Consider the following 45172-nt stretch of genomic DNA (forward strand, 5'->3'; position numbering starts at 1 on the left):
TTTTTATTTTTGGCATATTATATTTTTTGTAAGGCAGAAACGTGAGTGTGGTTGATTATGTTGATGGTTTTTTGGTGTCAATAATAATTAATTATGTTTATATTTTGTTTTAAATAGGTGTGTAAAAAATAATCATAAAACTTAACAGAAATGTTGTAGAGAAGTTAAATTTTTTAATTTAATTTTAAAGATGAGTAAATCTAGGTTAATTGAGATGAAAAAAATATTTTGGATTTTATTCCTGTCAATAACAAGTTCTCTAGCGAATGCCTTCACTATATATACTTTTGTTCCTTTTAGATATCATATTGATCAAAATGGTAAAAAAGTTGATGGATATGCTAAGGCTGAGCAAGCTCTTCTTGCTACTGGAACTAAACCCATCAAAGTTTTATATGAGAAGTATTTTTTAACTGATGGAAAGCCTGATATTGAAAAAATGAAAAAAGTTGTAGCCGATACAAAACTAAATCCAGAGATTCCTGTTTCATTTGATATTGAAATTGGCAATGATAGAAAACCTGAAACTGTTTTACCGGTTGTATTAGAGTCCTTAAGACTCTACCATAGATTAGGTGGGGCTGCAGAGGTAGGAGTTTATTCATTATTACCTGTTAGTACAGAAGGTGAGCTTTATACTGGTAAGAGATTAGAAGGATATCAAAAATTAAATCAAAAATATGAGCCTATTGCTGAATTAGTCGATTTTATAAGTCCTGTAATTTACAACTATAATATTAGAAATATTAACATATGGAAGAGCATTGCTGATGTAAATATGAAAGAAAGTCATAAATATGCTAAGAAATATAATCTAAAAATATATCCATATATAACAGCTAGTTATTATCTTTCTAAAAAAAACCCTATAACTAGAATGAGATTGGTAGAGCTTTTATCAGATAAGGAAATGAAAGATAGGCTAGATTATTTGAAGAGTAAAAGCGCGGACGGCGTTATTCTTTGGGAAAGTTCAAATACAGTTGAAAATGATGGAGAGCAGCCTGTTGTCGATTTAAGAAAGGGCTGGGCAAAAGGCGTTATAAATTTTAATTTATATAATAAATAAATTTAAACTGGTAAAATTGAAAAGTAATTTTTATTATAATTGGTTTTAATATTTTATTTAAATGTTATAGATTTTTTAATGGGATATGTTTGAGCGATAACTGTTTTGATATGGTGGGTTGATTAAAATAACGAGTGATTTTGTTTTTAGATTTTAGGAAAGTTATTGTGATGTAATTAAACTTTCGTCTAGATCAAAAAAGTCCCTGCATCTGCAAGGGCTTTTTTTATGTGGAACATACTGGATGTTTAGCGAAATAAAATAATTATCCAACTAAAAAAGATAATGGCTAAAGAAACGAACTGGGCTGTGCTTCCCATATCTTTTGCATTCTTAGACAATTCATGTTTTTCAAGTGAAATGTGTTCAACAACAGCTTCAATGGCTGAATTAAATAATTCGACAATAATTGCCAACAAACAGACAGCAACTATGAGTGCCTGCTCCAAGGCAGATACGTGGATAAAAAACTGGTAGGAATCAAAATTAAAAAAACGATCTAGAATTGGCAATAAGTTGCATGGGCATTTCAAAACCGTTGTCTTTATCGCCATTTTTACTCGAACATTCAGATTTGATTTGTCAATTTCCTCGATGCTAAGGATAATAAGCGCAGACTCATAGATGGAAAGCGCTGCATGAAAATTATCGCAGATGAAAATTTGGCATTTACCGATTATTTTTTTGCGGAATTTGCAGAAATACAGCATAAAGCAGGACGTACATTGACGCATGAGGATGTACAAGATGCAGATGCGCTGTTGGTTCGATCTGTTACTAAAGTCAATCATACCTTGATTGATCAAACTAAGATTCAATTTGTTGGTAGCGCAACCATTGGAACAGATCATCTCGATATCCAAGCTTTAGAACAACACAAGATTGCATGGAGTAATGCCGCAGGCTGTAATGCTCAAGCGGTTGCTGAATATGTGATTACCGCATTACTGCATTTAAATATTGAATTATTAGAAAAAGACCATCAATTTACCTTAGCGATTGTGGGCTTAGGTAATGTTGGGAAACGATTGGCAACAATGGCACAATTATTGGGTTGGCAAGTGATCGGCTATGATCCGTATGTACAACTTGATGGCATTGAAAATGTCTCTTTCAATGAGCTTTTGAAACGTGCAGATGCGATTTCAATTCATGTACCTTTAACGTTGTCAGGCGATTATCCAACACAGCATTTATTTGATGACGCTGCCTTTTCTGCGATGAAAGCATCAGCGATCTTAATTAATAGTGCGCGTGGGGCTGTCGTAAAACAATCGGCATTGATGGCGGATATTAAAAAAACCAAACGCCAAGTGGTACTGGATGTATTTGAGTTTGAACCAGAAATTTCAGAACAATTATTGGATCTGCTGGCATTAGCGACCCCGCATATTGCAGGTTATAGTTTGGAAGGTAAGGCCAGAGGCACACAGATGATTTATGATGCTTTTTGTCAGAAATTCGGCTACACCGCATCGAAGCGATTTGAAAGTCAGTTACCAAGTGTTGAGCAATACTTTGATCAACAGGATTTAAAAGCGGCACTTAAGCAGTATCTCACACAAATTTATAATATTGCTGAAGATGATCAGCAACTTCGCGCCTGTGTTCAAGATGGAAAGGTACAGCAGTCAGCATTTGATTTACTCCGTAAAAACTATCCATTGCGCCGCGAGTGGGCCGCACACGGAGGTCCAAAATCATGAGTCAAAATATGAAAACTTATCAACCAACATGTTCCATCGAAGCACTAAAAGCGCGCGCCGCAATGTATCAGAAGATTCGCCAGTTCTTTGCTGAGCGTGATGTTTTAGAAGTAGAAACACCAATTTTATCTCAGGCAGGTGTAACCGATGTGCATTTGGCTTCGGTGCAAGTGCAGCGACACATTCATGGAAAATCAAGCACCCAATACTTACAAACTTCTCCTGAATTTCCTATGAAACGTTTGTTGGCGAGTGGTAGTGGTCCGATCTATCAAATCTGTAAAGTTTTCCGTGATGATGAACATGGTCGTAAGCACAATAGCGAATTTACCATGTTGGAATGGTATCGCCCTGCATTGGATTTAAAAGGACTGATGCATGAAACAGCAGACTTATTAGAAAGTTGTTTGGCGCATCGTTTTGGGGAAATACGTCCTATTATTCTCAGTTATAAACACGCTTTTCAGGATCGTTTAGACATTAATCCATTACAAGCCACATTAAAGCAACTCAAAGATACCGCCAACAGAGTGGGGCTAAATCTTGATCTTGGCGATGATCGTCTTGGCTACATGGATTTATTATTTTCTCATTTTGTTGAACCAAGTTTGGGCTTCGATGCGCCTGTATTTTTGACTGATTTTCCACCTGAAATGGCATCGTTAGCAAAAGTCAAAACAGATCAAGATGGTGAACTGGTTGCTGCACGCTTTGAGGTTTATATCGAAGGCTTAGAATTAGCAAATGCCTATGATGAACTTTTGGATGCAGATATTTTAGCTGCTCGTTTTGAGGCAGATAATATGGAACGTAGCAAGCAAAGTTTGCCTATCATTCCAACCGATCAGTATTTATTGGCAGCACTACCTAATATGCCTGAATGCTCAGGTATTGCGTTGGGAATAGACCGCTTACTGATGGTGGCGATGAATCAGGTTAAAATTGATCAAGTCATCGCCTTTCCAGCAGAAATTGCTTGAACTTAAAGGCGTCCACATGTACATCATTTAGACGCTTTTAAATGATTAGCAACGCCCTTGTTTTGCCAGTCCTGGTGGGCAGAAATCTCCCTTACCGCCTTGACGATGGTATCTGTGGTCATAGCCATCTGGGTCAATCACCACGCTGCCACGTGGGGTATGTACCGCACATGCAGATAGGCTCAGACAGAATAAAATACTTAAGCTCAATAAAATTATTTTCATATTGATACACCCTGTGTATTTGATCTGATTAAATTTTAAGCCTATCTCATCTTTTTTACGAGTTGCTTTTTTATACAGTTCTATGCTTTGGTTAAATTTGGCTGATGCTGATACAGGTGAAATCGATCAAAGTAATGATAATAAGAAGGTCAGAGCAAATTTGATGTTTATATTTGAAAAACAAGCCTCAGTTGGAGGCTTGTTTTTTATTGTTTAAAATGGCAATTTGGTCAGTTGATTGAGGAAATGCGGAACCACTCTGGGCTCTAAGATGATCGTTACGACAATACCGTAAGCAGCTCCCCATAAGTGGGCGCTATGGTTGATATTGCTGTTACCACGTTTGCCTGACCAGACGCTATAAGCCACATATAAAATGGCAAAAATAATGGCTGGAACAGGAATAAAGAACACAAAAATCAGGTTCCATGGCTGGAATAAAATATAGGCAAATAAAACCGCGGAAACAGCACCAGATGCGCCAAGACTGGCCCAGTGTGTGTCATTTTTATGTTTTAAATAGCTCGGTAAAATCGCAAAAATTAATCCACCTAAATAAAACAGCACAAAGCCCATGTCATAGAAAAACTGACGGTAAAAACTTTCAATGATATTGCCGAAGAAAAACAGCGTGATCATGTTGAAAAGTAAATGTGTGCCATCTGCATGAATGAAGCCATGGGAGATAAATCGATCATATTGTCCGCGTTGCATTGCGGGAGGCCAAAAGATCAAACGGTTCATCACACGTGAGTTGGAGAATGCCAGTAAAGAAATTGCGACTGTGATAATAATCAGCGTCACAGTATGGTTAAAAGGTAGATGTAACATAAACGTTTCGAATTGATCAGTGTCTAGGCAATAATGCCATTAAAAAGCGAATTAACAATGATCTTGCATAGAATTCCTACAAAAATGGTTGATTTTTTTTAATTACCCTCCATCTTCGGTTAATATAACGACATCAGCTTGAGGATTAATGTTATGTCGACTGAGAACACCAACACTGCCGCAGCAGAACAAATTCCAAACCTTTTAATTACTCCCTCTGCACAAGAGTATTTGAGCGATTTATTAGAAAAGCAAAATACTCCAGGAATTGGCGTTCGTGTTTTTGTAGAGCATCCGGGTACGCCACGTGCTGAGTGCTGTATGGCTTACAGTGCGCCTGATGAGGTTGCACCGACCGATTATAAACAGGATTATCCAGATTTTCCTGCTTATGTAGATGCACCATCAATTCCGTATTTAGTCGATGCGGTGATTGACTACAACAAAGATCGTTTTGGTGGTCAATTGACTTTCCGTGCACCGAACTCAAAAGTTCCGCGTGTGGGGCCTGATGCATCTATCGAAGAACGTATTACCTATATCTTGCAATCTGAGATTAACCCAGGATTGGAAGGGCATGGCGGTAATTGTAGTTTGGTTGAAGTCAAAGATGACCCAGAACACGGCCTTACTGCGGTATTGAAATTTGGTGGTGGTTGTCAAGGCTGTTCAGCGATTGATGTGACCTTGAAACAGGGCGTTGAAACGACTTTACAACAGCATATCCCTGAATTAAAACGTGTGGTTGACCAGACCGATCATACGCAAGCAGAAGGTGCTTATTTTAAGTAATTAAACGCTAAAAGTAAGACCCAAATAGTCTCTTAAACGAGACTATTTTTTTATCAAATTTAATTTTATTAATGATAGTAATTATCACTACTGTTTACAATTATATCCAATATTGTTACCATGATACGTGAAATATCCACTTTTAAATCATATGTTATTTTATTGGAATTTATATGTCTAAACAGTCAGCTCTCTCATTGCTATCTATATCTGTTCTAATAGGGATGTGCTCAGTTGGGAATGCTTCAGCAAATGAAGCCGAAATAAAAACGAACAATAAAAATGAAAAATATAGTAATAATAATGCAACTCAACTGAGTACTATTGTCGTTACTGCAAGTGGATTTGAACAAGATATTAAAAAGGCTGCAGCGTCAATTTCCGTTCTCACACAAGAAGAAATCAATAAGAAAGCATATCGTGATGTGACAGATGCACTAAAAGATGTGCCAGGCGTTGTTGTAACTGGCGGTGGTAGCTCAAGCGATATTAGTATTCGTGGTATGGGCAGTGCTTATACGGTGATTATGGTCGATGGGAAAAAAATAAATACCCGTTCAGTTCGACCAAATAGCGATAACTCAGGGATTGAACAAGGTTGGTTACCGAATATTGGTGCAATCGAACGCATTGAAGTGATTCGTGGTCCGATGTCTGGATTGTATGGTTCAGATGCAATGGGGGGGGTAATTAACATCATTACCAAAAAAAATGCCACGGAATGGACGGGATCAATCAAACTTGATACCACACTACAAGAGAACTCAAACTCAGGTAACTTATATCAGTCAAATGCATATATTTCAGGGCCGTTGATTGCCAATCTTTTATCATTTAAAGCCAATGGTTTATTTTCCCAACGTGATGAAGATGATATCTATGGTGGTTATAAGAAACAAAAAATGCGCGCAGGCGGTGCGGTATTTAGCTTAACACCGAATGATGATCACACCATTGACTTGGAATATCAACGCTCTATTCAAGCGCGTAACGCAACTGTGGGTAGAACAATAGAAAACAAACCAAATAAACGTGGTGAGTATCCTACAGATTCACTCACCAATTATTATCGTACAGAATATAGCTTAACGCATCGCGGTCAAATTGGTGCTGTAGAAACAAATTCCTATATTCAGCGTGAAGAAAATGATAATCCATCACGCAATATGGAAGCGACCAACACCACATTTAATACAATCAATAAAATTAATTTTGATCGTCATAGCCTTAGTTTTGGTGGTATGTATTTAAAAGAAGAATTAGATGATCAAGGTAACCAATTGAGTGTGGGTGGTGCAAAACCTATTTCACATCTTGATCGTTATAGCTGGGCATTATTTGCTGAAAATGCATGGAATATTGTTGATGATTTTACTTTGACCAGCTCACTTCGTTTAGATAAAGACGAAAAATTTGGTGATCATTGGAGTCCAAAAGTGTATGGAGTCTGGGGCTTAAATGACAATTGGGTGATTAAGGGTGGCATATCGACGGGCTATAAAACACCAGCACTTCGTGCAACTGTTGCAGAATGGGGACAAGCTACAGGTGGAGGCCAAAGCAATGGCGTTATTGTCGGAAATCCTGACTTAAAACCTGAGAAAAGTGTGAACTATGAAGTTTCATTTAACTGGGACAATCTCGAAAATCTAAATGCAGGTTTAACAATTTTTAACAGCGAATTTAAAGATAAAATTACTGAAGTAAGAACCTGTCAGGGAGATGCTGGGTCACGTGGCTGTGATTGGTTGGGCGAGAAGTTCGATTTTGTAAGTCTGCGTGAAAATGTGGATAAAGCCAATATGCGTGGTGCTGAAATGACTTTTGGTTGGAAAGTTTTGCCAAATGTGAACTTACGTGCCAATTATACCTTTACTGATACAGAACAAAAAAGCGGTATAAATAAAGGCAAACCGCTAAATGAAATGCCAAAACATATGTTCAATACCACCGCAGATTGGGAGATTAATGATCAGTTCTCAAGTTGGGGGCGAGTCAACTACCGCAGCAAAACCTCTGATTATTTAAGTCGCACCGAGATGGCAAAGGGTAAACCTGCTTATACGATGGTTGATGTCGGATTGAACTATAAACCAACACAAAATATCGCCTTTGCGGCGGGTGTTTACAATCTGTTTGATAAAGAGATTGATACAGAGACCTATAATTATGTGCTCGATGGTCGTCGTTACAATCTTGGCGTGACGTATAGCTTCTAAGTTCGATATAGCGCAAACAAGGCGCATTAAGCGCCTTGTTTTTTGAATATTTCAGTCACATGTTCTGAATAATAAAACTTTTCTAAATAAGTGCGAGCACGTTGTCTTAGATAACCCGTTTGAATGACTTGTCCTAAGATGGGCGCTAGTAAGTTGCTTAATTCATTTTCAATCAAATTTTCATCAATATTAAGATCACGTAATAACAGATCAAAAGTCCGTTCTTGGTTTCGGGCATACCATGCATAAACACCATCATGGACTTGTTGTTTTAAATAATCTGTTTGACGAATATGCCCCCAAATATTATGTCCCATGCCGACCGTTTTAGGTAAATCCTGTACTTCGACATAGTTCCGCAATACCGATAAAGGCATGACTTTAATTTTATGCCAAAGATTGGCTTGGAAGTGATAGAGCTTGTCATCATTAAAATGTTGATTTAAAACCTTCTCACTCATTTGGCTAATTTTTAAAATATTCTTCTGCAAATAGTGGCCAATGGTTTCATTGAGATTAGAGTCAGTCACCGTTTCCAAAACCGACTTGCCCATTTTCATAAAATGTCCAACACCAGGAACACGTTTAGACATCACTGAATTATCTAAATAGTCTTGAATCGAATGTTGGATCAGTTGCGTAATCAGCGCAGAAAAAGCAGGGTTGTTGACTATGGTTCTAATCAGACGTTGGCGATGACCACTTTTACTGGCAACGTATTGTGCAATCGAATCGATGGTTAAAACGGGGATGACATCTTCAATTGTGGTTTGCTCATTCAGCGGATGAATCAAAGCGAAACGGATGTGCTCAGCAATTTGCTCAACTAAAAATGAACTTGCGGGTGTTGCTAAAATTTGTTTTTCAAGCAGTTCAAAAATCTGTGGAAATGACCAAATCTGTTGTAATTGCTGTAAACGTAACCAATGATAGAACTGTTTAAACTCATGTTGAATGGTTTCTGTTTGTGCAAACTCCTGATCAAGGAAATCAAGTTGCGCATCGATCAGTTGTTCTATCATTGGATGTTTAGACATAAAATTTCAAATCACTTGTTTAAACTTATGGCGACGGGGCAGTTGCAGGTTTAGCTGCCTGAATCTTGCTCAAGAATGGCAAATATTGTTGAACCACCAATTGATCTGCTTCTAAGATTGGCATGTGACCAACTTTATCCAGAATCACAGGTGTTTGAGCATTTTTCAACAGGGATTTGAGTTCAGAAGCAACCTCTACATTGATGATTTTATCCTGTTTTCCCCACAAAATTAGGGTAGGTGCGTCAATCGCTCTAGTCAACAAAGCAAATGAATCAGGCGTGTACAATTTATTTAGCGCGATTACCTGTTCCATCATTTTCTTGGTTTGCTCGACTTGTCCAATCATCATCCGCTCTTGGGCTTGTGCAATTTCTTTTGGAATAAAAGGCGGAGCATACATGGCTTGTTGCATGAGGAAGTTAAAATCACCTTTTTTGCTCACCACCATATTTCTAATTTGATTTGGATCTTTTAAATACGGTGTTGTTGCCGTGCGATACACACCAGCGGCATTGATTAAGAATAAGCTCTTGGTCTCAAATGAATATTGGCCTGCATAGAGCATGGCAACGGAGCCACCCAATGAGTGACCTGCGATATGTGCTGGACCTGTGAGGTTAGCTGCTTCGATAAAGCGGCGTAATTTTTCGGTGACATTGGGAACTGAATAATCAAATTCTTTTGGAACTTGGGTTTCCCCACTGGCAGGTAGATCTGGAATAATGACGTGATAATTTGCGGTTAACGCTTGTGCGACTCGATTCCAATTGTCTCGACTGCCGGCTAAACCATGAATTAAAACGATGATTGGTTTCCCTGCTTGACCGCCTTCGCTATAAGACCATGTGATATCGCCTACTTTTAATGTTTTGCTTTGTAGGCCAGCCCATGCTCGTTCTTGTTGTAATAAATTTTGAAAACTCATCTCAATTTCAGCAGCTTGTGTTGTGCTTATTGCAACTGCTGATAGGCTGCAAGCCAGTAATGCAGCAATGAATGTCTTACGCAATGGCACCGAAAATAGGGTATTCATCTTTACTCAGTCCTTGATCTATTCTTAAATCAATTGATTATTGAGGATGTTACTCGGGGAGTCATTTGCATAATCTACAGATGTATGGAAATTCTTGCCAATGAAATCATCATTTATGCGTCATTTTTATGATCAAAGGAGTGTCCTTTGTTCGATGAGTTTCTATTTTGGTCAGTGACTTTCAAACTTGCGCAGATTAAACTCTTTGCTCATGTTAATCATAGATGGATTGTACACATGCTCACTGCCAAAGAAACTCTAGAACGTTTAAAAGCTGGTAATGCTCGTTTTGTGAAAGGGGAAGCAACCCAACAGAAATTTCTCTCTCACCAAGAGCGCGCCGAAATGGCAAGTGAACAAAATCCCTTTGCAATCATTCTAGGTTGTTCAGATTCGCGTGTGCCTGCTGAAATGGTGTTTGACCAGGGCTTAGGTGATTTATTCGTGATACGTGTAGCAGGCAATATCGTTGCACCGTCACAAGTCGGCAGTGTTGAGTTTGCTGCTGAACGATATGATTGTGCAGTGGTTGTTGTTTTAGGGCATAGTCATTGTGGTGCGATCCAAGCAACAATTGATACTTTAAAAAATCCAGATCAACCGCCATCATCAAATTTGATGTCAATCGTCAATCGAGTGCGTCCTTCGGTAGAAATTTTGATGCAAACTGAATTAAAAGATGATTTGAAAAAATTATCTGCTCATGCTGTTCGTTCAAATGTTTTCGCATCGGTGAATCAGTTACGTCATGGTTCAAGTGTGTTGGAAAGCTTAATTGAGAAAGGCAAGATGATCGTTGTTGGCGCCGAGTATTCGCTTGAAACGGGTGAAGTGACGTTCTTTGATTTTTAGAATAATATAAATGGCTAACTTTCAAGTTAGCCATTTTTCTATTTAGGTCGTTTTTCACGCTGTTCATCAAAGCAGTGGTGGTTATGTTATGAATATTAAACCAGCATCAGAAGCTTCGCTCAAAGATTGGTTAAAACTAAGAATAAAGCTTTGGAATGATCTTGAAGAATCACATTTGCAAGAGATGCATCAGTTATTGGCTGAAAAGCATGCATTACAATTATTAGCCTATTCGGATGATCAGGCGGTTGCGATGCTAGAAGCATCTATTCGGTATGAATATGTAAACGGGACAGAGACTTCTCCCGTGGCATTTCTAGAAGGCATTTATGTACTTCCAGAATATCGTCGCTTAGGTGTAGCAACTTTACTTGTTCGTCAGGTTGAGGCGTGGGCAAAACAATTTTCTTGTACTGAGTTTGCATCTGATGCGGCATTGGACAATGTCATTAGTCATGCAATGCATCGTGCATTGGGTTTTCAAGAAACGGAAAGCGTTGTTTATTTTAGTAAAAAAATAGATTAATCAAACTTGGGGCACAACGCTTTACAGCGCCCCTCGAATATACGGATAAGCCAAGTTAAGCATAATCGATTGTGCTTTGGCATTTGGGTGAACTTGATCATTTTGCATCAAACTTTTATTACCTGCGACACCTTCCAAAAAGAAGGGCAGTAACTTAATACGATATTGCTGGCTTACAACTTTATAATTATTTTCAAAAGCGGTGCTATATGCCGTTCCATAATTTGGTGGTATTTTCATACCAAACAGTAAAACAGTGGCTTTTTGTTTCTGACTGAGTTGTACCAATTGAGCTAAATTCTTTTGAATCATTTGTGGTGGTTGCCCACGTAATCCATCATTTCCACCTAGCTCAATGACTACAACTTCAGGTTTATAGGTCTGTAGTAGTTTCGGTAATCTTGCGAGCGCACCACTGGTGGTTTCTCCACTGACACTTGCATTGACCACCTTGTGCTGTTTCGGATACTGTTGGTCTAAACGTTGTTGTAATAAGTGAACCCAACCTTGTTTGGCATCAATACCATAACCTGCACTCAGGCTATCACCCAATATCAAAATCGTCTTTGCCGAAACCAGTGTTGGTAGTAAACATATCAGTAGTGTGGCAAGCAGTTTAGACATAGATAAGATCACTTTAGGTGTTTGCATAACCGTTAAAAATTTGTTCTACAGGATACCTAACATCATGCCACAACCGATTATTTCTGCCCGAAAAGTTACACAAAATATTCAAATTAATCAGCAAACTCTAACCATTTTAAAAGAGATTGATTTAGATATTTATCAGGGAGAGCAAATTGCGATTACAGGTCGATCAGGTTCAGGAAAATCAACGCTTTTGGGGATTTTAGCCACTTTGGATCGACCAAGTTTGGGAGAGTTGTGGGTCTGTGAACAAGCGGTACATGCTTTAACTGAAGAGCAACGTGCGCAGGTTCGATTAGAAAATATTGGTTTTGTTTTTCAGTCTTTTCAACTTTTGCCTCAGCTCAGTGCTTTAGAAAATGTCATGCTGCCATTGCGTTTACAACCTGATTTTAATTTCAAACATGCGGAACAAAAAGCATTGGCTTGGTTAGAGCGTGTGGGCTTGATTCGTCAAGCACAACAAACGCCCAAAGTTTTGTCTGGTGGTGAACAACAACGCGTGGCGATTGCCCGTGCATTGATTGCCGAACCCAAAATTATTTTCGCAGATGAACCGACAGGAAATCTGGATGGGCAAACGGCAGAAGAGATTGAGCAACTTTTATTTGATTTAAATAAAGAACTTGGCACGACTTTAGTGCTGGTAACGCATGACCAAAATTTAGCTGCATTATGTCAGCGGCATGTCAGGCTTGTGGATGGTCAAATTCAAGAAATCATCAAAGCTGAAGACGAGAGCGCTGAGGAAAGGGTATGAATTCGATTGTAAAACCCCTACTGCTACAAAGTTTTCGTACAGGTGGATTGTATCTATTAATTATTGCGCTCTCTCTCGCGATTAGCGCAACCACAGCTTTAAAATTTAGCAATACTCAAGTCCAAAATGCCGTGACCTTGCAAGCAGCGGAAATGCTCGGTGCAGATCTAGTCCTGTCAGATCAGGAGCCGATTCAATCTAACTGGCTGCAACATGCGGAAAAACTGAATTTGCAACAGGCCTTTGTGACCATATTTGGATCAATGGCACATACCCAAGATCAGTTTGTGATGGTCAATGTCAAAGCCGTGGATGAGGGCTTCCCCTTGCGTGGGAAACTAGAGATCTCACCTCAAGCTAAATCCATTCAGCCCGGACAAGTCTGGTTAAGTCCAAGGGCAATGGATTTATTGCATGCCAAGCTAGGTGATCAGGTTGCCATTGCGGATGGTGAGTTTACGGTTACAGGGGTGATTGAGCATGATTCAAATCAAGAACTTGGTTTTTCAGGTTTTTCGCCCACGGTGATTATTCATCGTGCAGATATTGCAAAAACCAATGCCGTTCAAATTGGCAGCCGTATTGAATATCGGTTGTTAATGGCAGGTTTGCCTGAACAAGTGAATGCCTTTCAACAGATATTTAAACAAGACACTGGTCATGAGCAGCCGTTAGATCAGGCAGTTGATCAACAGATTGAAAATACCGAACAAACAACGTTAAAACTACGCGATGCCAGTCAATCCAATACTCGACTGATGAAACCGATTGAAAATCTAGATACTTTTCTACAGCTCGCCAATTTATTGACGATTCTACTTTGTGGTATTGCGATTGCTTTGACCAGTCAACGTTATGTACAACAAAACCAAGATCATATCGCCTTGATGCGTTGTTTGGGCGCAAGCAAATGGCAAATCTTAGCAGCCTATTTGGTACTGCTTGGTATTGTCAGTCTTTTGTCAATTGTGATTGGAAGCTTGATGGGCATCGCTTTGGGCTATGGGTTATTGCAATTGATGTTGCAGTTGATTCCTCAGCTACAACTGAGCTTTGCAATGAGTGATTTACTCATGGCATTGCCGATTGCGATTTTTACCAGTGTGATGGTGTTGATTGGTTTTATCTTGCCGAGTATTTGGGAGTTACTAAATACACCACCGATTCGAGTCATACGCCAACAAGTGCGCTCGCGAAAATCTCATATTGCGATGTTTGCTGTTGGGGTTGCCAGTCTAGTCGCTTTTAGTTTGGTATTGAGTGACAACATCCAGTTAAGTTTGTTGGTGTTGAGCGCGATTTTAGTACTTTGTGCTGTGCTCTATGCCGTGATTTGGCTGTTACTAAAAGCGATTAAACAACTGAAACACCCATTATCAGCTTATGTCCGCATTCCTCATCAAACGGCATTACAGATTACGGCTTTGGCTTTAGGTTTGAGTTTGATTACGGTACTGAGTGTTTTGCGAACTGATTTACTCGAACGTTGGCAGCAACAGCTACCAGAGGGAACACCTAACCAGTTTGTCTATGGGTTGCCTCCTTTTGATATGCCAGAGCTCAAGCAACAACTGGAACAAAATCAGTGGCAATCAACGCCGCTCTATCCGAATATTCGAGGTCGCTTGATTGCGAAGAATGGTGAAGCATTTGCACCTGAATTGATTCAGCAAAATAACTCTTTACGCCGTGAACTTAATTTGACTCAATCAGCGCATTTCCCAACTGACAATGTCATTACAAAAGGGGCGACAGAATTTAGTCATGTTGCTCAAGTTTCGGTGGAAGAAAAGTTAGCCAATGAGCTTGATATTCATATCGGTGATCAACTCAGTTTTAGTCTGCCAGAGGGAACGTTACAGGCCACGGTGATTAACTTGCGCACAGTCGAATGGGAAAGTTTTAGTCCAAATTTCTTCTTTATTTTTTCTCCTGAAACGATGGATGAAAATGCAGGCAGTTACTTGGGAAGCTTTTATGTGCCACCCGCAGATCAAGCAAAAATGGTGCAACTGATTCAACAATTTTCCAATACGGTATTTATTGATGTCGGGCGGATTCTGGATGAGGTAAAACGTTTAATGAACGTGCTGGTTCAGATCGTGACTGTACTGGCAATGCTGGTCGGGTTATCAGGCATCTTGGTGTTGATCGCCTGTCTGAATGTGTTGATGGATGAGCGCCGTAAAGAAGTGGCTTTATTGCGTTCCTTTGGTATAGCCAAAAATAAATTAAAACGGATGCTGAGTTTGGAAATCGGTTTTATTGGGTTATTGGCAGGGATTGTCGCATGTCTTTTTGCTGAGGTGATTAGTGCGATTGCCAGTCACAAGATGCAAATGGCAGTGCAATGGCATCCTGAAATCTGGTTGATTTTACCTTTAAGTATGATGCTGATTTGTACCTTAATTGGTCGTTATCGTCTCAGCTATTTATGTGATATTCCACCATTGCAGAGCTTGAGGGAAATGAATCAGTCGTAGAAAGCGGACTAATTTTGACGCAGGAACTCATGCTATTTCAGAGCTAAATCCTGCGTCAAAAAATGATAAGTAAATGTATAGTCTTTTAGATAGAGTCTGTAATTTTAATCTAATAGAAATTAAACAAAGAAATCAGGGGGCAGAACTAGTCGGTTGGCGGCATTATATGCGGGTTCCAAACAATTTCCCAAAGATGCCCATTGGGATCTAGAAAGTATCCAGCATACCCCCCATAAAAAGTATGTTGGGCTTCTTTGACGATGGTAGCGCCTGCTTTTTTTGCAGTTTGCATCAGCTCATCCACTTCATTTTTATCAGTGACATTATGTCCAATTGACATGGCAGTTGAACTAATCGGGTGTTTTGTTAACCCAGCATCCATAGCAAGATCATCTTGAGCAAAGATTGCAAGCTTAAGCCCATTTTGAAGATCAAAGAATGCAACAGCACCATGTTCAAACTCTAGGCCAACAATACCTTCAGTCTGAAGTCCAAGCCCATCACGGTAAAAAATAAGAGATTGTTCTAGGTTAGTCACGCCAAGCGTTAAAATGGAAATGTGAGGTCTCATATCTGTCTCCCTTTTGATTTGATAGATGTACTTATCCGATGTAAGTACATTCTTCGTCATGGGCCGTCAGTCAAATGTTGCTGACATATTATAATGTGACAGCTCGATGTGATGAGCGTAGCGCGTTTACAGTTTGTTTTGCATCAAAATCTCATACCACAATGGATGAAGTTCAGTGCTTAATTGAGTACAGTAAAAATAGAATCCCGCGAGTAATAACGTTGCAATGATGATGGCTGCGATTTGGATAAAATTGGTTTTCACCGTTTTTTGGCTAAAATACCAAGCGCCCGCGAGCAATGCACCCATGATCATGCCGCCAATGTGTGCAGCATTATTGATGCCTGAAACAGTAAAACCAAATACAAGGTTGATACCCATAATCAAGAGTAAGGATTTTTTATCTAACAAAAACCGTTGTCGTGGCAAAGTTGGAAATAGCGAGATAACCGTCAGTGCAGCACCTAAGCCCATGACTGCGCCTGATGCACCTGCACTGATTTTCGGTAATAGTTTTACATCAAAGTGTTGTAATAATTGGTATGCATCTAAAATACTCAGATAGCTGGAAAGCACACTGCCCATTAACCCTGCTAGAAAATACAGAGCAATATAATAAGTCCGACCAAACAGTTGTTCGGCAATACTACCAAAAATGTATAATGCCCACATATTCAGCATCAAATGGATCATACCAAAATGAAAAAACATGCTGCTGAGTAGTCGTTCGGGCTGACCCAAGAACGTCAGAGGTGTGAAATCTGCACCCCAAGCAATTGCATCAACCGGTGAAGGATCGGTAATATTCACACCAGTGAGAATTTGCCAACTAAATAATCCGACATTGACGGCGATCAATAACGCTGTAAACCACCATGTTTGCATCTGTAATTTTTGATTGATTTGTGGTGGAGTTGTTTCAGTCATATGCTTGGCGAGTCATTGAAATAAAAAATAGCTTAGCATGAATCAAAGTCTGTTGACATTACGCAGACTGATGCAGAAGGAGTAATGCACTTTAATGAAAGCCTTTTTAGCCCGTGTTGTGATGCTGATCGTCGGCGTGATTTTGCTCATTCAGCTTTGGATTTTTAGCAGTTTGGTATGGTGGCGAACCCAGCCTGTCAACACAACCATGTTTATGCGTTTAGACTATTGGTCTGACTTGAAACCGATTCAACACGACTGGCGTGATTATGATCAGATTAGCGATAACTTCAAACATGCTGTTCTAGCTGGGGAAGATGCCAAATTTATTCATCATCATGGTTTTGACTGGGCAGGTATTCAACATGCCTTAGAACGAAATAATAAAAAGGGTGAGGTGGTGGCTGGTGGTTCGACTATTTCACAACAATTAGCGAAAAACTTATTTTTGTATAACCAGCGCTCATTTATTCGTAAGGGACAAGAAGCCGTCGCAACATGGATGATGGAGCGGATGTGGTCCAAACGTCGCATTTTAGAAGTGTATATGAACTCGGTTGAATTCGGGCAGAACATTTATGGCGTAGAAGCCGCAGCTCAATATTATTATGGTAAAAGTTCAAAAAACTTAACGCGTGAACAAGCGGCTTTTCTTGCTGCGTTATTACCCAATCCCAAGTATTACCAAGACAATCGCAATGATCGAAAGCTGCAATATCGTAAACGTGTGATTTTGAAATATATGAATGGCACACAAAAGCCGCAGTAAATTTATCTAAATGCGAAAAAGCTCAATATTTTTGGGCTTTTTTACCAAATTGACATATTTTTGCAGCATACTTAAATTATCACTTGATGAATGATAATGCACAAGGTTCGGTATGAATACTGCAGTGACGACAACAGCGCCAATAGAATATAGTTACAACGATCGTTATATTAATCGAGAACTCTCTATTCTTGATTTCCATTTACGTGTGCTTGAACAGGCCGTTGATCCACTTCATCCATTGTTGGAACGGATGAATTTCCTACTCATTTTTTCACGTAATCTGGATGAGTTCTTTGAAATTCGTGTAGCAGGCGTGATGGAACAACTGACCTTGGGCAATGAAAGTCGTACGCCCGATGGTCTAACACCAAAGCAAGTAATGGAGCAAATCTCCATCACGGCACATGCTGCGATTGAACATCAATATCGTATTCTCAATGAAGAAATTTTACCGAAGTTACGTGAAGAAGATATTTGCTTCTTACGTCGTGGGGAATTAACACCTGCACAATCTGCTTGGATTAAAAAATATTTCCAAGAACAAGTTGCACCTGTTTTAACACCGATTAGTCTTGATCCAGCACATCCATTTCCACGGTTGGTGAACAAAAGTCTCAACTTTGTGGTGACATTAGAAGGTAAAGATGCCTTTGGTCGTCAAATTGATTTGGCTGTTGTTCCAGCACCGCGCTCTTTACCGCGTGTCGTACGTTTACCTGATGAACTCACCGACGGGAAAGAACATCATGTGATGCTTTCTGCGATTATCCATGAGCATGTATCCGACTTGTTCCCTGGCATGACAGCAACAGGATGTTATCAATTTCGAGTCACACGAAACGCCGACTTGGCTTTGAATGAAGATGTGGAAGACTTGGCCAAAGCCTTGAAAGGTGAGTTGAGTTCGCGTCGTTTTGGTCGTGCGGTACGTTTAGAAGTTACGCAGAATTGTCCAAAGCATATCTATGATTATTTATTGGCTGAGTTTGAGTTGGGAGAAGAGCAACTGTATAAAGTTGATGGCCCTGTCAATTTAGCGCGTCTATTGTCAAACTTTAAACGCCCACATTTGCGCTATGACTCGCATACGCCGATTTTGCCAAGAGTATTTAAGAAGTCAGAAAGCATCTTTGCAGCGATGCAAAAACAAGAGATTTTATTACACCATCCGTTTGAGTCATTTGCGCCTGTGATTCAGTTATTACGTGAAGCGGCGCGTGATCCACAGGTGTTAGCGATTAAGCAAACCTTGTATCGCAGTGGCGCAGACTCGGAAATTGTACAGGTGCTTGCAGAAGCTGCACGTAATGGCAAAGAAGTGACTGCGGTTATTGAATTACGTGCGCGCTTTGATGAAGAATCCAATATCGAAGTTGCCAATGTGTTGCAAGAAGCGGGTGCTGTGGTGGTGTATGGTATCGTGGGTTATAAAACCCATGCCAAGATGATCTTGGTGGTACGCCGAGAAAATAACAAATTGGTTCGTTATGTGCATTTGGGCACAGGCAACTACCATGCAGGCAATGCTCGAATTTATACCGATTATGGGCTCATGACCACCGATAAAGAACTCTGTGAAGATGTACATCGCGTGTTCCAAGAGTTGACGGGTATGGGCAAAATGGCAAAACTGAAAAAGTTATTGCACGCGCCATTTACCTTACATGCACATTTGATTAACTTTATCGATGATGAAATTGCCAATGTGAAAGCGGGTAAACCTGCACAAATTATTATTAAAGTGAATGCCTTAACTGAAGTTCATCTCATTAATAAATTGTATGAAGCCTCGCAGGCTGGTGTACAAATTGATTTACTTATCCGTTCTATTTGCTGTTTGCGTCCAGGTTTGCCAAATTTATCTGAAAATATTCGTGTGCGCTCGATCGTAGGACGCTTTTTGGAACATACCCGTGTCTATTATTTTAGCAATAATGGTAATCCACGTATTTATTGTTCGAGTGCCGACTGGATGGATCGCAACTTATTTAATCGTGTAGAAGCTTGTTTCCCAATAGAGGAACCTGCTTTGAAAAAACGGATTTATCAGCAAGGCTTATTGAACTATCTCAAAGACAATCAACAAGCGTGGTTATTGCAAGCGGATGGGACGTGGCAACGTGCCGCACCAGCAGAGGGTGAAGCACCTTATAACGCGCAAAGAACGTTATTAGAACTGTTTAAGTAGACAGCAATAAAAAATCGACCTGTATAGGTCGATTTTTTTAATGAATTTTATCGCGTTGTGATTTCTACGATCAGTTGATTGACTAAATCGGCAGCTTCTAACTCTCGAATCTGAGCCACATTACTTCCTGCCCAAAAAGCGCCATAGCTAAAATCATCGTGTTGACTCGCGATCCCCATCAGTTGTTTGGCTAAATCATAGCTATATGGATATGCAGGTACAGTGGGACGATGCGGGCTATCAATTTGGGTATGCCATGTTCCGAGTAAACCGCGAGCAGGACGTCCCGATAAACTGGCACTGATTTGGGTAATTTTTTGACTAAATAATGCTTTGCGATAAGCGGCGTTGGCACTGGAACTTTTACATTGCACAAAGGCTGTGCCTAATTGTACAGCCGCCGCACCCAGTTTAAACATGGTTTTGGCGTGATCACCATTCATGATGCCACCTGCTGCGACTACAGGGCAGGTACAATGTTGGGTGAGTAGTTGAACAAGGTCACTGGTTTTGATTGCGGCATCAATATGTTGATTGAAAATACCACGATGCCCACCCGCTTCGATGCCCTGTGCAATAATAATATCAATGCCTGCGGCTTCGATTTCCTGTGCTTCAATCAAGTTAGTGGCTGAAACCATAGTGACAATTCCAGCTTTTTTGAGTGCTTGGATTTGATGGGGATGTGGAATCCCGAAATGAAAACTGACGGCTTTGGGCTTGGTTTCTAAAACAACATTGAGGAAATCATCATTTTCTAAAAAACTCGGATAGATGCACTTCAACTGTGTTGGTGCAACAGCATCAAATTTAGCAAATTCAGGTTGTAAATATTCAATCCATTGCTTGGCGATCTCAGCATCGAGTGCTTCTGGTTGATGACAAAAAAAGTTGACTTGAAACGGGCGATCCGTCAGTTCTTGCGTTTTTAAAATTTGCGCTTTGGCTGATTCAGGTGTATTCGCGCCAAGACCTAGAGCGCCGAAAGCGCCTTGATTTGAAACTTCTGCCGCGAGTGTTGGTGTAGAAACACCCGCCATAGGTGCAAGAAAAATGGGATGTTTTATATCTAATAATTCTAAAACTGACATGTCATTTACCTCATTTCTTTGTACTCAACATAGCTTAGATTTTAAAAAAATAGCAAATAATAATGGTTATTTAGTTAAAGAATAGAAAGCTTACTGGAGAAGTACATAGGTGTTTGACCAATGATCGGTCAAACACCCAGAAAAGAGATTATTGGTAAGCAAGCATCAATAAGCCTTTAAAGAGTCCAGCGATGATCGCTAAGCCTAAAAAGCCAACCAGCCACAAGCCAATGAACCATTTGATTTGTGATTTTTTCATTTGCTTTCACCTCAATGATAGCCGTCGTCACCAATACGAACTTTGTCTCTAAAAATCCAGTAACCCCAAAAGGTATAGACCAAGATAATTGGAATCATAATAGCCGCACCGACCAAGGAAAATAGCTGACTATTTCTTGGCGCTGCCGCTTCCCATATCGTGACTGATGGCGGGATGATGTAAGGCCAAAGACTGATGACAAAGCCTGAATACGCAAGAAACATCAGCATGAGGGTATAAACAAAAGGTTTGTATTCACTTCGTTTTACACAGGCACGCCATGTTAAAAATGTAAATGTGATCACTAAAATTGGCACAGGGCTAAAATATAGTAGTTGCGGTAAGGCAAACCATTTTTCAGCGATTGCAGGCTGACTATAAGGGGTATACAAACTGACGACAGCGAAAATAGCCAATAGGGTGAAGATCAGTTTTGGCATCAGGTTGTACATTTTGTTTTGCAATTCCTGATCGGTTTTCAGGATGAGCCAGCCACAACCCAAAGCCGCATACATCACGACTACACCGAAACCAGTAAATAGTGCAAAAGGAGTCAGCCAATCTAAACCGCCACCGACGTATATACCATTCTCTGTTTTTAAGCCCTGAATGTAGGCACCTAAAATGACACCTTGGAAGAAGCTCGCCAGTGTTGAACCCCAGATAAATGCCATGTCCCAAAGTGCTTTAGAACGATTGGCTTTGAAACGAAACTCAAATGCAACACCTCTAAAGATTAAGGCAATCACCATTAAGGTAATTGGCATATATAGTGCGGATAAAACCGTGGCGTACACGATTGGAAACGCTGCGAACAATCCAGCACCGCCTAATACCATCCATGTTTCATTGCCATCCCAAACAGGCGCAACGGTATTCATCATTACATCTCGTTCTTGTTTTCCTTTTATAAAAGGGAACAAAATGCCGATACCGAGATCAAAACCATCGAGCACCACATAGATCAATACACCAAAGGCAATAATCATTGCCCAAATGAGAGAAATATCCAGCATGTTATTCTCCTTTGCCTTGATCTTTGTTTTCAAGGCTGTCATCAACAGCACTTAAAGGACGCATTGGGGTTTTAAAATGTCCAACGCCTCCAGTCTCTGGTATTGGTGTATCGATAAACTGAGGACCTTTGTGTATCAGTTTGAGGATGTAGTAAATACCTGTACCAAATACGATGGTATAGACCACCACAAAGATAATCAGCGTGAGTCCAACTTGTTCGGCAGAAACACTGGATAAGGCATCTTTAGTCCGTAAAACACCATAAACCACCCAAGGTTGACGCCCCAATTCAGTGGTAAACCAGCCTGCCAATAAAGCGATGTAGCCTGTTGGTCCCATGATCAGAGCGAATTTATGAAACCATTTCTTTTCATAAATCTGATCTTTTCTGCGTAGAATTAACCCGACAATCGCCAATAAAACCATCAGTGTGCCGAGGCCCACCATGATACGGAAACTCCAAAACACCAAGGTTGAGTTTGGTCGATCTTCAGGTGCAAACTCTTTTAAACCTTTGACTTCACCATCGAGACTATGTGTGAGAATCAAGCTACCCAAATAGGGGATACCCACCGCATATTTGGTGGTCTCTGCTTGCATATCAGGGATACCAAAAAGGTAAAGTGGCATAGGTTCATTGACATTGGTTTCCCAATGTCCTTCCATCGCAGCGAGTTTTGCCGGTTGATATTTTAAAGTATTTAAACCGTGATGATCACCAATCACCACTTGTGCTGGTGCAGCAAATAAGATCATCCACATCGCCATTGAAAATGATTTTTTGACCAATGCATCACGGCGACCACGAAGTAAGTGCCAAGCAGCCGTAGCCGCCACAACCAAGGCAGAAACAAGAAATGCAGCCACTGCCATGTGTGCAAAACGATATGGAAAGGATGGGTTAAAAACGATCGCGAACCAATCTGTAGGAACGATGATGCCATTTTCAATCGCAAAGCCTTGCGGTGTTTGCATCCAGCTATTGGAGGACAATATCCAGAACATCGAGATACATGTACCGATAGCTACCATCAGCGTCGCAAAGAAATGCGCTTTTTCACTGACTCGCCCCCAGCCAAATAACATGATCCCGAGGAATCCAGCTTCGAGGAAAAAAGCCGAAAGCACTTCATAGGTCAGTAATGGCCCTGTGATACTTCCTGAAATACGGGAAAACTCACTCCAGTTGGTGCCGAACTGATAGCTCATCACCACACCTGAAACCACGCCCATACCAAAAGTGACGGCGAAGATTTTAAGCCAATATTTATATAAATCTTTGTAAATCGGATCGTGGCTTTTTAGCCATTTCCACTCTAACACTGCAAGAAAACAAGCCAGTCCAATAGAGGTAGCAGGAAAAATAATATGAAAGGAAACAGTAAAGGCGAACTGGATACGTGCCAGTTCTAATGCAGTTAAACCTAAGTCCATAGCGAATTCTCCAGTTCAGAGGGAGTCTGTTGAATATCATCTAAACACTGTATTTTTTTAGCGATGTATATCGCTGGCTTTCGCTGCACGGCAGCAAAAGAAATTCGATAAAGCATATATAACTCACTTTCTCAATAAATAATTTTTGACAAACTAAATCACTGAAAAAGCAAGCGGTGGGGCACGACCTTGAGGAATAAGAAATAGGCGTTGTAAAGAAAAGAAGAAGCTGATGAACACTTGCTGTAGGTGCAAATACCGCACCTGTAAGCGAACCAAGACTTCTTGAATACCTAATGTTGGAGGAACGACCAATTGCCCGTAGAAAAAACAGAATGGGCATTGATGATTAAAATCATGTTGATGTACGTGAGTGACTGAGTTTGAAATGACCTGATCTGCGGCAACGCTATGATGATTATGCTCAGCATGTGAGTGGTGCGCATGCAGATCCTGTTGAGGTCTAAATTGGGATGACAAATGCAACACAGTCTCACATGCAGGAGAAATTTGATATTTCTCTGGCAAAAGTGGCTGTAGAAAAACAGCAATCTGTAATGCAATTGTTGCAAATGCAAACAATATCCCAAGTCGATGTATCAAAACACTTCTCTACATTGGTCAGTTCTGAACTGCGAGGATCAAATTTAGTGGAATATTCACACGAACTATAGATCCTTCAGCTATCTCTGATCATACAACCAAACGATAGAAAAAGCTTTATTCCGCCGTAAATTAATTGTTATACACCAACTCGAATTTTGGAAAAGCAAACATTGTTAAAGTGCTTGAACATTGAATAGTGAACCGACCCAGCTAGAAAATAACATGGCGAGAATACCCCACAGCGTAATGCGTAAGCTGCTTTTTAGCATAGAGGTGTTGGCAATGTATCCTGACATTGCACCCAATAATGCGAGAGATAAAATCCCCGTGAGCATCACCGTCTGCGAAATATAAGCTTCGGCACTGAGTAAAATGGCGAACATTGGAAGGGCAGCACCGCAAGAAAAAGCCACAGCAGATGAGAGTGCGGCTTGAATCGGATTGGCTGCGGTATTTTCATGGATGCCTATTTCATCTCTGGCATGTGCACCTAAGGCATCATGTGCAGTCAGTTGTGTTGCGACTTGGTGCGCCAGTTCAGGTTCTAATCCTCGCGATATATATATTTGTGTTAACTCATTCAATTCGGCTTGAGGATTCTTTTTTAATTCCTTTGCTTCAAATTTTAAATCCGCTTTTTCAATGTCTTCTTGAGATTTTACTGACACATATTCACCAGCCGCCATTGAGGTTGCACCCGCAATCAGTCCAGCGATACATGTAACTAAGAGCGTCTGAGAATGCGCGCCACTGGCAGCCATGCCCATGACTAAACTGGTGACAGAAATAATCCCATCATTTGCACCAAGTACTGCCGCACGAAGCCAGCCAGAACGTTGTATCACATGAGGTTCAGCATGGTGTGAAAAAGTCATAATGTTCTCTATTTAGGTTTCATTTAATTTTGAATACAAAAAAACAGAGCATCAGCCCATTTTTGAGTTATAGATATTGATTTTTATCAATGATTCATCAACTTAACTTGCTTATAAAATAACTTATTTTAACCATTCGATAACGATGATTTAGTTATAATATGTGAATAACATAACATTATAAATTGAGTTGAATTGACCTTTCCTAACATTTTATATCGGTATTCTGAGTTGAGATCTGCAATGAAAAAATCAAAAAATAAGCTGAGTCATACCTTGTTTATGTTGGGTCTTTTATTCCCGATACAGCAGGTGATGAGTGCCGAGTCTGATTTTGTCAAAGAGGGCGATGCTGCTTATAAGCCGGGCAATCCAATCTATGACCGTTGGGACAGTTTTTATAAAATTGAACAAAGCCAGCCTGAACAAGCAGAAAAAATCTTATTGGAGCTTGCACAACTGACGCCACAGGATATCAAAGTGTGGAAAAGTCTGACCTATTTACAAATTCGTTTGAATAAGCCACATGAAGCTTTGCAAAGTGTACGTCAAGCATCACAGCTTGCACCGCAAGATGACCAACTCAAATTACAACAGGCTTATTTACTCAATCAACAAAAAAATAATAAAGAAGCGTTGTCGATGTTCAAAAGTTTAACCACATCCAGTGATGCCGATATCGCGACCAAAGCACAACAAGCGGTGCAAAACTTAAGTGGTGGGGCAGTCAAACCCGTATTCAAAGATATTTATTTTGCACCATCTTATGAGTCGCGCTATGACGACTTCATTTTTCCTCTAAAAATGCGCTATGGGCGTAACTTGGATAATGGTCGTGCACAAGTCTATGGTTTTGTGAATCTTAACCGTGACACAAAATCTAAAGGTGGTGTCCGTCCAGAAATCATTGATGAAAATGCAGCGACTGTCGGTGTGGGGGCGAATTACCAGCCGTGGTTATCTTTACCGATTCGAGCTTATTTAGAGGTTGGCGGTAGTTATGATTTGATTGACCGCAATCGGGATAGGTTTCGCGAAAGTGTGGTGGGTGGTTTAACGGGGTATCAGGAATGGTACGCAAATCCAAGTGCGGAAAATCGCACGATTTGGAATGATTATTTTACCGATCTGTATGGCAATGTGGCAAGTTACTCGCGTGAGGACTATAACGTGATCGCAGATTTAAGATTACGCTCAGGCTTTAATGTCTACCGAGGTGACACGGGGACAGTACAAGCTTATGCCAAACTACATGCATTAGCTGACTCTAAAGGTGAAAATTATAATAATTTATTTGAATATGGCGCAGGAGTGGCTTGGCAGCCTTTCAATTATGTGCCAGTAAAATTACGAGTAGAACGGCTGTATGGGCATTATCTCAAGGATGCCTTAGCCAATGGTCAAGATCGCTATAACAACACACGTACCGAACTTGTATTTTATAAGGATTTCTAATCATGAAAAAACTGATTTCGATTGTATTTGGTACTCGTCCTGAACTGATCAAACTTGCCCCCGTCATTTTGCTGGCTCAACAAGATGAGCGTTTTCAAGTCGAAGTGATTTTTACGGGGCAGCATGATGAATTGGTACGTGATGCGATTGAGTTCTTTCAAATTAAAATAGATCACCGATTAAAAATGATGAATGCAGGACAAAGTTTAAACCAATTGTTGATTCAAGGTTTGAGTCAATTAGAAGGGATTTTTAATGACGGGAAACATCGTGATGCAATTGTGATTCAAGGCGATACCACTACAGTTTTATCGGCTGGATTGGTCGCATTTTCTATGAAAATACCTGTGGCGCATGTGGAAGCCGGTTTGCGTTCTTATGATTTAGATCATCCATTTCCTGAGGAGGGAAATCGCCAATTGGTCTCTAGAATCACTAGATGGCATTTCGCGCCAACGGAACAGTCCAAACAAAACCTGTTACAGGAACATATTTTAGCAGAGTGCATTACCGTAACAGGCAATACCGTTGTTGATGCAGTTTATCTGGGGCGTGCGTTGATTCATCAACAAGTCACGCAACAAGATCATTTACAGCAGCACGGTTTGGTCTTTCCAGAAAATGCGCGGATTGTATTGATCACAGCGCATCGTCGGGAAAATTTTGGCGAAGGCATTGAAAATATTTGTCATGCGGTTGAATATTTAGCGCAACATTACCCTGATGTTCATTTTGTTTGGCCAGTGCATTTAAACCCAGCAGTACATGATGTAGTCCATGGTAAATTTTCTCATCATGCACAGGTTCATCTCGTCAAACCATTAGACTATCCAAGTCTACTTGCGGTGATTGATCGTGCCGCGTTTATTTTGACAGATTCAGGTGGCTTACAAGAAGAAAGCCCTTCGTTTAACAAGCCAGTGCTTATTTTGCGAGAAACCACAGAGCGCCCTGAGGTGGTCCAAGTGGGTGCGGGGATTTTAGTTGGCACAGATCAAGCGAAAATCATCGCAGAAGCTGAAAAATTACTTTCAGATCAGGCACATTATGCACGTATGGCAAATGTGCCGAATCCGTTTGGGGATGGTAAAGCATCACAACGAATTTTGGATCAAATTGCTCAGGGCTAATGAGATGTTTTCGCTTTAGCACTTGAACCGTATTTGAGTTTATACCACCATGCCACCACATAGACGGTCATACGGTTCATATAATGTGGGCCATCAAAGATATAAACTTTTTGCCCTTCGTAAGCTTTCAGTTGTTCAATGATTTCCCAAGGATAGGCTGAACGAAACTTTCCGTTTTGGGTGGCGCGAAAGGCTTCTAAAACAATAATTACTTTTTCTTGTCCGAATTCTTGTTGTAAGCCATCTAGGATTATTCTCGCTTGTTGGGGTGAGCGCGTGCCCACACCAACGCCGTCTTGAAAGAATACGTGAGTTTGTTCGGGCAACCAACTTTTCAGCCATACATCAAAGTGTTCTGGCATAGCTTCAGCACTATAGATGCTGACCCAAAGTGGTTTGGGGAGGGTGCTCAAAGCTTGTCCTAAAATCCCTACACCGAGCCAAGTTGGATCAGCTTCGACTGGAAAGTAATATCCTTTCAATGGGACGGATTGGGTTTTATCAATAATTTGTTGAGAGTTTGCTGCAAGTTGAACCACTTTAGAGCGAGCTTGTTTTTCGTCATATTCGCCAGCCAAGCCCAATATAATATTTTCTGCCCATGGATTTTGATTGAGCTGTTTAAGATTGATGTTTTTTTCCCATTTGGTGAAACCGATATCATGATCGAACCAAGATTTGGTTTGTACAACAGACCATTGGGGAACAAAAGTTGATACACCCAATAGATCCCAATTTCCTGTAGGGGGCGTTGTTTTTAAATCGGGCTGCCAAAACATTCCTTCAATGTGTGGAGGTTGCGCTTCTGATTGAATCAGATGCATGCAACCTCCCAAAAGTGTGAGGACTGATATAGTTAAAGCAATGATACGTTTTAAATTATTCACTCTTATTTTTAGCATTTGGTTTTTTTCGCCAGTACCAGAGCAAGATGATAAGAATCATAATAGCAGAGATAATAGAAACCAAAATAAAGAAAGAGGATTGTTGAACCAGAGGTACTTTCTGATTTCCTACAATAATTTTCTGTAAGGTAAACACTTGCCCATTTTCAGTCACCAATATTTTACTGGCATTGTTTGGAATATCTTGTTGAATTTTCTCCCATAGTTGAGTGAAATTCTGAGCACCACTGATTGAGTCAGTGAGAATATCAAAGCGTTGATCAGTGACACTGACTAAAAATCCATGCGTTGCGGCAGGAAGATAAACCATATCTTTATGCATTAAGATTTGTTGGCGATAGATATTCGGGTTGACGTGGACATTAATCAGTTCTGGTTTCGCAGGGTCGAATTTAACAAAATTTAATGGAACTGGATCATTGGTCATCAGCATTTTTTTGGCGACTTGGCTCACGATCATTGCGATTTCCAAACTCCCGGACTGACCATCAATCGCAATTGTCGGGTGTGTTGCGAAGGTCATGGATAGTGATGCAACCCCATTTTTCAGTTTATGCGGTAATTTAACCGTCGATTTCTTTGTATCAATCCATAAAGAACCTTTTGCTGTCGGTAAACATTGTGAATTGACGATCACAGAGTTTTCCAACTTCATACTAAAGGTTGTGTTATTCGAAATTGTTTTTGCAAAATAGTTAAATTGTCGATTGACTGGGTCTGAATCTAAGTCAGCCGTTTTTAGACTTCCAGCCAGTCCACCATCGATCCACGTGGTAATATTTGAACCTTCTAATAAACCACTTTGAACCCGAAGCGCAATCTGACCTTGTAAAATATCAGTGGGTTGCCAAACAGCAGGGAAAGTAAGGAAAAGATTTTTTTCAGCTTGATTTAAACGAAAATCACTAATACCAAGATCAGCCAGTGTTTTAATTTGTTTAATTTTGGCCCAAGTTGGAGCAGCAAGTTTATCAGTTAGAAAGGTGGATGAAGTATTCAGTTGTTGCAAATAGTGAGGATTTAATAATCCATTAATTGCGGACTCTAACTTTTTAGCTTGATCATATTGGATACTTAAAATAGGAACGTCATTTTGAGCACTGAGTTGTACTAAGGTGCCATTTGGCAATGGCGTTGCTGATTTAGAAATCTCAATCAAAAAATCTGCATTTTCACCCTCGGGTGGGTTTTGCTCATACCATTTAACTGGTGTAACAGAACCCCATGCGCTCATTAAACGCCCGAGCATTGAAGCTTCGTTTAGATTGGCTGGATTGTATTTGAGCACACCGATAAACGGCGTTGGACGCACCACTTGTGGATTAAATAGTGCATCAGGTAATTCTTTCAAATGATAAAGTGGGCGATGTCGAGTGTAATCAATTTTTGAGTTGCTTAAATAGGTGACTTGATCTACATCCTCACTACAAAAGGTGGTTCGATCTGCTGCTGGGGATGTGCGGGGAGAGTACTGTTGTATAATAAAATCTAAACGATGAAAGCCACTTGGGGCTGCGGGGATATCAAAGCTGATTTCGCCTGATCCGTTGAGCTGAGTGTTATATATGAGCTTATCATCATATTTCACCAATAAAGTGGTGTAGTGTTCTGTTGAATAGTCACTGCTAAAACGAATACTTTGCCATTCAGAACCCTTACCGACATAAAAGAAATGTGGCTCAATGGTGTATTTGTTGGACGTGTTAATATTGTCAAATGTCCACGTATTCAATGTATCTGCAAAAGTAAATACAGGCAAAGAGAGGGCTGCACTTGCTAATAATGTTTTGAAAATGGGATGATTTAATCGGTTTTTTTTCATTTTATTTTCTCTCCTTGCTACGTTCAGTTTTATACCACTGTAGTGAATTTCCTTGTATCTTATTTTTCAGCATGTCATAAGCCGCTTTAAATACGATAAATAAGAATATTTGTGAATAGGTCACGTAAGATAAAACTGCGAAGAAATATAGTTGAGGTTTTGCTCGTTCTAAAGATAAGGTGAACCACATCTGTGCCACATACAAGCAAAACGATAACGCCCATAACAAGGTAAAGGGTCCAGGTAAAGTAATACCTGCAATACCGAGTAAGCCTAAGGTCAAGGTGATGTGACTCCAAATTAGTGCGGGAACGAATAACACATAGCACATGATGTTGTTAAAAATTTCGATGCCAATCGGAAAGGGCTTTCTTAAAGCGATTGGTAAATATTTACTGGTGACATAGAAGTTGCCTTGAGTCCAGCGTGATCGTTGTTTGATGAAAACGCTCAAAGAAGGTGGATCTTGTTGCCAACCTACAGCATAGGGTACCCATTTAATTCGTCTTTGACCGAGAAAGATTCGGAAACTCATTTCCGTATCATCAACCAATGATTTTTCATCAAAACCACCAAGGGTTTCTAAGGCATCACGCCAAATTACATAGTTGGTTCCCATTAGGGTTGAAAGTTCAAAGCGTTGCCAACGACCTCCTTGGAAGATCCATTGAAAGAAAATAAATTCAATCGCTATAAAGCGAGTTAAAATACTATCGCGCCAATTACGGGTACGTACTTTGCCATTTACCGCAACCAGTTTTTTATCAGCAAGTAAAGTTTGGGCGAGTAGGCGTACACAGTCTGGTTCAGGCGTACTGTCTGCATCATAAACAATGATAAGTTCACCTTTGGCATGGGGTAAACCATTGTTCAGTGTTCGAGATTTGCCTTTTCCACCCATACCTTTTGGTACATTGACAATCTTAATACAGGGATAAATGGCTGCCATACGTTCAGCAATTTCAAGCGTATCGTCTTTAGAGCCATCATTGATCAATAAAACTTCATAAGCATGTGCGGGATAGTCTTGCTGCGCAATGGCATGTAGGGTGTCTTCAATCACCACACCTTCGTTATAAGCTGGAATAAGCACACTCAACATCGGCCATTCGGCTGGAATGGGTAAGTTTTCTAGCTCTTTGGCTGCATTTTTTGAGTATTTCCACGCTTGGTAACTCAACCATGCCCAAAACGCCTGTGGAATCCAGATCCCAAGAAAGCCGAATAAGAACAGAATATCAATTGCGGGCATGTATTCTCCTCCTTCGAATCATGGCAATGCTCAAAATGAGCAGTAGTGTGCCACCTAGCAACACCGAAGCCCATGAGATCGAACTTCCAAAGCTACTGAGTAGGCTAGGAAAGTGGAGTGACAATAAATAGTCCAGTGGAATTACGACGGTACTTAACGCAATCATGAAATAGCCGAAGATGTTGGTTTCAACACCTGCGGGTGTACTGATATATTTAATCTTATTAAAGTTCCATGATATGCCTAGCTGAGGATATTCGATATTGGTTATAGGCATGTCTGCCGGCGGGTTAATAAGAATTTGATAGCCAGTGGTTTGTGATGTGTTGGTCGTGGCTTGATAAAAAAAATGTTGATGGTGCTGAATTTTACGTGCAGGAATAGACAATTTATTGGGATCGTCTGATTGAATAATATAATTACCTGCAGGTTGAGCAATCAGGTTTTCATCCCAACCTGTTTCGATCAGTGCTGCTAAAGGTCTGAGTCCGAGTGCAGTTGAAAATGTTGCTTTTGATGCAAAATATTTTGGATGCCGCATTTGAAAGAGTGCAATCGGAATAGCACCTTCATTGACTGCTTTTTTAATTTTATAATATTCAATGATACTAAAATAATCATCTGGCAAAATGACTCCTGGTTTGACACCTTTATCAATTAATCGTTTGAAACTTTCAGACTGTAATTGATCAGCGGTAAAGACTGGCCACCACGTTTCTGGGAGAGCAAATAGTTGTCTAACCGCTTCAGGAGCTTCAAGTTGAGAATTTAATTTAGTTTTTGCTGGTTGAATGGCGCAGTGGTAATACTGCTGATAAAACTGTTGTAAGGTTGTGTCTGGAACATGTTCGGTTGCAATCAGCAAGCCACAAATATTAAGAAGTACGGACATCAGGGCACCTCTTTGATTTGTTGAGATTGGGAGAGATACTCAGTGTGCTGTTCAATTTTAAGTTTTAAGACGGTGAGTTCTTGTAATTGTTGAATAAAAAGTGGATGGGGATGATGTTCATCTATGCTATTTTCATCATGGATAACAATACTTTTGATTTCGCTGAGTTCTTCATTAATAAAATGATAAATCACACCGTCTCGTTCGGTCGATAATATCGCCATGATCTTATTTTGAGTTTCTTTCCAGATGTCTTCACCCAACATTTCTCGAATCAGTATGGTATTGCTAATCTTGATACTGATCACTTCATAGTGGTCTTTATGGGTGAGTTGCAATAACTTTTTAAGCTGATCTTGAAAGTGCTTCAGTGCAGTGAGTGGTAAAATATCATGTTGATAATTTCGGTCATAACTTTGGATCGCACGATAGCTTGCCAATGCATTTTTAATATTATGACGGATGGCACTTAAAAAAATGGGGGCGATCGGTGCTACAAATAAGAGTAAAAGTTGACGTTCAATATAGGTTTGATTAGCCAGATCTAAAAAGAAATAGACCGCAATCGAAATAAACATGATCAAGCCCAATATTAGCGCTTTTCCAACAGTTAAGTATGCGCCCGCGATAACAAGGATCAGAAGGAAGATCCAACTGCCACGATAACTTGCTGGCAACCACTCGTAAGCGACTATACCCATAAAAACTTGAGCGGAGATAATCCATAAGAGCAGTGCTGGGGCGGGATTCTTCTGCATAGTAATTTTAGTTTTATTCAGCATGTTTTGTGATCAAATTATCATTAATTTTTGGTGATTACGATAGTTTTTCTGTTATTAGGGTTTGTTGACATTTCCGTCTCCTCATGCAGATATGCTTTGAATGTTTCGATTGCACGAACACGACTGCTTTTTAGATCCACGATCGGCGCTGGATAATTTAAGCTTTTGACTGCATTTTTAGCATAAGGTTCATGGATTGATTTGTCATCTAAATCAGCAAGTTCAGGCAGCCACGTGCGAATATAATCTCCTTGTGGATCAAATTTTTGCGATTGATTGACTGGATTGAAGATACGGAAATAAGGTGCAGCATCGGTACCTGTTGATGCACACCATTGCCATCCACCATTATTGGCAGCCAAATCTCCATCAATCAGATGTTGCATAAACCATTGTTCGCCCTTACGCCAATCAATCAGCAGATTCTTGCTTAAGAACATGGCACAGATCATGCGGACTCGATTGTGCATCCAACCTGTGGCGAGTAATTGACGCATACCTGCATCAACAATTGGAATGCCTGTTTGTCCTTGTTGCCATTTTTCAAGTCCAATTGGATCATCACGCCAGCCAATATTTTGGGTGGAGGATTTAAACGGCAAATGTTTTGAAACTTTGGGGAAATCAAACAGAATATGTTGATAAAACTCGCGCCATAACAACTCATCTAGCCATGTTTGTTGACCTTCTGATTGGATAATAAAATCACCTTGTTGTTGGCGAAATAAGGCTTGGATACATTGACGGATTGAGATGATACCAATATTCATATAAGCCGAGAGTTGACTGGTTCCTGCTTGGGCAGGCAAATCGCGTTCATTTTTATAGTTGATTACTTTCTCATCCATAAATTGGTCGAGTAAATGCAGTGCGTATGCTTCACCGATTTTCCAAGTCGCTATGCATGACTGAGGAAGTTTTGTCGCGTAGTGTTGCTGTAAGGCATCAATATCGGTTTGTATGCTTGATGAAAAATCACAGCTAATTGGGGGTTGAGTCTCAGGTGACGGATAACATTGGGGTAAAGCATGCTGTAAACGTTGATAGCAGGTTTTCTTGAATGCACCAAAGACTTGATAAGGTAAATTGGATTGATTGCGAATCGAGGCAACAGGGAAAAGCGTACGATCATTGAGTAGAATAAGGTCTTTTTTATGCTGATTTAATAAAGTTTGAATATCATGATCACGTTTTAACTCATTTACACCGAGCTCAATATTGGCATATACATGTTGAATTGGAACAAGTTCAATTAAATCCGAAAAGAACAGTGCTATATCTTTCCAAAGCGGCACTGTCACAGTGATGAGTGGAATATTTAACGCAGTAAGCTCTTGTTTAAGGTGTTGTAATTGGCGTAAGTAAAACTCAATTTTAATCGGGGCATCATCATGCAGTTGCCATTGTTCAGGTGACAAGATCACCAGAGCAATCGTAGGGCCTGTTTGTGTAGCATGCCAAAGGGCAGCATGATCATGAATTCTGAGATCTTGGCGAAACCAAATCAGTTGATAATCGCTTTGCATAAAGTAAGAACCACTCAATTTATTAGAACAAGTAAGGTGTTTTTCTTATTTTATAAAAGTGAATGTGAAGAAAAAGCAAAGCCGAGGCTTTGCTTTTTGTAGTGCTAATTCATAAATGAATTAGTGGTGATGACCACCTGCACCGTGTACGTGACCGTGATCTAATTCTTCTTGAGAAGCATCACGAATTTCTACGATTTCAACTTCAAAAGTAAGGTCTTGACCTGCAAGCGGGAAGTTTGCATCAACAAGAATGTTGTCACCTTCAATCGCTTTAACTGTTACGATCTGTACGCCGTCATCAGTTTGAGCTTGGAATTGCATACCCGGTTGGATGTTGTCTACACCTTGGAACATTTGAGCTGGAACTTCTTGCACGAGGTCAGGGTTGTATTCACCGTAACCTTCCGCAGCTGGAACGTTTACTGTGAATTTCTCGCCAACAGTTTTACCTGTAAGTGCATTTTCTAAACCAGGAATGATGTTGCCTGCGCCGTGCAAATATGCAAGTGGTTCACCTTGAGATTTGTCAAGTGTTTCACCCTCAGCGTTTGTTAAAGTGTAGTGGAATGAAACCACGTGATTATTTGCAATAGCAGTCATGTTTTAAATCCATGTCATTAATTTAGGTGTATATCATAAAGTGAAAAATAGTTTTTGTAGACCATTTTCCACTTTTTGAAACGATTTCATTATAAATAGGCACGAAATTAAAAATTTCAACTCAATATAGTTTAATTTTTGGGCGGACACGTCTTGTGAGTAAATCTTTCATGGTCAGCATCCCCGCTTGGGTATAACCATGAATATTGGCTTGGTGTAGTCGATACAAAGAAACATACATGGTTTTGGCAATAAAACCTTGCACACTGACATCACCCAGCAATTCTCCAACAGCTTGATTGCGGCTTAAAGAAACCAGCGATCCTTTGTCGTTAAAGATAAACATCGGTTGTGGTGAGCCTGATAACCGTGCTGCTAATGCATCGACCAAGAAAGTTGCTTGTTGGCTTGCCACTTGTGCACGTGGTCCTAAAGGTGGTTGGCGCGCATCTAACTGACAATGTGCACAATCACCAAAAGCGAATATATTTGGATCCGAATAGGTTTGTAGCGTTGCATAGACCATTAAACGGTTAATTTTGTCACGTTTAAAATCAGTAAAAGACTCTAGAACTTTAGGTGCTTTGACGCCGGCAGCCCATACCGTAATATCCGAATGCAAAACATGCCCATTACTAAAGTAGACATTAGACTGATCTACTTTTTGTACTTTGTGCTCCGTCAGAACCTCGATGCCCATTTTCTTAAGTTGCTTGGCGCTATGCGCTGCTGTTTTCTCATTCAGTGCAGGCAAGATACGATCAGATGCTTCGATTAAGGTGATTTTGACTTGCTTCGGATTAATTTTCTTTAATCCATAACGATAAAAGTTCTTGGTGGTTTCAATCAGCTCTGCCGCCAATTCAACCCCAGTCGCACCTGCACCAACGATTCCTATATTCAAGGCACGGTCATTGGGTTGATTTTGCGCTTCGATATAAAGATGGAATAAATCTTGTTGGAAAATGTCTGCTTGTTGACGACTATCTAGGAAATGGCAATATTCGCGAACACCTTCAGTACCAAAATCATTTGAGACTGAGCCAACAGCCAGCACCAAAGTGTCATAGCCTAAGCTTTGAATTTGTGGCGTGTGTTCTTTGGAAAGCTGAGGGGGAGCGAGGGTAATTTGTTTTTGATCTTTATTAACCTCAATTAAAGTACCAAGCACAAATTCAAAGTGATGCTTTTCTGCGTGAGCAAAATAATTGGTTTGTTCTTCGTGAGGGTTGATTGAGCCAGCAGCGATTTCGTGAAGGAGCGGTTTCCAGATATGGGTAAGGTTCTGATCGACTAAAGTGATTTTAGCTTTGTTACGTCGACCAAAACGTTCACCGAGTTGTGTTGCAAGCTCTAAACCACCTGCGCCACCGCCCACAATCACGATATGATGTAAGGTTTTGCTCATGATTAACCTGATTATTTTTGTGAAAGGATGGGGGGATTATGCCATCCTTTTTTTATTTGTGTATGGTTAATCTTGATAAAATTAGTCGAGTTTCTATCCTTGATTTAAAGGATGAAGTTTGGCAGCTTGATTATCATTTGTTGAGAAAAACGAGAACAAGTTGGAAAACCAAGTCATGATTCTTTGAAAAAGATTGGCTTCTTCAATTTGCACATCATTTTCAATTTGTAAGCTACGAAGTAACTGATTATTTTGATAAATTGAAACCGTGGCGAGGTTCATGGCTTGGGTCAATGGTGCAGTTAAATGTTGTTGATTAAGTTCAATATTGATATGCGTATTGGTCGTTTGTAGCGGCTCGACTGGAATGATTTGTTGATTTGTATCAAGCACCTGAATCCGTTGAGTGGCTAAATCAAAAGTATTTAAATCAATCGGTGCGGGTTGAGCATATAAAGACGTAGTCACAATGGTTGGCTGTTGTGTTTCAACTTTAAACATTTTCAAAGTTGATTTAATCACTGGAAGTTCTGCAATCAGCCTATGCTTTGGAATGACTTCTTCATCACGTGTATAGGTATAAGCCAAGTTCATTAACTTGTGTGCTACCTCAGCGCGTTTGATGGCGTTTGGCGTGCCCAAAACGACCACAATCAAACGTCGGCTATCTACATGTGAATTAAACGTAGGGCGCTCTGCGGTTAAAGCTAAATTGTAGCCTGCTGCTTTGGTATAACCCGTTTTTAAGCCGTCAGAGGTCGGATCCATTTTGAGGGCAAGGTTAGTTGCACGATGGAAACGTTGATTGTAGCTAAAACTTGGCATTTTTGAGTAAATCAAATAGTCTGGTGTTTTGGTGACAATGGCTTGCGCGAGTAAACTGAGATCGGCAGCAGTCGAATAATGATCGGTCATGGTAATGCCTGACGGATTACTAAAATGCGTATCTTTCATGCCTAAAGCTTGGGCTTCTTGATTCATTCGAGCCAAAAATTGCGGCACGCTCCCTGAGATTTTTTCAGCTAATGTTAATGCAGCATCATTGGCAGACATGATGATTAGGCCTGCTAATAGTTGATCTACAGAAATTTGTTCGCCAGCTTTCAAATACATTTGTGACTCATCCCACATCACTGAATTGACAACAGGTGTGGCGGTAAGCACGTCTTCTTTGCGTAATTTACCTGCTTCAATTTCTTTTAAAGCGATATAAGCCACCATCATTTTGGTCAACGATGCTGGCGCACGCTGCACATGACTATTGTGTTCAGCAATGATTTGTCCCGACTGTACATCGATGATCGACCATGCCTGAGCTTCGACTGTTTCGGGCATAATATTGAGTAAATTTGCATGTGTTAGCTGAGCAAAAAGCATGCTAAGAAATAAACAGAGGGAGAGATAAAATTTCACTTAAATACCTTTTACAGCCGATCCAGTGGCATGAACGCAAGAAAAGCATGCTATGACTTTTCTGCTATAGAATCTAGGGGGGCTGTTGACATTTTATATATGAATTGCGTTGTAGGCTAAACTTTTGCAGACAATTTCGACAACTGCGCAAGACTTTGTAAAAAAATGATAAGCTGTGAGAAATCTTTCTATTTGCTTTTTTGAACTATGCTGCACTATCAAATTGAGTTCGATGATTATCGCCAACACCTTATTCATGTCACGCTTCGTTTTCTTGCCAACCCAAATCAAGAACTTTGGTTGCCCACTTGGATTCCGGGGAGTTATCTGATTCGTGAGTTTTCAAAACATATCGAGTCGGTTAAAGCATCGGATGAAGCAGGGCGTTTACTCAGTATTAAGAAAACCGAGAAAAATCGCTGGCGGTTATTCAATACCGATCATGAATTGATTACGGTTGAATATGATGTCTATGCATACGATTTATCGGTGCGTGGTGCTTATGTTGATCAAACCCGTGTCTATGTCAATCCAGCTTGTGTTTGTTTAGGACTTCAGGATCAAGAACAATCACCATGTGAAGTGGAACTGTTCCTACCGAATGAATTGAAGCATTTTCAGATTGCTACAGGTTTGCCTGCGAAAAGTTTAGTCAAAGGACGTTTTACTTTAAAAGCTGAAAATTATGATCAGCTGATTGATAGCCCATTTGAACTCGCTGATCAAAGTCGTTTTAGTTTTGAAGCAAATGGTATTCCACACGAGTTTGTGATTTCAGGAAAACACAGTACCAATCTACAACGTTTACAAGCCGATATCGAAAAAATATGTCGTACTGAAATCGATATGTTTGGCTCAGCACCCTTTCAAAACTATAGCTTTATGACCATGGCGACAGGCAATAGTTATGGTGGTTTGGAACATTGCAATAGCACTAGTTTGATTATACCTCGGGATGACCTACCAAAAGAAAATGAGGCGGAAGAACCATCTAAGGACTATCAACGTTTCTTAGGTTTATGTAGTCATGAATATTTCCATTCATGGTTAGTGAAATTTATTCGCCCAGAAAACTTTGCCAATTATGATTTGCACAAAGAGGGCTATACCAGCTTACTTTGGATATTTGAGGGTTTTACCTCTTATTATGACGATCTGATTTTGTTACGTAGTGGCGTGATTTCACAAGCGTCGTATTTGGACTTATTAAAAGCGCAAATTGATCGTTATTTACAAAATCCTGGACGTTTTATTCAGTCCGTTTCTGAGTCAAGTTTTGATGCTTGGATTAAGTTCTATCGTCAGGATGAGAACTCCATTAATGCAGGCACAAGTTACTATAACAAAGGCAGCTTAGTGGCGCTTTGCTTAGATTTAGGTCTACGTTTAAGAGGTTCAAGCCTAGATGCTTTGATGCGTCGTTTATATGAAAATACGCAACAGGGAATTCAGGTCAATGATCGTACGGTTTTTGAGTTGTGCCATGAACTGACGGGTAATGATTGGATTGAGCAAATCAATCATTTGATCAATACCACTGAAGAACTGCCGCTTGATCAATTATTACCTGAGTTTGGTTTAAGTTATACGATCAAAAATGAAAAAGCACTTCCATTTGGTCTGAAAACTGTCGATAAAGCAGAGGGTGTATTGGTACAGCAAATTCGCCGTGACAGTGCAGCAGCTCAGGCGGGATTATCTGCCAATGATGTGATTATTGCCATTGATGGTTTAAAAGCATCAGAGAAATTGCTCGCCCAATATTCGAAGCAGCAAGCTTCATTTACCGTATTTGCTTTCCGTCGAGATGAGTTGTTGCAATTTGAGCTTCAGGGAGGAGAAAATCCACTCACCACGGTTGAATTGAAAGTTGAAGATCAAAGCAAAGTAGATGCTTGGTTGAAAGTATAAGATATAAAGAGAGAGGAGACGCCTTCTCTTTTATTCAAATGCGGAGATTGATGATCGAATAAGATGATCAATCTCGTTTTGTATTAGATATTTAAATAATTAGGGTCTATTAACACTCCATAGTTTTATGCTTTGTTTCGTAGCATTATACGTAATTGATAATTTTTATTAAAAACACAAAGCCCATCTAAAAAGTCAACAGACTTTAATATAAAAATGTCGAAATTATTTTTTATAGGGCATTTTAAAGTATGGTAAAAAATATTAGACTACGAGGTCTGTTTGATGGGATGTTGTGTTGAAATTTATGCAATATATTTAGATTATTTAGAATATCTTAAGTATATAATTTCAAACTTATTCTAATTTAGATCAAAAATAAAAATGAGGTTGTAACATGGTTGCGATTGTATCTGGAAATGGCTTAGGTTTATTTAATAGCTCATTTAATAATCTAGGTAAGCAAGGGGTACAAGGTAACGCAAGTTTTGGGCAAGCTCAACTTCAAAATTATGTCAATATCTCCGATGGTAATCTTATCATTCGTCAACTCGATCATAATCTCTCGGCTGTTGGAAAAGATATACAGTCCATCAAGACGTATAACTCTAAGGGTATTCTAAATGGAGATACACAATGGGGTGGGGAGTGGAATCGACGTCTCTCATTGGTTGGTAATCTGAATGCTGTAGGCAGTAAAATATTGATTACAGCAGAAGATGGCCATCAAATTACGTTTAACTTTAGTTCTACTAACAATTATGTTTCTACAGAAGGTGATGGTGCTTACGATAGGCTCAGGTTTGACAGTAATAATAATAGATGGGTAATGACAGATGGAAAAACCTTAGCAAGTGAAATTTACGATTATAATTCGGCTTTAAAAACAGGACGTTTAATCTCGGTTGAAGATAATAATGGAACCAATCTAGCCTATAGTTATGACGCATTAGATCGTTTGATTTCAATCAAAGATTTAAATAGTGCCGCGTTAAATGAGCTGATTTATAATTATGATGGTACAAGCAATCGAATCAAGCGTATAGATACCAAAGCAAATGGTGTCACCAACCAAAATGTTTATTATGAATATGATAGTTTAAATCGTTTATCAAAAGTTATCACTGATTTAACTCCGAATGATAATAGTATTGCAGACCAGAAGGTCTATACCACCAGCTATAGCTATGAACTCACTTCAAGTCGGATCGCTTCGATTACCCAAAGTGATGGCAGTTCCGTTCAATTTACCTATGAGCTGGATACTGTAACGAATACACATCGTGTAAAAACCGTTAGAGATAGTCAGGGTTTAACTACATTCACCTATGCTGTGAATAAAACCACTGTTGAAAATAGCTTAAAAGAAATTTGGGAATATAGTTACGATGCTAATAAACAGCTGATTAGTATTAAAAATGCCAATGCTGAGGTGTCATCCTTTAGTTATGACAGTCAAGGTAATGTGATTGGGATAATAGATAATGAGGGGAATAAACTTACTTATCGCTATGATAGCAATGGTAATTTAATAGAAGAATATAGCCATGACGGTAAAGCTATTAAATATACATATTCAGGAATCTCTAGACTACAAACAGTCACACAATTCAGTACCTTAGCAAATAAAGATGTAAATGATAATTGGATATTGCCAACAGGAGATGCGCAAAATATTAATTATGTTTATGATACTCAATCACGTTTGCGTTTTATCTTAAATGGTGAGCGAAATGTAGAGGAATATCTTTATAATGATAAAGGCCAATTGATAGGCAAAAGTAATTATCAGAATAAATATGGGACTTCGAGTAGTTTAACTTATATTGCTATAGAAAATTGGTCTAAAAAAGTACAAAAAAATAAGTTTATTAGCTATGAATATGATGTCTTGGGTAATCTTAAAAGAGAAGTCGCCTATAGCTCGATTAATAAGAGTATTGATGCATCTACGGGGTACATTGATAATCAGGGAATATTTGATGAATCTACGCAACTGATTGATTATGTATATGATCCCAAAGGACTGTTACTCCAAAAGATTATTCGTCACGGTGCCAACAGACAAACGGCAGCAGCAACCTCAGCTCAAGCGATGCAATCCTTTACCTATGATGGCTTGGGTCGGATTCTGACAGAGGTCAGCGCAGCTGGAACAACGACATATAGTTATGCTGCGGGTAAAATTACCGTAACAAATGCGGCTAATCTGATTACCACACAAAGCTTCGATAACTATGGTCGATTGCTTAATGTTGTACAATCTGCAACGAGTCAACCAAGTCGAACGACTAATTATGTTTATGATGAAGCAGGACGATTGGTTTATACAAAGCAACCTACGGGCAATGAACAATACAATTTCTATGATAAAAAAGGCAGGTTGGTTGGTGTTGTAAATAGCTCAGGTCTATTAATTGAATATGCCTATAATAAAAATGACCTACAAACCAAAGAAACCCGTTATGCAAATGCAGTAAACCCTACAGGATGGTTAGTCAACAACAGCGTTACGAAGAAACGGATTGAGGATATTCGCCCAGCTGTAAATAGCTTTGATCGCGTGATCCAAAAGGATTATGACAGTAGTAACCAGTTAGCGAGTATTAAGCAGGCCAATGGTACGTTAACTGAATATATTTATGACAACTTTGGTAATATCATTCAAACAAAAGTTGGTGATAGAGTTAGTCGTTATTTTTACAATAAAGATAACCTTCAAGTGGGTGCTTTAGATGCTGAAGGGTATTTGGTTGAAACGATTTATAATAGTGTAGGGCAGAAAGTTCAGGTTAACCGTCATAGTAAGTTAACGACAGAAAGTCTACGTGAGACAGGGACTTTGGCGCAGCTTAAGCCGACAGGTACTGATAATAAAACGCTTAGTACAATTTTTTTCTATGATGCTCAGAATAATCTTATTGGCTCAATTGACGACAATAAATTTATTACAGCATATATTTATAATCAAGAAAATAATACTGTAACTACTCGTCGGTATACCTCTCCAGCAACGACATCGGTTACTCTCTTTACTGTATGGAATGACTTTATTTCATCTATTCCAGCAAGTAATACCTACCAAGAGACGATTAAATATTATGATAATCAAGGGCGTTTAACGAAGTTAAGTGATACTCGTCAGGGCATTACAAGTTATACCTATGATAGTGCTGGTCGGATCATTATAGAAACGTTGGCGGCGGGTAGTGGCAACGAAAGACGTATTTATACTCGTTATAATGCCTTTGATGAGGTTACCCATGTATTGGCAGGTGAGCTTGCGCTTGAAATTAAGACAGGCATGACTGCTGCACAAGTTGATCAGGTTTATGAACAATATGGGATTAAGTCTTATTACGATGCGGCTGGACGTAAGAGTCATGTACTCAATCCAGCAGGTCAATTAACGACTTTTTATTATGACAAATCTGGTCGACTGACCCATAGTATTAATGCTGAAGGTAATGTGGTTGAAACCAGTTATAGCTTGTTTGGTGAAGTGAAGACAACTACTCAATATGTGAATAGTTTGTCTAAAACCGATGAAAATGTAACGGATCTAGCAGGCGCTGCTATTCCAGCTGCTTTTACAAATGCGGTTGGGGTGGGCAAGCGCTTAAAAGGTGGAGAGCTGACGACCACCCTTACGAGTTTAGTAACAGCAATTAAGAATACAACGAAAGATAAAGTTGAAAATTTCGAATATGACAAATTAGGTAATATTAGCAAGAAAACGGATGCCTTATTAAATAGTGTTGATTATCGCTACAATCAGTATGGTGAATTAGAGCTAGAAACTCGACAAATTACCCTAAACGGTATTAAAAAACCTGTACAAACACATTACCTCTATACCAAACGAGGTGAGCTGAAAAGTGCTATTTCAGATCATGGTGGATTAAATCAGACTACGAGCAAAGAATATGATGCTTTTGGTCGTGTGATTAAAGAAACAGACGCCAAAGATAATATTACCCGTTATAACTATGATAACTATGTTGCTGATCAAGGACGAACCATACAGGTTACATCTGCAAATAACAGTCTTACTAAAACTACATATGATGCGTGGAACCGTATCCTAACGGTAAATACCAATAACAACATCACCACGTATAGCTATGACGATAAAACGAGAACTTTAACCTTAAAAAGCCCAGAAGGTTTACAGACGATTACCCGCTACAATGAGTTTGGCGATGTAATAGATATCACAGAAGCGAATAATGGTAAAACCTCATATCTTTATAACAAAGACGGACAAAAAACTAAAGAAACCAATGCTGTTGGCGCATCCACTAGTTATATCTACGATAAAAACACAGGGCTGTTAAAAGAGACAACCAATGCTGTAGGGCTTAAAACAGAATACATTTATGATGATGCTAATCGAATTCAATCTCAACGCATTAAAATCTCAGACGACGAAGTCATCGAAACGCAATACCGTTATGATGGACAGGGGCGACGTTTAGAAGTTATAGAAGCTTATGGGAGGATTAATCAACGCTCGACCCAATACAATTATGATAAAGCAGGGCGGTTGATCTCAGTCATTCAAGATGCAACGGGTCTTAAATTCACAACAACATATGCCTATGATGAGACAGGGAGTGAGATCCGTGTGGTCGATAAAGGGATCACGACACTTTATATTTATGATGCATTGGGGCGCCGGGTTTCTGAGATAAAAGACCCGACAGGAGAGGCATTAAAAACCGAATATCGCTATGATCAAAACGGTAATTTGACCCGAAAGATCGATCCAGCTGGTAACAGTACTTGGTATGTTTACGATGCTGTAAACCAACTTACCCACACTGTAAATAGTATGGGGACCACAACGAGTTATGTCTATGATCTAAATGGACGAACTATTGCACGGTATGATTTTACGACATTGCAGAATGTAGCTACTTGGGAAAGTAAAGATAGCATTGTTGCATCAGAAATTACGGTAAGTAAAACAACAGCTAATCTGACTCGCTATGTCTATAACAAAGATGGACAACAGATTTATCAAATTGATGCACTCGGTTTTGTTGTTGAAAAGCAATACGATCAATTGGGTCAAGTTGTACATGTTAAATCATATGATAAATTAATCTCACTTTCGGGGGAGAGTCTTACTCAAACAAATGTTCAATCTGCACTTACAACCGCGAA

General features: G+C 39.7%; 37 protein-coding genes. 15 read left to right on the forward strand and 22 right to left on the reverse strand.

The window, feature by feature from the left end; translation table 11 throughout:
- Window positions 1-214 precede the first annotated feature (214 nt).
- The gene (locus tag J2Y37_RS09930; protein ID WP_349032698.1) at window positions 215-1069 is read left to right on the forward strand and encodes a hypothetical protein; all 855 of its coding nucleotides are present in this window, start codon (window positions 215-217) and stop codon (window positions 1067-1069) included.
- A gap of 248 nt (window positions 1070-1317) precedes the next feature.
- On the opposite strand, the gene J2Y37_RS09935 is transcribed toward J2Y37_RS09930, so the two are convergent.
- On the reverse strand, window positions 1318-1623 hold the full coding sequence (locus J2Y37_RS09935) for a diacylglycerol kinase (RefSeq protein WP_349032699.1): 306 nt from the start codon (window positions 1621-1623) through the stop codon (window positions 1318-1320).
- A gap of 84 nt (window positions 1624-1707) precedes the next feature.
- On the opposite strand from J2Y37_RS09935, the gene J2Y37_RS09940 reads away from it, so the two are divergent.
- Together J2Y37_RS09940 and epmA are read left to right on the forward strand one after the other, a co-directional pair.
- Entirely contained in the window at window positions 1708-2775 is a 1068-nt protein-coding gene (locus J2Y37_RS09940; RefSeq protein WP_349032700.1) for a 4-phosphoerythronate dehydrogenase, read from the forward strand.
- 8 nt (window positions 2776-2783) lie between these two features.
- Entirely contained in the window at window positions 2784-3755 is a 972-nt protein-coding gene (gene epmA / locus J2Y37_RS09945) for an EF-P lysine aminoacylase EpmA (protein WP_349032701.1), read from the forward strand.
- Between the two features lie 45 nt (window positions 3756-3800).
- Here the strand turns inward: epmA and J2Y37_RS09950 are convergent, their stop codons facing one another.
- A complete protein-coding gene (locus J2Y37_RS09950; RefSeq protein WP_005081751.1) occupies window positions 3801-3980 on the reverse strand; it encodes a hypothetical protein in 180 nt (59 codons plus the stop codon).
- Between the two features lie 213 nt (window positions 3981-4193).
- The gene (locus tag J2Y37_RS09955; protein WP_121929497.1) at window positions 4194-4811 is read right to left on the reverse strand and encodes a rhomboid family intramembrane serine protease; all 618 of its coding nucleotides are present in this window, start codon (window positions 4809-4811) and stop codon (window positions 4194-4196) included.
- A 153-nt stretch (window positions 4812-4964) separates the two neighbouring features.
- Between J2Y37_RS09955 and nfuA the strand changes: the two genes are divergently transcribed.
- Window positions 4965-5603 carry a Fe-S biogenesis protein NfuA gene (gene nfuA, locus J2Y37_RS09960; protein WP_004670351.1) on the forward strand — a complete coding sequence of 213 codons (639 nt, stop codon included), beginning with the start codon at window positions 4965-4967 and terminating at the stop codon, window positions 5601-5603.
- 173 nt (window positions 5604-5776) lie between these two features.
- Window positions 5777-7822 carry a ligand-gated channel protein gene (locus tag J2Y37_RS09965; protein WP_349032702.1) on the forward strand — a complete coding sequence of 682 codons (2046 nt, stop codon included), beginning with the start codon at window positions 5777-5779 and terminating at the stop codon, window positions 7820-7822.
- Window positions 7823-7848: 26 nt separating this feature from the next.
- On the opposite strand, the gene J2Y37_RS09970 is transcribed toward J2Y37_RS09965, so the two are convergent.
- Window positions 7849-8859, reverse strand: a complete 1011-nt coding sequence (locus tag J2Y37_RS09970; RefSeq protein ID WP_349032703.1) for a hypothetical protein — start codon at window positions 8857-8859, stop codon at window positions 7849-7851.
- A 25-nt stretch (window positions 8860-8884) separates the two neighbouring features.
- Entirely contained in the window at window positions 8885-9895 is a 1011-nt protein-coding gene (locus tag J2Y37_RS09975) for an alpha/beta hydrolase (RefSeq protein ID WP_349032704.1), read from the reverse strand.
- Between the two features lie 237 nt (window positions 9896-10132).
- On the opposite strand from J2Y37_RS09975, the gene J2Y37_RS09980 reads away from it, so the two are divergent.
- Complete coding sequence (locus tag J2Y37_RS09980) at window positions 10133-10747, forward strand: carbonic anhydrase (protein WP_349032705.1); 615 nt, start codon at window positions 10133-10135, stop codon at window positions 10745-10747.
- Window positions 10748-10835: 88 nt separating this feature from the next.
- Entirely contained in the window at window positions 10836-11273 is a 438-nt protein-coding gene (gene aac(6')-I, locus J2Y37_RS09985) for an AAC(6')-Ighjkrstuvwx family aminoglycoside N-acetyltransferase (protein WP_349032706.1), read from the forward strand.
- Window positions 11274-11294: 21 nt separating this feature from the next.
- Here the strand turns inward: aac(6')-I and J2Y37_RS09990 are convergent, their stop codons facing one another.
- The gene (locus J2Y37_RS09990) at window positions 11295-11897 is read right to left on the reverse strand and encodes an arylesterase (protein WP_349032707.1); all 603 of its coding nucleotides are present in this window, start codon (window positions 11895-11897) and stop codon (window positions 11295-11297) included.
- Between the two features lie 64 nt (window positions 11898-11961).
- Between J2Y37_RS09990 and J2Y37_RS09995 the strand changes: the two genes are divergently transcribed.
- Window positions 11962-12681: an ABC transporter ATP-binding protein gene (locus tag J2Y37_RS09995; protein WP_241322767.1), complete on the forward strand. Its 720-nt coding sequence runs from the start codon at window positions 11962-11964 to the stop codon at window positions 12679-12681.
- Window positions 12678-15164, forward strand: coding sequence for an FtsX-like permease family protein (locus J2Y37_RS10000; protein WP_349032708.1), 2487 nt, complete (start codon window positions 12678-12680; stop codon window positions 15162-15164). The genes J2Y37_RS09995 and J2Y37_RS10000 overlap by 4 nt, the downstream gene beginning before the upstream one ends.
- A gap of 145 nt (window positions 15165-15309) precedes the next feature.
- On the opposite strand, the gene J2Y37_RS10005 is transcribed toward J2Y37_RS10000, so the two are convergent.
- Both J2Y37_RS10005 and J2Y37_RS10010 read right to left on the reverse strand, forming a co-directional pair.
- A complete protein-coding gene (locus tag J2Y37_RS10005; RefSeq protein WP_241322765.1) occupies window positions 15310-15735 on the reverse strand; it encodes a VOC family protein in 426 nt (141 codons plus the stop codon).
- Between the two features lie 126 nt (window positions 15736-15861).
- Window positions 15862-16662: a rhomboid family intramembrane serine protease gene (locus J2Y37_RS10010; RefSeq protein ID WP_005197861.1), complete on the reverse strand. Its 801-nt coding sequence runs from the start codon at window positions 16660-16662 to the stop codon at window positions 15862-15864.
- 94 nt (window positions 16663-16756) lie between these two features.
- Here J2Y37_RS10010 and mtgA point away from each other — a divergent pair, with 94 nt between their 5' ends.
- Entirely contained in the window at window positions 16757-17431 is a 675-nt protein-coding gene (mtgA, locus tag J2Y37_RS10015; protein WP_349032709.1) for a monofunctional biosynthetic peptidoglycan transglycosylase, read from the forward strand.
- Window positions 17432-17543: 112 nt separating this feature from the next.
- Window positions 17544-19622, forward strand: a complete 2079-nt coding sequence (gene ppk1 / locus J2Y37_RS10020; RefSeq protein WP_005197858.1) for a polyphosphate kinase 1 — start codon at window positions 17544-17546, stop codon at window positions 19620-19622.
- Window positions 19623-19669: 47 nt separating this feature from the next.
- Here ppk1 and J2Y37_RS10025 read toward each other — a convergent pair whose 3' ends face one another.
- The 5 genes from J2Y37_RS10025 to J2Y37_RS10045 form a co-directional block, all read right to left on the reverse strand.
- Entirely contained in the window at window positions 19670-20713 is a 1044-nt protein-coding gene (locus J2Y37_RS10025; RefSeq protein ID WP_349032710.1) for a nitronate monooxygenase, read from the reverse strand.
- Between the two features lie 270 nt (window positions 20714-20983).
- The gene (gene cydB, locus J2Y37_RS10030; protein ID WP_349032711.1) at window positions 20984-21988 is read right to left on the reverse strand and encodes a cytochrome d ubiquinol oxidase subunit II; all 1005 of its coding nucleotides are present in this window, start codon (window positions 21986-21988) and stop codon (window positions 20984-20986) included.
- Window position 21989: 1 nt separating this feature from the next.
- On the reverse strand, window positions 21990-23423 hold the full coding sequence (locus J2Y37_RS10035; protein WP_241322761.1) for a cytochrome ubiquinol oxidase subunit I: 1434 nt from the start codon (window positions 23421-23423) through the stop codon (window positions 21990-21992).
- A gap of 153 nt (window positions 23424-23576) precedes the next feature.
- The gene (locus tag J2Y37_RS10040) at window positions 23577-24026 is read right to left on the reverse strand and encodes a DUF2946 family protein (protein ID WP_349032712.1); all 450 of its coding nucleotides are present in this window, start codon (window positions 24024-24026) and stop codon (window positions 23577-23579) included.
- Between the two features lie 176 nt (window positions 24027-24202).
- Window positions 24203-24904, reverse strand: a complete 702-nt coding sequence (locus J2Y37_RS10045; RefSeq protein ID WP_349032713.1) for a VIT family protein — start codon at window positions 24902-24904, stop codon at window positions 24203-24205.
- A gap of 243 nt (window positions 24905-25147) precedes the next feature.
- Between J2Y37_RS10045 and J2Y37_RS10050 the strand changes: the two genes are divergently transcribed.
- Both J2Y37_RS10050 and wecB read left to right on the forward strand, forming a co-directional pair.
- Window positions 25148-26359, forward strand: a complete 1212-nt coding sequence (locus tag J2Y37_RS10050) for a hypothetical protein (protein ID WP_349032714.1) — start codon at window positions 25148-25150, stop codon at window positions 26357-26359.
- A gap of 2 nt (window positions 26360-26361) precedes the next feature.
- Window positions 26362-27489 (forward strand): UDP-N-acetylglucosamine 2-epimerase (non-hydrolyzing), encoded by a 1128-nt coding sequence (gene wecB / locus J2Y37_RS10055; protein WP_349032715.1) that lies wholly within the window; start codon window positions 26362-26364, stop codon window positions 27487-27489.
- On the opposite strand, the gene J2Y37_RS10060 is transcribed toward wecB, so the two are convergent.
- The 9 genes from J2Y37_RS10060 to J2Y37_RS10100 form a co-directional block, all read right to left on the reverse strand.
- The gene (locus J2Y37_RS10060) at window positions 27486-28313 is read right to left on the reverse strand and encodes a hypothetical protein (protein WP_349032716.1); all 828 of its coding nucleotides are present in this window, start codon (window positions 28311-28313) and stop codon (window positions 27486-27488) included. The genes wecB and J2Y37_RS10060 overlap by 4 nt on opposite strands.
- Before the next feature lie 55 nt (window positions 28314-28368).
- Entirely contained in the window at window positions 28369-30216 is a 1848-nt protein-coding gene (locus J2Y37_RS10065) for a hypothetical protein (RefSeq protein WP_349032717.1), read from the reverse strand.
- A 1-nt stretch (window position 30217) separates the two neighbouring features.
- Window positions 30218-31468, reverse strand: a complete 1251-nt coding sequence (locus J2Y37_RS10070; RefSeq protein WP_241322754.1) for a glycosyltransferase — start codon at window positions 31466-31468, stop codon at window positions 30218-30220.
- Window positions 31455-32360 carry a hypothetical protein gene (locus tag J2Y37_RS10075; protein ID WP_349032718.1) on the reverse strand — a complete coding sequence of 302 codons (906 nt, stop codon included), beginning with the start codon at window positions 32358-32360 and terminating at the stop codon, window positions 31455-31457. Before J2Y37_RS10075 ends, J2Y37_RS10070 begins: the two co-directional genes overlap by 14 nt.
- Window positions 32360-33142 carry a hypothetical protein gene (locus tag J2Y37_RS10080; RefSeq protein WP_349032719.1) on the reverse strand — a complete coding sequence of 261 codons (783 nt, stop codon included), beginning with the start codon at window positions 33140-33142 and terminating at the stop codon, window positions 32360-32362. Before J2Y37_RS10080 ends, J2Y37_RS10075 begins: the two co-directional genes overlap by 1 nt.
- A 20-nt stretch (window positions 33143-33162) precedes the next feature.
- Window positions 33163-34668 carry a deoxyribodipyrimidine photo-lyase gene (locus tag J2Y37_RS10085; RefSeq protein ID WP_349032720.1) on the reverse strand — a complete coding sequence of 502 codons (1506 nt, stop codon included), beginning with the start codon at window positions 34666-34668 and terminating at the stop codon, window positions 33163-33165.
- Between the two features lie 120 nt (window positions 34669-34788).
- Entirely contained in the window at window positions 34789-35271 is a 483-nt protein-coding gene (locus tag J2Y37_RS10090; RefSeq protein ID WP_005197827.1) for a peptidylprolyl isomerase, read from the reverse strand.
- Between the two features lie 121 nt (window positions 35272-35392).
- Window positions 35393-36679, reverse strand: coding sequence for an NAD(P)/FAD-dependent oxidoreductase (locus tag J2Y37_RS10095; RefSeq protein WP_349032721.1), 1287 nt, complete (start codon window positions 36677-36679; stop codon window positions 35393-35395).
- 93 nt (window positions 36680-36772) lie between these two features.
- The gene (locus tag J2Y37_RS10100) at window positions 36773-38014 is read right to left on the reverse strand and encodes a D-alanyl-D-alanine carboxypeptidase PBP6B (RefSeq protein WP_349032722.1); all 1242 of its coding nucleotides are present in this window, start codon (window positions 38012-38014) and stop codon (window positions 36773-36775) included.
- A gap of 285 nt (window positions 38015-38299) precedes the next feature.
- Here J2Y37_RS10100 and J2Y37_RS10105 point away from each other — a divergent pair, with 285 nt between their 5' ends.
- Both J2Y37_RS10105 and J2Y37_RS10110 read left to right on the forward strand, forming a co-directional pair.
- On the forward strand, window positions 38300-40003 hold the full coding sequence (locus J2Y37_RS10105) for a PDZ domain-containing protein (protein WP_349032723.1): 1704 nt from the start codon (window positions 38300-38302) through the stop codon (window positions 40001-40003).
- A gap of 397 nt (window positions 40004-40400) precedes the next feature.
- The coding region (locus tag J2Y37_RS10110) for a hypothetical protein (protein WP_349032724.1) at window positions 40401-45172 on the forward strand (4772 nt) is incomplete at its 3' end.

This window comes from Acinetobacter sp. 3657 (assembly GCF_031456775.1).
Taxonomy (GTDB): Bacteria; Pseudomonadota; Gammaproteobacteria; order Pseudomonadales; family Moraxellaceae; genus Acinetobacter.

Coding starts and splice junctions, on each gene's coding strand:
- J2Y37_RS09930 (WP_349032698.1), top strand. CDS start 215: ATGAAAAAAATATTTTGGATTTTATTCCTGTCAATAACAAGTTCTCTA.
- J2Y37_RS09935 (WP_349032699.1), bottom strand. CDS start 1,623: ATGGCGATAAAGACAACGGTTTTGAAATGCCCATGCAACTTATTGCCA.
- J2Y37_RS09940 (WP_349032700.1), top strand. CDS start 1,708: ATGAAAATTATCGCAGATGAAAATTTGGCATTTACCGATTATTTTTTT.
- epmA (WP_349032701.1), top strand. CDS start 2,784: ATGAAAACTTATCAACCAACATGTTCCATCGAAGCACTAAAAGCGCGC.
- J2Y37_RS09950 (WP_005081751.1), bottom strand. CDS start 3,980: ATGAAAATAATTTTATTGAGCTTAAGTATTTTATTCTGTCTGAGCCTA.
- J2Y37_RS09955 (WP_121929497.1), bottom strand. CDS start 4,811: ATGTTACATCTACCTTTTAACCATACTGTGACGCTGATTATTATCACA.
- nfuA (WP_004670351.1), top strand. CDS start 4,965: ATGTCGACTGAGAACACCAACACTGCCGCAGCAGAACAAATTCCAAAC.
- J2Y37_RS09965 (WP_349032702.1), top strand. CDS start 5,777: ATGTCTAAACAGTCAGCTCTCTCATTGCTATCTATATCTGTTCTAATA.
- J2Y37_RS09970 (WP_349032703.1), bottom strand. CDS start 8,859: ATGTCTAAACATCCAATGATAGAACAACTGATCGATGCGCAACTTGAT.
- J2Y37_RS09975 (WP_349032704.1), bottom strand. CDS start 9,895: ATGAATACCCTATTTTCGGTGCCATTGCGTAAGACATTCATTGCTGCA.
- J2Y37_RS09980 (WP_349032705.1), top strand. CDS start 10,133: ATGCTCACTGCCAAAGAAACTCTAGAACGTTTAAAAGCTGGTAATGCT.
- J2Y37_RS09990 (WP_349032707.1), bottom strand. CDS start 11,897: ATGTCTAAACTGCTTGCCACACTACTGATATGTTTACTACCAACACTG.
- J2Y37_RS09995 (WP_241322767.1), top strand. CDS start 11,962: ATGCCACAACCGATTATTTCTGCCCGAAAAGTTACACAAAATATTCAA.
- J2Y37_RS10000 (WP_349032708.1), top strand. CDS start 12,678: ATGAATTCGATTGTAAAACCCCTACTGCTACAAAGTTTTCGTACAGGT.
- J2Y37_RS10005 (WP_241322765.1), bottom strand. CDS start 15,735: ATGAGACCTCACATTTCCATTTTAACGCTTGGCGTGACTAACCTAGAA.
- J2Y37_RS10010 (WP_005197861.1), bottom strand. CDS start 16,662: ATGACTGAAACAACTCCACCACAAATCAATCAAAAATTACAGATGCAA.
- mtgA (WP_349032709.1), top strand. CDS start 16,757: ATGAAAGCCTTTTTAGCCCGTGTTGTGATGCTGATCGTCGGCGTGATT.
- ppk1 (WP_005197858.1), top strand. CDS start 17,544: ATGAATACTGCAGTGACGACAACAGCGCCAATAGAATATAGTTACAAC.
- J2Y37_RS10025 (WP_349032710.1), bottom strand. CDS start 20,713: ATGTCAGTTTTAGAATTATTAGATATAAAACATCCCATTTTTCTTGCA.
- cydB (WP_349032711.1), bottom strand. CDS start 21,988: ATGCTGGATATTTCTCTCATTTGGGCAATGATTATTGCCTTTGGTGTA.
- J2Y37_RS10035 (WP_241322761.1), bottom strand. CDS start 23,423: ATGGACTTAGGTTTAACTGCATTAGAACTGGCACGTATCCAGTTCGCC.
- J2Y37_RS10045 (WP_349032713.1), bottom strand. CDS start 24,904: ATGACTTTTTCACACCATGCTGAACCTCATGTGATACAACGTTCTGGC.
- J2Y37_RS10050 (WP_349032714.1), top strand. CDS start 25,148: ATGAAAAAATCAAAAAATAAGCTGAGTCATACCTTGTTTATGTTGGGT.
- wecB (WP_349032715.1), top strand. CDS start 26,362: ATGAAAAAACTGATTTCGATTGTATTTGGTACTCGTCCTGAACTGATC.
- J2Y37_RS10060 (WP_349032716.1), bottom strand. CDS start 28,313: ATGCATCTGATTCAATCAGAAGCGCAACCTCCACACATTGAAGGAATG.
- J2Y37_RS10065 (WP_349032717.1), bottom strand. CDS start 30,216: ATGAAAAAAAACCGATTAAATCATCCCATTTTCAAAACATTATTAGCA.
- J2Y37_RS10070 (WP_241322754.1), bottom strand. CDS start 31,468: ATGCCCGCAATTGATATTCTGTTCTTATTCGGCTTTCTTGGGATCTGG.
- J2Y37_RS10075 (WP_349032718.1), bottom strand. CDS start 32,360: ATGTCCGTACTTCTTAATATTTGTGGCTTGCTGATTGCAACCGAACAT.
- J2Y37_RS10080 (WP_349032719.1), bottom strand. CDS start 33,142: ATGCTGAATAAAACTAAAATTACTATGCAGAAGAATCCCGCCCCAGCA.
- J2Y37_RS10085 (WP_349032720.1), bottom strand. CDS start 34,668: ATGCAAAGCGATTATCAACTGATTTGGTTTCGCCAAGATCTCAGAATT.
- J2Y37_RS10090 (WP_005197827.1), bottom strand. CDS start 35,271: ATGACTGCTATTGCAAATAATCACGTGGTTTCATTCCACTACACTTTA.
- J2Y37_RS10095 (WP_349032721.1), bottom strand. CDS start 36,679: ATGAGCAAAACCTTACATCATATCGTGATTGTGGGCGGTGGCGCAGGT.
- J2Y37_RS10100 (WP_349032722.1), bottom strand. CDS start 38,014: ATGCCCGAAACAGTCGAAGCTCAGGCATGGTCGATCATCGATGTACAG.
- J2Y37_RS10105 (WP_349032723.1), top strand. CDS start 38,300: ATGCTGCACTATCAAATTGAGTTCGATGATTATCGCCAACACCTTATT.